Below are 57,671 nucleotides of genomic sequence, written 5' to 3'. Positions count from 1 at the left end.
CAGGCCGAGCGTCTCCCCCTTTTCGATGTAGAAGGAGACGTCGTCGACCGCCTTGACCACGCGGTTTTCAAAGAGCTTGCCGCCCGCGACGGGGAAATACTGCTTCAAATGCTCCACCTGGATCAGCTTGCTCATTGTTTCTCCCCTCCCGCCGCTTTTTCAAACTCCCGCTTCTGGATCAGCCAGCAGGCGCTGTAATGGGTGTCGCTCAGGTCGGTGTAGGGGGGCATCTCCCGCAGGCAGATCTTCATGCAGGCGCCGCAGCGGGGCGCGAAGGGGCAGCCCTTCGGCGGGTTGAGCATGTCCACCGGCGTGCCCTCGATGGGCACCAGCTTTTCATGCGTCTCGCTGGTCAGCTTGGGGATGCTGCGCAGAAGCCCCTTGGTATATTCATGGCTCGTCTCGTAGAAGATCTCGTCCACCGTGCCGTACTCGACGATCTTCCCGGCGTACATGACGGCGATCTTCTCGCACATGCTCGAGACGATGCCCAAATCGTGCGTAATCATGATGATGCTCATGCCGAGCTTCTCCCGCAGCTCGATCATGAGCTCGAGGATCTGCGCCTGGATGGTCACGTCGAGCGCGGTGGTCGGCTCGTCGGCGATGAGCAGCTTGGGCTCGCAGGCGAGCGCGATCGCGATCATGACGCGCTGGCGCATGCCGCCCGAAAGCTCGTGCGGGTACTGCTTGAGGCGCTTTTCCGGCTCGTTGATGCCCACCAGCGTCAGCAGCTCCGTGGCGCGCGCACGCGCCTCGGCCTTGCTCTTTTTGGTGTGCAGGCGGATGACCTCGCAGATCTGGTTGCCGATCGTATAGACCGGGTTGAGGCTCGTCATCGGATCCTGGAAGATGATCGACACCTCGTTGCCGCGGATCCTGCGCATCTCCTTTTCCGACATCTGGTCGATGCGGTGGCCGTTGAACTCGATCGATCCGCCGATGAGGCGTCCCGGATGCGCGGTCAGCCCCATCACCGAATAAGAGGTGACCGACTTGCCCGAGCCCGATTCGCCCACGATGCCCAGCACGTCCCCCTCCTTCATCGAGAAGGAGACGCCGCCCAGGGCCTTGACCTCGCCCGCGGGGGTGAAGAAGGAGAGGCGTTCATCTTTGATATCCAACAGGTTTCCCATAAAAATCCTCTCCTTTCTATTCTTTCATCTTGGGATCGAAGGCGTCCCGCAGGCCGTCCCCGAGGAGGTTGAAGCTGAGGATGATGATGCTGATGAGCAGCGCCGGCGCGAGCAGCCGGTAGGGGTAGGACTGCAGGCCGTTGAGCGCGTCGTTGGCGAGCGAGCCGAGCGAAGGCATCGGCACCGCGACGCCGATGCCGAGGAAGCTCAGAAAGCTCTCGGTAAAGATCGCCGACGGGATCTGAAGGGTGGTGGTGACGATGAGGGTGCCGATGCAGTTGGTGAGCAGATGCTTGCGGATGATGCGGCCGCTGCTCGCGCCGAGCGCGCGGGCGGCGGTGACGTATTCCTGCTCCTTGAGCTGCAAAATCTGGCTGCGCACGATGCGCGCCATGCCGACCCAGTAGAGCAGCGCGAAGACGATGAAGATGCTCGTCAGGTTGACGCCCACCGCCGCGATCCAGCCGAAGCCCGGCTGCTCGGCGAGGTTTTGCAGCGGATATTTCAGCGTGACCGCCAGCAGGATGATGATCAGGATGTCCGGCACCGTGTAAATGATGTCGACGATGCGCATCATGATGATGTCCACCCATCCGCCGAAGAAGCCGGCGACCGACCCGTAGATCGAGCCGATCAGCAGGATGAGGCCGGAGGCGATGAGGCCGACCAGCAGGGAGATGCGGCTGCCCATCATCACGCGCACGGCGAAGTCGCGCCCGAGGTGGTCGGTGCCGAGGATGTGCGGGAAGACGCTCTCCCCGGCGGCGATCTGCTCGAGCTCGCCGTCCGAATACTGCATGGGCGCGAGGTTTTCCGCGCCGCGGATCTGGTGCTCATAGCTGTAGGGATAGAAGCTCGGGACGATAAAGGAGAAGATCATGACGATCAGGATGACCACGAAGCTGACGATCGCCACCCGGTTTTTGAGCAGGCGCTGGAAGCCGTCCTTCCAGAACCCGACGCTCGCCCGCATCGTGACTAGGCTCTCCTTCTCCGCCTCGTCGGCCGGGAGGAAGTCGTCCACGTTCAGCTGGAAGGTGGGGAATTTCTTATTCTGTTCCGACATCAATCTTCCCCCCTCACTTCAGCTTGATCCGCGGATCGATCAGTTTATAGGCGATGTCGACGATCACGTTCATCGAGACGATGAGCACGGCCAGGAAGATGGTCGTCCCCATGATCAGCGGGTAGTCGCGCCCCGTGATCGAGCCGACGAACTCGCTGCCCAGCCCGGGGATGGTGAAGATCTTCTCCACCACGAAGCTGCCCGTCAGCGTATAGGCGAGCAGCGGGCCGAGGTAGGTGACCACCGGGAGGACCGCGTTGCGCAGCGCGTGCTTGAAGATGCACTTGAACTGCCCGAGGCCCTTGGCGCGCGCGGTGCGCATATAGTCCTGCCCGAGCACGTCGAGCATCGACGAGCGCATGAGCCGCGCGATATACGCCGTCGGGTAGAAGGCGAGCGCCGTCACCGGCATGATATAGTGGAGCACGCTGTTGAGCCCCACCGTCGGCAGCCATCCGAGCTTGAGCCCGAACAGCATGAGCAGCAGGGTGCAGATGACGAAGCTGGGCACCGCGATGCCGCAGGTGGCGATGAAAATGACCACGTTGTCCGCCCACTTGCCGCGGTTGAACGCCGCGATGCTTCCCAGCGGGATGCCCACGCAGACGGCCGCCAGGATCGAAAGCCCGCCCAGGCGCGCCGACACGGGGAATTTGGTGGCGATGATCTGCGCCACCGTGCGCCCGCGCTGCTTGACGCTGAGTCCGAGGTCGCCCTTGACCAGGCCGAGCATATAGTTCTTATACTGGACCGAGAGGGGCTTGTCCAGCCCGTACTTCTCTTCCATCGCGGCCTGCGCCTGCGGGCTGACCGCCTTTTCCGCCAGGAACGGCCCGCCGGGCACCAGATTCATCAGGAAAAAGGTAATGGTCGATACCAGATAGATGGTCAGCACCGCCATCGCCACCCTCTTCAGGATGTATTTTCCCACAGTATCACTTCCTTCATTTGTTTGCGTCGAAATCCGGGCCGTTTCGACGGCCCAGCCCCGCCGCCGCGGGGCCGCAAGAGTGCGGCTCCGCCTGTTTCTGGAGCAAAAACAGGCGTTTCCAGCCAAAAAACACCGGCCTGTCGCACTTCGTCGCCATAAATATTAATTTTACCGATTTTCGCGGATTTTGTCAACGGCGCACAGCCGGATATTCCCTTTTTCTGCCGAGAAATGTTTGCCTGTATCCGAAATGAGACCCGCTCGGAGGCCCGCGCCGGCCAATCCCGGAATCGGCGGCGCGAAAGAGCCCCGGTTTCCTTTCCGGAAACCGGGGCTCTTTTCGTTCAGCCCTGCCTTCGCAGATGCGCGCCCGTCATCAGGCCCTTTTCATACCGGTCGATCTTCTCGTCGAGCCGGTCAAGCGACCGCTGCATTTCGGCCATCCGGGCCGCGAGCTGGCCGCGCTGCTCCTTGAGCAGCTCCTTGCGGGCGTCGATCGTCCCGTCCCCCTGCTGGAAGAGGTTCACATACTCGATCAGCGCCTCGATCTGGACTCCCGCCGCCCGCATGCACTTCATCAGCTCGACCCAGCCGCAGGACGCCTCGTCGTAATCCCGGATGCCGCTTTTGCTGCGGGGCACCGGCGGGACCAGCCCGATGCGCTCGTAGTAGCGCAGGGTGTCGGCGCTGATCTCATATTTCCTGCTGACCTCCGCAATCGTCATGGCTGTTCTCCTTCCATCATTTCCCGAACATGTCGGCCGCCTGCTTCATATTTTCGACGGCGGGGACCCCGAACGGGCAGCGCTTTTCACACGCCCCGCACGCGACGCACTCCCCCGCCTTATGGGAGAGCGCGGCGTAATGCTCCCGCACCGTCTCGGGCACGCCGCCCTGCGCCTTCGCGAGGTTGAGGAATTTGGTCACCGTCGCCACGTCGATCCCCTTCGGACAGGGCGCGCAGTGTCCGCAGTACATGCAGTGGCCCTCCCAGCGGATCCGCGGGAAGGAGGCGAACGCCGCGGCGTAATCCCGCTCCCCGTCGGAGGCGGTCTCGTAGGCGAGGGAGGCGCGCAGGTCGTCCAGGCTGCGCGCGCCGACCATGACCGAGGCCACCGCCGGGCGCGTGGCGGCGTAGTGCAGGCACTGGACGGGGGTGAGCGCCTTGCCCGCCGGGGAGAGCTCCCCGCTGAGCAGGTCGCCGCCGCCGAACGCCTTCATGACGGTGATCCCCACCCCCATGCGCTGGCAGGTCTCGTAGAGCCGCTCCCGCGTGGGGTCCATGTTGGTGAGGCCGCCGCTGTAATTGTCCGGAGCCCACAGCTGTTCCACGTCCTCGTTCGGCGGCTGAAGGTCGTAACAGGGGTTGACGCTGAACATCAGCACCTCGACCAGCCCGCTCTCCACCGCCGCGAGCGCGGCCTCGGGGTTGTGGCTGCTGACGCCGATGTGCCGGATTCTGCCCGCACGACGGAGCTCCCGCGCGTAGGCCATCACCGGCCCCTCCGCGATCTCCCGCCACAGCGCGGGGGAATCGACATAGTGGATCATGCCGACATCCACGTAATCCGTGCCGAGGTTGGCGAGCATCGTTTCAAACGCGGCGCGGACCTCATCGATCCTGCGGGTCGCGCGGTACTGCCCGTCCTCCCAGACGGCGCACAGGTGCGCCTGGAGGACGAACGCCCCCCGGCGGTCCCGGATCGCCCTGCCCGTCCGGCGCTGGACGTCGGGGTTGGGGGTGTAGAGGTCCATGCAGTTGACCCCGTTTTCAAAGGCCAGCTGGAAGAGCTCTTCGGCAAAGGCGTCGTCCCGGAGGACGAAGCCCTCGCAGCCCAGTCCGATCTCGCTGACCCGCAGGCCGGTTTTTCCAAGTTCACGGTAGTTCATCGCTGTTCCCCATTTCTCCTGTCGTTTGTGAGCCCATTGTAACACTTGGAGCGCGCTCCAAGTCAACCCCCAATTTTGCGTATTTCCGCCAAATCGATCCGTTCACAATTTGTTTACTTGACCTGGAGCGCACTCCATGGTGTAGGGTTTAAACGAACCGGATCCCCTGTGCAAAAAACGGGGCCCGGAGCGGGCGCCGCGCGGCGCTCCATGCCTTCCGGGCATTTTACACCATCAAAAATAAGCATTTGCTATTCTTTGCGCGGGAAATGATACTTTTCCCAGAAGACCGGACCCAAAAGGAGGTATCCCGATGAACCTGAAAAAACGACTGACGGCGGCAGCCGGCGTCTTCCTCTCCCTCTGCGTGGCCGCGGGGTGCGGCGCCGGGGCGGCCGGCGCGCCCGGCGCGGCCGCTTCCGGGTCCCCGCCCTCCAGCGCCGCGGCGGAACCCGCCGCCCCCGAACCGGCGCCCGCCCCCGAACCGGAGCCTGACAACAGCTGGACGCGCGACGCGCCGGAAAACCACGGGATGGACCCCGCCGTGCTTACGCGGCTGCACGAGGCGCTGGAGGGCTCGTCGGTCCACGCCATGGTCACGGCGAAGGACGGGGTCCTCATCGACGAGTATTACGGCGAGGGGTACGACGAAACGAGCGTGTTCCCGCTGCACTCCTGCTCCAAATCCTTCACCGGCGCGCTCGTCGGCATCGCCATCGACGAGGGGCTGTTCGGCGGGGTGGACGATCCGCTGTCCGACTACCTCCCGCAGGCGGCGGAGCCGGAGGACGCCCGCAAGCGTCAGATCACCCTGCGCCACCTGCTGACCCACACCTCCGGGCTGGAGTGGTACGAGTGGGGCGGCGGCCAGAGCAACTGGGCGGAGTTCCAGTCGGCCCCCGACTGGGTGGCCTATATCCTCGGGCGGCGGCTCACGGCCGAGCCGGGCGCGGCCTTCAACTACAGCACCGGAAACACCCACCTGCTCTCCGCGGCCCTTCAGCAGGCCGCCGGCAAAAGTCTGCTGGAATACGGGCGGGAGAAGCTCTTTGAACCGCTCGGGATGGACAGCGTCGTCTGGCGGGCCGACCCGCAGGGCGTCACCGACGGCGGCAACGGCATCTCCATGACCGCCCGGGATGCGGCCCGGTTCGGACAGCTCTACCTCGAGGGCGGCGTCTGGAACGGCCGCCGCCTCATCCCCGCGGACTGGCTCGCCCAGTCCACGGCCGCGCAGAACAACGGCGCGGGGGACGGCACCGGCGGCTACGGCTACCAATGGTGGGTGCGTTCCTTTGGCGAAGGGGGCTACGACACCTACTACGCCTTCGGCGCATGGGGGCAGTACGTCTTCGTGGTGCCCGAGCTCGACCTGGTGACGGTCATCGCCAGCCACTACCCGCAGAACAGCTACGCGCCGCGCCCCTTCTTTACCGACTACGTCCTCGCGGCGTACGACGGGCGGCGGCCTGAATAAAAAACAACGAAACCGGCAATGAGGAAGGAAAGAGGGAACCAGACATGATCTACAAAGACTTTCAGGATTTGAAGCTCTCCGCGCTCGGGCTGGGCGCCATGCGCCTGCCCGTCGTCGACGGGGACGACGCGCGGATCGACGAGGCCGCGGCGGAAAAAATGGTCGATTACGCGATCAAGCGGGGAATCAACTATTTCGACACCGCGTGGGGCTATCACAGCGGGCGGTCCGAGCTCGTCATGGGGAAGCTGCTTTCCCGCTACCCGCGGGACCGCTTTTTCCTCGCGGACAAATTCCCCGGCTACGACCTCTCCAATATGGGCAGGGTGGAGGAGATCTTCGAGGAGCAGCTGAAAAAATGCCGGGTGGATCACTTCGATTTCTACCTCTTCCACAACGTCTGCGAGATGAATATCGACGCCTATCTGGATGAGCGGCACGGCATCTTCGACTATCTGGTCAGGCAGAAGGAGGCCGGGCGCATCCGGCACCTGGGCTTCTCCGCCCATGGGAGTTACGGGGTGATCGAGCGGTTCCTCAAGGCCTACGGCGACCGGATGGAGTTCTGCCAAATCCAGCTCAACTACCTCGACTGGACCTTCCAGGACGCGAAGGCGAAGATCGCCCTGCTCGACGGATACGGCATCCCCGTCTGGGTGATGGAGCCCCTGCGCGGCGGGCGGCTCGCCTCCCTCTCCCCGGAAGACGCCGCGAAGCTGAAGACGCTCCGCCCGGGGGAGGGCGTCCCGGCCTGGGCGTTCCGGTTTTTACAGTCGCTCCCGAGCGTCACGGTCGTGCTCTCCGGCATGTCCAGCTTCGCGCAGCTCGAGGAAAACCTCGGCACCTTCGAGGCGGAAAAGCCCCTCGACGCCCGCGAGATGGAGGCCCTGCTCGCGGTCGCGGACGGCATGGTCCGGAAGATCGCGCTGCCCTGCACCGCCTGCCGCTACTGTACCTCCCACTGCCCACAGGGGCTGGATATCCCCTCGCTGCTGGCGCTCTACAACGAGCACTGCTTCACGGAGGGCGGGTTCCTCGCGCCGATGGCCCTGTCCGCGCTGCCCGAGGACAAACGCCCGCCCGCCTGCCTCGGCTGCCGCAGCTGTGAGGCGGTCTGCCCCCAGCAGATCAGGATTTCAGAGGCCATGGCGGATTTCACGGCGAAGCTGAACGCGTGACCGTCCGCGCCCCCGCGTCCCGGCGGGACGATTCTCCGGCGCTGGCGGCCCTCCGGGGTTGGCCGCGGATCGGATCTTCTGACGGAAAACAGGGGGCGCCTCGTTGAGGCGCCCCCTGTTTTCCGTTGTCATTCCGGGCGGCGGCCGGCCTGCACGCCCGCGGAAAAATCCTCCAGGATCCGGTCCAGCGGGTCCCCCCGGACCATCTGCGCCGCCGCGCCGTTCAGGAGCTTCAGCAGGTTGAAGGGAATCCGTGAATCGGTGTCGCTGTATATCCGGTCCTCCCCGATCAGCGCGAGCTGCTCGGCAAACAGGGGGTCGCCGCTCTGCGCGCCCTGAAGCGGGCTCAGGCTGTTCTGTTCCGCCGCGTAGCTCTCGATGTGCTCCGGCTGCATCAGGAAATCCAGAAACCGCAGTGCCTCCTCCCGGTGCGGGCCCTCGTTGTTGACCCCCACGAGGACCGACGCGCGCACGCAGGTCAGCGGGCCCTCGTCCCCGACCGGAAGGCCGGCGTACCGGTATTGAAAGCCGGGCTCCCCGGCCAGAAAGGCGGACAGGCTCCAGCTCGGCGCCACGGCGAAGGCCACCCCGCCGCCCGCGAACTGTTCCCCGAGCACCTTGCGGTAGGACCGCGCGTCCGTCTCGCCGGACATCTGCTCCCGGTCGATCAGGCCGTTTTCCACCAGGGCGTACACGTCGCGGATTCCCCCGGCGTAGACCTCCTCCGCGGTCAGCCCTTCCGACACGGTCCGCGCGCCCTCGATAAAGGGCGCGGCCGAGCGCCCCGACATCAAAAAGGAGATGCTCGCGGCGTTGCCCTGATAGTTGACCATCGGCGTGTAGCCATGGTCGCGGACGATCTCCATGTCCCGCACCCACTCGTCAAAGGTGCGGGGCATCTCCCCGATCCCGCAGGCGCGCAGCACGTCCATATTGCCGAGCATCCCCACGACGCTCAGGCACATGGGCACCGCCGAAATTTTTCCGTCCACCGTGATAAGCTGTTGGATGATCGGGCTGTAGCGCTGTACAAAGTCCTCCCCCGAAAGGTCGGCGATCAGCGTGCCGTACCAGCCCCTGGTTTCGTAAGTGGTCAGCGCCTGGTCGCTGATCATGAACAGGTCGTCGGCGTACCCGTTCTCGAGGCGGTTGGTCAGGATGTCGACAAAATCGTCCCCCAGCCCCTCGTAGACGATCACCACATCTTCATTTTGCTCCATGTAGCGGTTGAGGATGCCGTCGATCTCCTCCACCTTGTCCGCGCCCACCTTGAAGCCCAGAAAGCGCAGGTTGACCGTTTCCCCGGCCCCGTCCACCACCTGGACCCCCTTCTCCCGGCACCCTGCCGGGAGAAGGGCGAGCAGGACGGCCATGAGGGCGCAGACGGCCCTACGGCGCAGCTTCATCGCGTTTCTCCCCCCTTCACTGCCCGCCCGATGGTCTGGAGCAGGTTCTGGATATCGATCGGCTTGGCGATATGGCCGTCCATACCGGTCTCCAGCGCGCGGGAAACGTCCTCGGAAAAGGCGTCCGCGGTCATGGCGAGGATCGGCAGGGAGGAATCGGCCCGCCCGAGCGACCGGATCGCGCGCGCCGCGTCATAGCCGTTCATGCGCGGCATCTGGATGTCCATGAGCACCAGATCGTACCGGCCCTCCCCGCCCGAAACGAACCGGTCCACGGCTTCCTCCCCGTCCGCCGCCCGGTCCACCTCGGCGCCGAAGTGGCTCAAAAGCTCCACCGCGATCTCCGCGTTCAGTTCGTTGTCCTCCGCCAGCAGGATGCGAAGGCCGTCGAGCGGGCGGTCCTCCGTACGGTCCGCGGCGGGATTGGTCCCGCCGCCCAGCGCCGCCGCGACCTTCGACGCAAGCAGGGGCTTGCCGAGGCAGCCCGTTCCCTCCGTCGTCCCGGCGGACGGCAGGCTGAACCCGCTCAGGCAGAGGACGGCGCCGCACCGGCGCGCGGCTTTTTCCGGCCTGCTTTCGAGCCGGTCGTCCACGATCACCAGATCCGGTCCCGAGCCGTCCGGCATTTCCAGCGTCTCCGGTACGGACCCGGCGCAGGATACCCGGTATCCCGCCGCCGAAAGCGTGTGCCGCGCGGCCTCCAGCGTCTCGGGGTCGGCGTCAGCCACCAGGACGGCCTTGCCCGCCGGTTGCCCGCCGTCCCCGTCCGGCAGCGCCGCGGGCAGGGAAAGCCGCACGCGGAAGGCGCTGCCCCGCCCGAGGGCGCTCTCCACTGTGATCTCCCCGCCCATCAGGCGGACCAGCTGCGCGCTGATCGCCATGCCGAGCCCCGTGCCCCGGCTGAGGGAATTTTTCTCCTGCGTGAACGGCTCGAACACCATCGCCTGGTACTCGGGGCTCATGCCGACGCCGTTGTCCTCCACCTCGATCCGCACCAGCATGTTGTCTGCGCGCTGCGGATCCCGCCCGCCAAAGAGCCGCAGGCGGATGCGGCCCCCCTCGGGCGTGTATTTCACCGCGTTGGACAGGATGTTGACGAGGATCTGGCTCAGACGCATCCCGTCCCCGACCAGGCATTCCGGGCCGTCCCAGAAGGCGCAGGCGTCGAACGCGTGCCTGCGACCGCGCATCAGCGGCAGGACGAGATCGACCGCCTCCTCGACCACCGCGCCGATCGGGAAGGGGGCGTGTTCGAGCGTCATCTTGCTGCTCTCGATCTTCGACATGTCCAGCACGTCGTTGATGATCCCGAGCAGGTATTTGGACGAGACGCCGATCTTGTCGAGGCAGGCGGCGATCCGGTCCCGGTCGCCGGTGTTCAGCTTCATGATCTCGGTCATGCCGACGATGGCATTCATCGGCGTGCGGATTTCATGGGACATGTTGGAGAGGAAGCTGCTCTTGGCCTCGCTGGCGAGCTTTGCCGCCTCCACCTCCGAGCGCAGCTTCCACCGGCGGCGGCTCATCCAGAGCAGGAGCGCCGCGCCCAGCAGCACCGTGACGCCCAGCAGGACGATGGCCGCGATGGCGATCATGCCGTTTTCCTGCAGCGCGTCCGACGGGATGATCGAAACGATGAACCAGTCGGCCCGCTCTTCGAGCGGGACAAAGCAGAAATAACAGTTCTCGTCGCGGAAATCCAGCTGCACCGTACAGGCCTCGCCCCGGGCCAAGACGGCGCGGATCTCTGCGATTACCGCCGGGTCGTTGCTGCGGTAGGCCTCGAGCATGGTGAACAGCCCGGAGTAGAGCCCCTGCCCGAATTTGTTGTGGGGCAGCATGATGAAGGTCCCCTCGCCGCCGGAGATCATATAGCAGTAGCCCTGCTGGCTGTGGAACTCCATGAAGTCGTCCATGTACAGGTCGTCGAGCACGCACTCGGCGTAAAACCGGCAGGGGACGCCCGCCACCGTGCCGGAGACGGCGACTGCGGTCTGCCAGCGGCCGCTCTTCCCGAGGTACCCGGCGGAAAACGCGCCGTCCTCCGGGCAGAGCTCCTCCAGCCGCGCGGCGTCCCCGGCGGTCAGGCCGTAGTCCTCCGTCAGCGGCGCGCCCTCCTCCGTCACGACGTGGAGGCGGAAGATCGGGTGGCCGTCCAGCTGGCGGGAGGCCATCTCCCCCACCTCGCCGGGGCCCGCGCCGCTCGAGGCGACGCTCCGTGAAAAGGCGGCCAGCGACGAACGGATATCCTCCAGCCGCAGCTCCATCACCTCGGCGGATTTCAGCGTCATCTCCCACGCGAGGGTCTTGCTCTCGTTCACGATGCGCGTATAGAGGTGGAAGGTGAACGCGCCGACCCCCAGCAGGATGAGGAGCAAAATCAGGGCCGCCCCGGCAATCGACCGCCCGCCGCCGGGTTCCCGGCCGGATCCTTTCTTCATCTCGCGTCCCTCCTGACCGTGGGGCCCGGACGGGCCCCGTGTGTAATGCTTTTCCCCGCGGCGCGGGATCACTGCCGCGCCGCGAAGGCGCGGAACCGTTCCGCCTCGTTTTCCAGAAAGCCCTGCCAGCCGGCGGCGATGCGCTCGAAATCCCGCGCGCGCAAATCCGCCTCCGCCCGTGCGATCGTCCCGGAAAACGCATTGTCAAGCCGGTTTTCCCCGAGCCGCCTCAGCGTGGCCGGATAGCCGCAGGCCAGCAGCTCATTGAGCTTGCGGTAGCACTGGCGCACCGCCGCGGACGGGCAGGCGTCGGTGATGAAGGCGAGGTATGCCTCAAAGACAAGGTAGCTCTTTTTTTCCTCCCGGATCCGCGCGAACCGTTCCGCCAGCCGGTCCAGCGTCTCCCCGGACGCCGCCTCCAGTGTAAAGAGGGACACCTTCCGGACGGTCAGCGCCAGAAACTCCAGGCTCTCCGCGTAGAGCCCCAGCGCCTCGCGGACCTCCGGTTTGGAAAAGTCGATCCGCCGGGGGTCCATGAGGACCCGCGTCCCCTTCCCCTGGAAGGACGCGGCGACGCCGAGCCCGTCCAGCAGGTCCAGCGTGCGCCGGACCGTGGAGACCGCGACGCCGAACCGCTCCGCCATCCGCGGGAGGGAGGGGAGAAAGCTCCCGACCGGGTAGCGTTCCTCCAGGATCTCCCGGATGATGCGGGAGGCGATCGAATAGCGCAGCTGGGGACGCTGCCGGTAGATGTTCCACTCGAACGGGACCGGGCGGACGTCCTCCAGCGCGTACTCCGCGCGCGCCGTTTCGAGGAAGGCGAACAGCTCGTCGATGTCCTGCTTCCAGCCGGCCAGACAGGCGCGCTTCGCACGGTCGGCGTCCCCGCCGGCCCTCAGCTCCCGCAGGCAGTCCTCCGCCGCGCCGTGGGCGTCCAGCAGGGGAAAGCACAGGTACCGGATCATCTCCCAGCAGAGGTTCATGACCAGATGGTTGCCCAGCGAGGAGAGGACGGTCAGGGAAAACCCCGCCGCGGCCGGCGGCGCCCCCGTCCTCTCCCGGTTCCAGGTCCGGAGCCCCGCCTCCCAGAGCGGGTCGTACAGGAGCCCGCCGGTCCGGACGATATCGAGGATCCCCTCCCGGCGCGGCACGAAATACCGCGCGGCGTTTTCCCGGAACCGGGCGGGTCCCGCCCGGTAGACCACCCGGGCGGCCTTTTTCGCCTCCACCCGGATGAGGCCGTCCGCCTCCAGCCGGGCCAGCGCGCTGCGGACGGTCGGGACCGCCACATGGAACTCCGAAGCGATCCGCGGGATCGCGGGCAGGGAATCCCCGAAGGCGCAGCGGCCGAAGCAGATTCTGGCTGCATAGGAATCATATATCAGCTTATACCGTTCGTATGTCCCCTCCACGGGCGCGCCTTCCTCCCTTTCTCACGCCCGCGGCGGACCGCCGCCCGCATCCTCCAGCGCGCGGCGCAGCGTGCTCTGCAGGATGGCGGTGTCGATCGGTTTCGCCACATGGGCGGTCATTCCGGCCGCGAGGGCCGCCTGCACATCCTCCGAAAAGGCGTTCGCCGTCATGGCGATGATGGGGACCGTCCGGGCGTCGGGGCGGTCCAGCCCCCGGATCGCCCGGGCGGCCTCGTAGCCGTTCATCTCGGGCATCTGGATGTCCATCAGGACGGCGTCGTAGGTGCCCGGCGCCCGCTCCCGGAACTCCCGCACCGCCTTGGCGCCGTTGGTCCGGACCACCGTTTCCGCCCCGTAGATCTCCAGCAGGCCGCAGAGAATCTCGGCGTTGATCTCGTTGTCCTCCGCCACCAGGATGCGGCGGCCGGCGAAAGGCGCCTCCTCCGAGGGGGCCGCGGACTGCGGCCCGGCCGCCTTCCCGGCGGGGAGCCCCGAGGCCCCGCCGGCCTCGCACTCGAGCTCCACCGTGAAGGCGGAACCCTCGCCGGGCCGGCTCTCCACCGAGATCGTGCCACCCATCAGGTCGACCAGCCCCTTGGCGATGCTCAACCCCAGGCCGGTCCCCTCGACGCGCGTCGCCTCCCTGCTGCGGGAAAAGGGGTCGAACATCGAGGCGAGGAATTCCTCCGACATCCCGATCCCCGTGTCGCGCACGACGAAGCGGTAGCGGACGCGGCCCGCGCTTTCCGCAGGCAGTTCCTCCGCGAAAAACTCCACCCTTCCCCCCTCGGGGGTGAACTTGACCGCGTTGCTCAGCAGGTTGAGCAAAATCTGGCTGACGCGCAGGGCGTCCCCGATGAACCGCTCCTGACGGACCCGGCCGGCTCGCGCGCAGAAGGAGAGCCCCGCCGCGCGGGCCTGCGGCTCGATGATGGTCGAGAGCTGCTCCAGCAGGCCGGGGACGGACATCTCCATCCGGTTGAGCGTGATCTTGCCGCGCTCGATCTTGCTCATGTCCAGAATGTCGTTGATCAGGCTGAGCAGGTGCCGGGAGGAGACGGAGATCTTCCGCAGGCAGTCGGCGACCCGCGCGGGGTCGTCGATGTAGGCGCTGGCGAGCGCGGTCATCCCCATGATCGCGTTCATCGGCGTGCGGATGTCGTGGCTCATGGAGGAGAGGAAGTCGCTCTTGGCGCGGCTGGCCTCCTCCGCCAGCTCCAGCGCCTGCTCCAGGGCCTTTTTGGACCGGCGTTCCTCCGCCAGCATATCGGTCACGTCGGCGCGCACCATGCACACCGTCTTGTGCTCTCCATCCCCCCACAGGACGGTGATCTGCTTATAGCGCAGACCCTCCTCCGAACGGTGCGGGAAGACGAAGTCATAGCCCGCGGGCTGCTCCTCGAGATGCCGGAGCATCGTCTCCAGCCGGAGCTGGCGCTCCAGCTCCTCCGTCCCTCCCTCTGGGTTATAGCGCCTGGCGATCAGTTTGATGGAGGCGTTGTAGTCCTCCACGACGAAGGGGGGCAGGTTTTCCAGCACCGTCTGGCGGGTGTGCATCGTCATGCGCCTGGTGACCACCTGGATGAGGCCCAGCAGCTCGAAGGTGTAGGCCACGACGTTCAGCAGCCCCTGCTGCTCCCGCACCGAATCGGTGATGTCCGCCCGCGCAAGGCAGACCCGCCCCAGCCGCAGGTCGATGGCCGAAACGGTGAGCTTTTTGGTGAGGACCTCCCCCCGCTCCCCGAGGATGGCGTAGTGGAAGGAATAGGAGTCCTCCCTTTGCAGGCGCTCCATGATGTAGTCCGGGTCCAGCAGGGTCTTCACCTGCTCGCGGTCCCTGGGCACCACCTGTTTTTGGAGCATGTAGGCGATCCGGTCGGAATGCCGGCCCTCCTGCGCCGGGATGTCGCCCGCGTCCATCTCCCCGTTGAGGACGCGGTAGCGGTCCTCGGGGACGTCCACGTCGACCACGAGGTCGCTGCCTGCCACCGACAGGCGGCGCAGGATGCGTTCGGAGATGGTCTGCTCGGTGATGTCGGTGACGGTCAGGATGCCGGTGACGTCCCCCGTGTCGGGGGTCTCCACCAGATTTACCTTGAAGCGCACGTAGCGCCCGCGCTTCTCCTTCGGGAGCCGGACGAAGAAGTCCCGGATGATTTCCGTGTCGCCCCGGTCGAAAGCCGCCTGGGAGGGCCCGTTCAGGTAGGCCTCCCTGAAAATCCGCCGGCCCTCCTCGTCGACGACCAGGTTCGAAAGCCCCATGAAAAAGGTCTCCCGCTCGGTGCCGAAGGTGCTCAGCAGGCCGGAGTCGGTGTGGTCGATGATCTCGAGGATCTGATCCCGCGTGACGTTGCAGTGGCCCACGACCAGCGCGTTGGGTCCGGGCGTGCGGTAGTGCTGGAGGATCCGGTCGTTGAACTGCTTCCGGAGCTCCTCCCGTTCCTCCCGCTCCCGGGTCATGTCGTGGTAGCCCGCGTAGATCCGGAGCTCCCCGTCCTCGCTCTGGAGCATCGAAAGGCTGTTTTTCACCCAGATGTAGCCGCCGTCGCCCTTCTTCAGCCGGTAGATCAGCTCACAGCTGCTCTCACCGCCGCCGATGAACTCCGCCATCCGCGCGGCGACCGCCTCCCGGTCGTCCGGGTGCACCCCGGCCATGGCGTCCCGCCTGTAGAGCTCCCACGCCGCCTCCTGCGTCATCCCCGTCATGGCGGCGAACCCGTCCGACAAAAACTCGGGGATCATGCTGCCGTCCGGCTTGTAGCGGACCACGGCGACACCCCCCGGAAGGTGCTTGACCACCGTCTGGAAATACTGCTCCAGGCGCGCCTTTTCCTTCTGGGTCCGGACCTCCTCGGTCACGTCGTGGACGTACTTCACATAGGCCGGGATGCCGTTCCAGTCGCTCTCCATGAAGCGGGTGGTGTAAAACCGCCCGCTCCCGTCCACCGCCATCTCGTGCGCCTTTCCGTCGGGCGCGTGGCTGTGAAGCGTGCAGAACACGCAGGGCGCGTCCCTCCCGTGCAGCGCGGCGTAGCATTTCTGCCCGACGCGGCCGCCGCTCTTCGCGAACAGCTCCCGCGATTCGTTGATGTAGAGCAGGTCGTAATTCTTCCGGTCGATGACGTAAATGCCGTCCGCCGTCTCGTTCGCGATGCTCTGGAAGAGCTGCGCCTCCGCCGACATGCCGGTGAAGACCCCGTAAAACCGGGTGGATTCCGACAGCGGTCCCATCCGGCGGCCGTTGAGGTGCAGCCAGACGAGGGTCCCGTTCTTATGGCGCATCCGGCAGGAGATGTCGAGTACCTTCCCGCTTTCCAGCGCGGCCCGCGCCGCGGCGAGGACCCGGGGCCTGTCCGCCTCATATACGGCGTCGAAGGCGTCCCGCCGGACGATCTCCCCGTATTCCTCCCGCGTGTAGCCCGTGAGGGCGGGCACGCCCGCGGAGAAATAGGTGGGGACGAACCGCCCCTCCTCCACCCGGTAGCCGGCGATCCCGCCCGGGATCGAGTTGACCAGGTGGTCGAGCTCCAGCTGGGTCTCCTTGAGCGCGGTGATGTTGTGGAACACGCACTGGAGCAGGGGGCGGCCGCGCTCCTCCCCCACCTGCTTCGCCTGGGCGTGCACCCAAACGATGTGCCCGTCCCGGTGCAGCTTGCGGAATTCAAAGTCCGCCACCGTCCGGTCGCGCAGGGCCTCCCTGGCCTTCGCGGCCACCATCGCGGCGTCCTCCGGATAGGTCATCTCGATCGCGTCCCGTTTGATCAGTTCCCGGTACTCCTCCACGGTGTACCCGGTCAATTCCGGCACGCCGTCGGAGAAATAGACCGTCTCAAAGATGTCCGACACCCGGTAGATGGCAACCCCGCCCGGGATGGCGTTGACGATGTCCTGCATCTTCTCGTTGGCAGCCTTCAGCTCTTCCTCCAAATGCACGCGCTCGCTGACGTCGGTGTAGATGCCGTAGAAGATTTTGGCGCCGTCCTCATGGGTTTTGATCGTGCCGTCGAGGTTGATCCAGCGGTATTCCCCCCGCCGGTCGTTCCACAGCCGGTAGGAGTGCCGCACGCTGCCGCCGCCATGGTACGCGGCGGCGATCTTTTCCCGCAAAAGCCCGACGTCCTCCGGATGCACGCCCAGGTAGTCGGTCTTCTCCCGGACCGACCGGATGTGCTCGTCGGAATAGCCCACGACCTCATAGAAGGCGGGGTTGTGGAAGAGCGGCACGATTTCGGGCCACTCGATCCGGTAGACGCACAGCCCGCAGGGGACGCTGGTAAAGGTCTCCTTCAGCCCCTCCTGCAGCCGGTCGGCGCGCTCCGACTCCGCCCGCTGCTCGGTGACGTCCCTGACGTACTCGATATGCGCGGGCCGGTCCCCCCAGTCGACGAGCTTCCCGCTGAGCTGGTAGACGCGCCCGTTGAGGGGGTGGCGGTACTCGCGGACGAGGACGTCGTCCCGGCTCATTCTACCCGCGTGGCAGAAGGGGCAGGCGGACTGGTAGCCCGCGATGTGGTAGCAGCAGGCCTCGCCGCCGTCCGGCGGTAGGAGCGTCTCCCGCGCCCGCCGGTTGGCGTAGAGCACCCGCCGGCTCTCGACGTCGCTGACAAAGATGGCGACCGGGTCGTTGTCCAGGATGGCCTGGAGCTGCCGGACCTCCGGCGCAGAGAGAGGGCTTTCCCACGTCATGTCGGTTCTCCTTTCAGGGCTTCCAAAAACAGCCCCGCCCGCTCGAATTCCTTTCGCACAGCCCGGTACAATTCGGGGTAGTCGTTTCGCTCCTCCCGCAGGCGCAGCGGCTCCACGACGGCGCACGCCGCCTTGTAAAGCGGGTCGAGCCCCAGGTTCCCGGCGACCCCCTTGAGCGAATGGGCGGCTTCGAACGCGCCGCCCAGGTCGCCGGATTCCAGCGCGTCGCCCAGCCGATTCACGCTGCCGTCCCGGGGCAGCATGCCGAGCACGCGCAGGTACATGGCCTCGTTCCCCAAAAAGCGCCGCATCGTGCCGTCGTAATCCGCGCCGTAGGCCTCGAAGGCCGCACGAAAATTCCCCATCTCCTAACCCTCCTGTTTCCGGAAAATAAAGTCGTAGAGCGTCTGGTAGAGCCGGTCCGGGTCGATCGGCTTGGCCAGGTGGGCGTCCATCCCGGCGGCCTTGCTCTTTTCGATGTCGTCGTCGAAGGCGTTCGCCGTCATGGCGATGATCGGAATGGCCGCCGCGTCGGCGTTGCTCAGGTGGCGGATGGTCCCGGCGGCCGTCAGGCCGTCCATCAGCGGCATCCGGATGTCCATCAGGATCGCGTCGTAATACCCTTTTGGGGATTTGCTGAACAGCTCCATCGCCCGCAGCCCGTTTTCCGCCGTCTCCACCGCGAAGCCCTTGCTCTCCAGCAGCATGACCGCCACCTCGGTGTTGAGGGCGTTGTCCTCCGCCAGCAGCACCCGCCTGCCGGTGAAGTCGTAATCGGCGCCGTCCGGCTGCTGCGCCCGCTCCTCCTTCTCCCCGAGCGCCCTGGAGAAGGCGGAGACCAGGGAGGATTTGAACATCGGCTTGCTCATCAGCAGGTTGACGCCCGCCAGCTTCGCCTCATGCTCGATCGATATCCAGTCGTAGGCGGTCATGATGATGATCGTGACCTCCGTCCCCACGATGGCGCGGATCTGCCGGGCCGTCTCGATCCCGTCCATCTCGGGCATCTTCCAGTCGATCAGGATCATGTCGTAATACTTCCCGCCGCCCCACAGCTCCCGAACCCGGTCGACCGCCTTGCGGCCGCTGTCGACCCATTCGGCCATGACGCCCATCTCGTGGAGGGTGACGACGGCGCTCTCGCAGACCGCCACGTCGTCGTCCACCACCAGCGTCTTGAGGTGGGAGAAGTTGTGGTGCTTCTTCAGGTTATGGCGGAGCTTCTCCTCCTCGGTGATGCCCAGCTTCACGTCGACGGTGAACTCGGTGCCAATCCCCTTGATCGAACGCGCCGTGATCTTCCCGCCCATCAGATCCACGATGTTCTTGGAGATCGCAAGGCCCAGCCCGGTGCCGCCGAAGAGGGCGGTGGTTCCGGTGGACTCCTGCGAAAAGGGCTCGTAGATGTGGGGGAGGAACTCCTCGCTCATGCCCACGCCCGTGTCGTTGACGATGAAGCGGAGCTCGGCGTCGTTTTGGGTCCGCCGGCGCTGGGCGGCGGAGAAGGTGACTTTCCCGCCCTCGCCGGTGAACTTGATCGCGTTGGAAAGGATGTTGAGGAGCACCTGCTGGAGCTTCATCGCGTCCCCGATGTAGTAGTCGTCGAGCACGGGGTCCACGATGCACTCGTAGTCCACCCCCTTGGAGGCCGCCTGCGCGTGGCAGATGGTGCTGATGCCGCCCAAAAAGTCCTCGGTGGGAATTTTTTCGCTCTTCATCAGCATCTTGCCGCTCTCGATCCGGCTCATGTCCAGGATGTCGTTGATGAGGGAAAGCAGGAACCGGGAGGAGATCCCGATTTTGGAGATGCAGTCGGCCACCTGGTCGTCGTCCCCGATCGAATTGGCCGCGATGGTGCTCATGCCGATGATCGCGTTCATGGGGGTGCGGATCTCGTGGCTCATGCGCGAGAGGAAGTCGCTCTTGGCGGCGTTGGCCTGCTCCGCGGCCACGAGCGCCGCGGCCAGCTCCTCCTTCTGCTTCTGCTCCCGCCGCACCACGTCGGTCACGTCCGCCCGCGTCATGCACACCCGGCCGAGCTCCCGGCTGATGTAGAAGACCTGGAACCGCTTGACCCGCCGTTCCCCGGCCTCCCGGAGCTCCAGCACGAAGGTGTAGGCGTCCTGTCCGGCAAGCCGCCGCCGGATGTAGCCGAAGTCGAGCTTCTGTAAAAACTCCGCCCGTTCCGCCTCGTCCATGCAGCGCTCGGCGGATTTTTGGACCTCCTCCCGGAAATCCCCCTGTGCCGGGATGGAGAGCGGACGCTTGCCGCCGCAGGCGGCCACGCGGTACCCGCCGCCGTTCAGGTCGATGTCGGCGATGACGTCGTAGTCCAGTTCGGCGATCCGGTTGAGCAGCTGCTCCTGCAGCCGCTGCTCGGTGACGTCCGCCGTATAGAAGAACATGATGACGTCGCCGGTGGCGGGGTTCAGGCAGGTCCGCAGGTTCGTGCTGCCCCAGAAAAGGCTCCCGTCGTTGCGCCTGCGCAGGAAGCTCAGGCGGTAGTCCACCTTCCCCGCCGCGTAGTCCTCCAATACCTTGCCGCGCGCGAGCATCCGGCGGATCTCCACCCCGTAGGCGGCGTCCACGGCGGACCCGGAGAGGTTCTGGATCGTCTTCACGTAGGTGTCCCCCACATGCGCGACGGCCACGTCCAGGGTGGCCTGGTAGCTCTCCAGACGGTCCCGGGAGACGTTGATGGTCCCCTGGATGCTGCCCTCCCGCGAGGCGAGCTCGGAGAAATAGGCAAGCTCCTCCTCGTAGAGCTCCCGGACCCGGTCGCGGAGGCGCCGCTCGTCGGTGACGTCCACGAAGACGCAGTAGAAATACTGCTCCTCGCCCCGCTCCCGGAAGAGCTGCGCCTTGATGGAGACCCACTTGACGGCGCCGCCCCTGCAGATGATCCGGTGCTCCAGCTGGATCGTATCCCCCCGCAGAAGCTGCTCCTCCAGCAGGGCGGCCGACGGGGCGAAATCGTCCGGATGGATGACCGCGGACATCCGGTTCCCCATGGCCGCGAATTCCTCGCGGGTGTAGCCGATGAACTCAAACAGGCCGTCGTTGGCCTCGATCACCGTGAAATCCGCGTCGGACCGGCAGCGGAAGACCGCGCCCGGGATGTTGTTGTAAAGGCGCAGGACCTCCTCCTGCGCCTCCCTCTGCGCGGTGATGTCGACGCAGACCGACGCGATCGCGGGGCGTCCGTCCTCCGCGACCGTCCTGCGCCCCGCGTCGTGGACCCATATGTAGGAGCCGTCCTTCTTTTTCATCCGGTACTCGACGACGTATTCTCCCTTTTCCGCGAGCTGGGCCTCCACCTGCTCGTCCACCATCCCGCGGTCGTCCGGGTGCATGCAGTTGGCGACCAGCCCGCCGATATCGGCCACGAAGTCCGCCTCGCTCTCATAGCCGAGGTAACGGAGCATCTGGCGGTTGATGAAGTAGAAGGGGAAGCCCTCCTCGATGTACCCGCCCATCATGCCGCCCAGCAGCGAATCGTTGAGCAGCTCCTGCCGCTGCCTGGCGATCTGCTCCACCACCAGGGTCTGGGGGTAGTGCTCCTTCCCCCGCTGGCTGCCGCCCGGCTCCGCGAAATGCAGGCTGCGCACCAGCCAGGTCTCGCCGTCCTCCCGCACGAGGGTGCAGAAGATGCGAAGCCGCCAGGTGTACTGCGTATTCTTCAGGGTCATCTCCGCGGACAGGCAGCAGACATGCTCCGCCGCCATCTGCTCGTGGAGCGCCTCCAGCGCGCAGGCGAAGGGCTCCCGGAGCTCCCCCACGTCCGCCCGCAGGTAGGCGGACATCTCCTCTTTCCCACGGGCCAGCTCGTCTTCGCCCGTGCCCACAAAATCCACCGCGTCGGACAAAAAACCGATCGCCGCCTCCGCGTCCCGCCGTTCGAACCAGTCGCGGCAGAACGCCTCCACGGCCCCCATGGCCGTCCCCCGATAACCCATATCCCTTACCCTTTCCATAGACAGCATTTCCCCTTGCCCTCCGCCTTCGCGCGGTAGAGCGCCCGGTCCGCCCGGGCGATCAGCTCCGTCACCGGCTCCTCCGAGACGCTGAAAACGATCCCCCCGGTGCAGGCGGCCGCGGCCCCCTTTGGGGCGCAGATCTCCCGGGCGGCCCGGCAGATCTCCCCGCCCTTCTTCAGCGCCGCCTCCTCGGAGCGCACCTGTCTCATGACTACCACGAATTCGTCCCCGCCGTAGCGGGAGAGAATGTCGTTTTCGCGGGTGTGCGCGCGCAGGAGCGCGCTGAATTCCTCAATGAGCCGGTCGCCCTCCACATGCCCGAAGGTGTCGTTGGTCTTCTTCAGGTCGTCCAGGTCGAAGAGGCAGACCGCCAGCGGCAGGTCCTCCGCCCGCAGCGCACCCGCGGCAGCGGTGAAGCCCCGCCGGTTCAGAAGGCCCGTCTGGTAGTCCCGGCAGGCCTCCTCCTGCAGGGAGTCCTTCCACTCCTGGAAGGCGGTGGTCCCCATCGCCCGCAGCACCTGCCTGCGCAGGCTCTTGGCGGTGTGGGGCTTGTCCACGTACTCCTCCGCGCCCAGCTCCAGCGCCTTTTCCTCCAGCAGCGCGTCCGGCGGGCCGGTGACGATGACGGGCGTGCTCCACACGGCCCGACTGCGCTTCACGGCCTCCAGCGCCGAGAAGTCGTCCGACCCCGGCAGCGTGGCGCTGAGGAGCACGGCGGCGAGCTTGTCCCGGTTCGCCGCGATGCAGTCGAGCGCGGCGCGCCCGGTCCCGGCCTCCATGACCTGGAAGAGATCCTCAAAGGTCTCCCGCACCAGATCCCGGTAGGCCGCGTCCTCATCGGCGGCCAGGAAGACCGGCCGCCGGCGTTTGGCGCCCGGCTCCTGCTCCGCGACGGCCCCCTCTTCCCGAAGCAGCTTTTCAAACTCTTCGCTGGGCACCGGGCGCACAAAGTAGTAGCCCTGCACATAGTCGCAGTCGATCTCCCGCAGGCGTTCGAGCTGCTCCCGCGTCTCCACGCCCTCGGCAACCACATGCAGTTCCATCCAGCGCGCCAGATCCATGATGAAGCGCAGGATCCCCTGATCGACGGGCTTTGCCGTCTCGCTCTGGATAAAGCGCATGTCCAGCTTCAGCACGTCGATCGGCAGACGGTTGAGCATGTTGAGGGAGGAGTACCCGCTCCCGAAGTCGTCCATTTCGATCACAAAGCCCAGCTCCCGCAGGCGGGCCGCCGTTTCAATGATCTGGTTGGGGTCCTCGGTGTAGGCGCTCTCCGTGATCTCCAAATGGAGCCGCGCGGGCGCCAGCCCGTATTTCCGCACCGTTCCCAGCAGGATCTCCGCGATATCCGCCTGATAGATGTCCGCTCGGGACACGTTGACGGAGACCGGGATGGACGGCAGGCCGGCGTCGTCCCACTTGCGCAGGAAGGAACAACTCCTGTCCCAGACGAAGCGGTCCAGCTTGGTGATGAACCCGTTGCGCTCGAAGAGGGGGATGAACTCCGCGGGGGACTGGAGGCCCCACTCGGGGTGCGCCCAGCGCACCAGCGCCTCCGCGCCCGCCAGGCGGCTGTCCCTGATCCGGTATTTGGGCTGGAGATAGACCTGGAACTGCCCCTGCGCCAGGGCGGACTCCATATTGTCGATGATGGCCTGCTCCCGCAGCAGCTTGCCCCGCAGCTGGTCGTCGTAGGCGGCGAAGTACTTGCCGTACTGGCCCTTGATGCTGCGTGCGGCCAGCAGCGCCCGGTCGCACATCTGCTCGACCGGGACGCCGCAGTCCTCGACCGTGTAGATCCCCCACTTCATCACAATGCTCCGGGCGTTCGCGAGGGCGTTTACCTCCCCGCTCACCCGGACGAACATCTCATCGCTGTAGTCCGTCCGGCGCTCCAGCAGGCAGGCGAACTGGTCCGCGTTGAGCCTCCCGCAGATCCCCGCGTCGCCGATGACCGTGCGGTAGAGCGCCGCGATGTCGTGCAGCAGGCGGTCCCCCGCCGGGATGCCGAAAATGTCGTTGATGAGCTTGAAGTTGTCGATGTCGGAGCAGACGATGTCATACTCCTTCTCCGGGTTCTGCCGGAGGGTCTCCCGGACCCGCTGGTAAAAATATTCCTTGCTGCACAGGCCGGTCAGCCGGTCGTACTGGAACTGGTTGATCATGGCGGCGGTCTCCCGCAGGCTGATGATGCTGGCGGCGCGGTGCAGGATAATCTGCGCCTTATAGGGCTTGGCCACAAAATCCGTGGCGCCATGGGACAGCGCCGCCACCTCGTCGGCCTCGCTGTCGCTCTGCGTGGTGACGATGACCGGGATGGACGCGTAATCGGGGTGGGCCTTGACGATCGAGAGGAAGGTGTAGCCGTCCATGACGGGCATGACGATATCCAGCAGGATCAGGGCGATCCTCTCCCCGTACAGCTCCAGAAGGCCGAGCGCCTCCCGCCCGTCCCCCGCCTCGAGGACCCGGTACTCCGAAGACAGGATCCCGCTGAGCGTCGCCCGGTTGATCTCGCTGTCTTCCACTACCAAAACCGTTTTTTGTGCAGCCATATCTTTGCCCCTTGCTCCAACACGGACCCGGCCGTGGGCATACGCCCGCGGCTTCTCCGTTTACTCTGTTCACATGATGTTTACATTCTATCACGGCGGAGGCGGCTTGTACAACCTTTTTCGGCGTAATATGACCGAACAGGCGAATATTCCGTCAAACGAGCCCTTCTTGTCCCAGCTCTGTAAAAGACTGGATCGTGATTGGAGGAAAAGAAAGCCCCGCCCCTCTCCTTTGGAGAGGGGCGGGGCTTTGAGCGCGGCCGCGTCCGGATATGCAAGCGGACGTCCGTGCCGGTTCGGAGCTATGGACACGCATGGGCTTCCCGCGAAGCTTCCATCCGCACCTCCACCGAGAAGCACCCCTCCTCCCGGCCCGCCGTGGCCGCGCCCCCATACCGTTTCGCGATCTCCCGGATGATCGGCAGGCCGAAGCCGTGGGCGCGTTTATCCGCTTTGCTGGTGCCCTTGTCCGCCGCGTCCTCACAGGCGCTGTTGCGGCAGAGCACCTCCATTTCGCCGTCCGCCCAGGAGATGCCCAGGGAGATCCAGCGTTCGGCCGCGGCCGAACGCTGACAACCCTCCATGGCGTTGTCCAGCAGGTTCATCAGCAGCGAGGTGAGATCGCCGTCGTCAAACGGAAGCTTTTCCGGCAGCCGGGCGAGGTCGAGCTCGACGAAAATATCCATCTGCGCCGCCCGGGCGAGCTGGACCGCGAGGACGGCGTCGATGAGGCTGTGGCCGGTGTAGTCCTGCGGCGCCGTGCCGCCCAGCTTCGGGGCGATCTCGTCGAGGTAGTCGGACAGCTCCCCAAGCGCGCCGACGTCCAGATAATAACGGATGAGCGTCAGCCGGCTGCGGCTCTCATGGAGCTGTTCCCGGGTGCGGCGCACATACTCTTCCGACAGACGGGCCTGTTCGGCGCGCGCCGCGAGCTGGACCTCCGCCACCCTTTCCCGCATGTGCAGGGCGTCGCGCTCCCGGTAGACGCGCACCGTGTCAAAGCAGAGCACGCCGCAGATCACCAGAATCAGGACGCCGCCCGCCTGCTCGATGAACCACCCCAGCAGGATGGGCTCGTACAGGGGCAGGAGCCGGTCCATGATCAGCGCGCAGGCGAAGACGCAGCTCCCCGCGAGCAGCGCCCTCGAATAGCGCAGGCTCCGGCGCAGGGCCCACCAGCAGGAGGCAAGCATACAGAGGGCTGTCGCCCACTTGTAGGCCGACAGCACGCCCGACCAGGCCATCAGCGTCCCGGCGCTTTCGGCCGGGAAGACGCGCACCAGCAGGATCCCGGCGCAGACCGCCGCGCCGGCCGCGCAGACGGGATAATATGCGCGGCGGGGCAGCGCCATGATGCGGGCCTGCAGCCAGGCCAGCGTCGGGAAGAGGCCGTAGGTCCCGAGCCGCTCAAGCACCGGCCACACGCCCTCCTGCCAGCCGAGCGCCTGGGCGATGGGCCATGCGGTGCTCAGGCAGAAGCACAGGCAGAGCAGCGCCAGCGCGCCGTATGGGATGGAGAAGTGATAGCCGGACCGGACCAGCAGGCAGAGCAGGCCGATGAGCGCCGCGACAGCGCACGCGGCGCAGTGGATGATTACCCGCAAAAAGCTCGCCCGGCTTACTTCCGACGGACTGCCGAAGGCGGGCGGATAGACCATGCCGCTGTACACGCCGTCCCGGTCCTCCACCTCGACGACGATTTCGATCCGCTCCCCGGCGGTGAAGGTGACCATGGGGCTTCCGGGCGCGGGCGCGTCCGCGTCCCCCATGCCCACGCTCTGCATGAGCCGTCCGTTGATCCACAGCCGCCAGCGGGAAAAAATCTCGGTCAGTTCCAGCGCGTAGTCGCGCTCGGTCCCGTCGGTGAGCAGTACGGTGCGGTAGGTGGCCCGCCCGTGGGCGGGCGCCGCCGGATCGCCGAGATCGAAGCCCCCATACTGCCCGATGTAGAGATAGGCGTCCGGTTCGGCCCCGGCGATCTCCTCCGGCGAAAGCAGGCGACCGCCATAGAAGGCCCATCCGTCCGCCAGATAGAAGAAGGGGGAGTCCTCATACCAGTCCCCGTCCAGCCGGACGACGCCCATCTTGGCGGCGGGGCGGGGATAGGTGTATTTGTTGTCAAACCGCCAGCAGAGCCAAAAATAAAGGACGCTCGACAGGAGCACGGCCGCCAGCAGGAGCGCAAACCGGGCGTTTTTCCGTTTACCCTCCACGTCGGTCGCCCCCCTTCCTCCGGCGCAGATACAGGAAGGCCCCGCCCGCGAGCGCGGCGCACAGCGCCGCGGCCAAACCGACCGGCGCCGCGCCGGCCTTGGAGGGCACGGCGGCTTCGACCGCGGGCGATGCGCCGTCCGCGGAGGGGACGCCCGCGGGGACGTCGGGCGAATCAGAGGCCGCGCGGCCCTCCGCCTGTCCGGGACGCTCCGATATCAGGTACGCCCCGGCCGTCTCCAGCTCAAAACGCAGCCTGCCGTCTTCCCAGCCGTCGGCGGGCCTCTCCCGGCCGTCCGGACCGGTGCAGAAAAACGCCGCGTTTTCATCTGCCGGGGCATAGTCCACCGTGACCCGGAAGGCAAGACCCCCGAATCCGGCAAGCGCCTCCTCCCCCGACCAGAACCGGACGAGGAACCGGTCCTCCCCCGGCTTCTCCAACTGAGCGTAAAACACGGCGTCCGCCGGAAGGGCGTCCAACAGCGCGGCGGGCAGCGTCACCCTCAGGCCCTGCCCGATCAGGGTGATCCCCTCCGGGTTGGCCGTCCTCTGCGCCGCCAGCTCGGAAGGCGTCAGGGAAACGTCCGCCCCTGCGGGCCGCCGCGGCGCCGCTTCGGCGCCCGGTTCGGGCGGAGACGACTGCACCAGCGTCGTTGAACGGGAACCGGCCGGCTCCGAAGACGGCCGCTCCCGCGCGCCGTCCGGGCCGCCGCTCCCGCCGCCGGACGGCGGCGGGACGACGCCGATCGGCGGCAGGCCGCCCTGCTCGCCCCGGCCGTCGTCGTCCCGGTCGCCGCCGCCGAGCTGGGTGGGGTCCCCGGAGGCGTAGGGGAACTCCAGCGCGTTCGAGATTCCCTCGAACGCGCCGCCCTCCACCACCAGGCGGAAATAGTAGCGGTGGTCAATCTCCAGCCCGCCCAGGTCCGCCGAAGCCATCGTTCCCGCTTCGTCGCCGGGCAAAAGCTCAAAATGGGGGAGCGCAGCGGCGTCCCGCCAGGTTTCGTCCCCGTCGGCCAAATATTGGACAGCGATCCGCTCCGCGCCCGCGATCGGGGTCAAAAAGGCGAGGTGCAGGTCCCCGGCGGACGTCAGGTAGGCGTTCTCAATCCAGGGGGCGTCGGGCGGAACCACATGGAGGGGAACGGTGTAGGGGGGAATCTCCACGGGGAACCAATCCGGGACGCCGACCGGCCGGCAGGCGAGCTCATGGACGCCCGCCGTGGAGCAGTCCACCGGAATCCCCTCCGTAAGCACCGAAACGCGGACCCCGAGGGTGGACGCCCGGCCTTCCGAATCATAGAGAAAATACTCGCTGGTGCGGGGAACGCCCGGCTCCAGGCTTAGGTCAAGCGAAACCTGTCCCCAGGGCGTCCCCTCCACGACGCTGTAGCCGATCTGCTCGATCCGTTCGGCCGGGACGGCGTGGCGGCCGACGGTCTCGGCCCCCTCCGGGAACGGCTCCGTCCGGCAGGCGTCCAGCAGGAGCCCGCCGCCGCACACGACCGATTCGCCGTCGGAGACGGCCGAGCAGCAGAGCAGTTTCAGCGGCCCGTCCGCGCGGATGGCGACGGCCCCCTCGCCTCGCGCCGCAGCCGAAAAATAATTGAGTTCTCGGAGCTCTGCGTCCTTGAGCCAAACCGCCACCGCGTCCGGGCCCTCGGCAGAGAGCTCCATCCAGTCCGCGATCCAGCTCGCGCCCGATTCGACGCAGAGCGCCGCCGCGCCCTCCCCCGAGGCCGCGATCTCCACCTCCTCGCCCGAAAAGCTTCCGGACACCGTGATGAGAGGCCGGCCGCCGCTGCCCTCGAAGCGCACCGGGCCGCTCACCTCCATCGAGCTCCCGCCGGGGATCTCGATGACATGCCCGCCCATCTCCACGAGGGTGGGCTTCCGGGGCTTCAGGATGCTGAAGGAATCTCCGCCGCGCTCCCACACGATGTCCGCCGTGAGGACGATGTGCGCGGCCCCCCGCTCATTGACCAGCTCCCGCAGCTCCGCCGCGCTCCCGCAGCCGAACGCGCCGTCCGGAAGGGGAACGGAAAATTCCGGCTCCCGCTCCGCCGGGGGAACGGGGGCCTCGCCGGAAAGCCCGTCGTCCGCGGGCGGTTCCGCCGGCGCTTCCCCGGACGGTTCCACAGGTTCCTCCGCGGGCGGCTCCGTGTCTTCCGTGAGGTCCACGGGCGGTTCCTTTTCTCCCGCGGGTCCCTCACCGGGCGGCTCCGTGGACGCTTCCCCGGACGGCTCCCCGGCGGGATCCTCCTCCGCGCCGCCGGGCGGAAGAGGCGCGGAGGATTCTGCCTCCACAACGGCCGGAACGGCAGAAAAAGGCGCTTTTTCCCCATCCGCGGCGGACGCCGCAAACGGGGAAAAAGCGCCCCAGCAAAACAGCAGGAGCAGCCAGAGGGCCACCTTTCTTGCCGAACCGTTCATTCACGGCCTCCTTGCTTTTCATCCGGAAAAACCAGCCGGTACCCCCCGTTTGACCGCTCAATGACGATGGAGGGGCATTCTCCCGCGTTTTTCCGCAGCTTGATCCGCAGCGAGGAGATATTGACGAAGACGGTGCGCAGCGCGTCGTTGGGAGCCTGCCCCCAGATTTCGGAATAGAGTTCCTCGGCGGACATCGTCCTGCCGCGGTTGCGCAGCAGCGTGGACAAAAGCAGAAATTCCTTGGGCTTGAGCAGCAGGTCGTGCCCGCCGAGAAAAGCCCGCTGCATCCGGGCGTTCAGCACCAGGCGGCCGGCGTGGGTCTCGACCTCCGCCTGTAAAAGCCAGTGGACGCGGCGGAGCTGGGCCTCGATGCGGGCGATCAGCTCCTCGATCTTATAGGGCTTGATGATGTAGTCGTCGCCGCCCGCCTGCAGCCCCCGCACGATCTGGTCGCTGTCCCCGAGGCTGGTCAGCAGGAGAATCGGCGCGTCGCTGTGGCGGAGCTGACGGCAGAGGTCAAGCCCCGACCCGTCCGGCAGCAGGATGTCGACCACGGCCAGGTCCGGAGGGGCGTCCTCGATCCGCTTGCGCGCCTCGGAGAGCGTCCGGACGGCCGTGACCCGGTATCCGCGCTTCTCCAGCGCCATCCGGTTGTAGTTCAGGATCTTGGTCATGTCCTCGACCAGCAGGATGTGCGGCGGCTCCACGGCATCACTTCCTTCTCTCCGAATCGCACCCGTTTTCTTTATTATAGTGAGTGGATCGACAGATTGCAAGCGAGCAAAAAGGCGGAACCGGCCGTTTCTTCGGACGGATGCAATCCGCCGGGAGTTATGCTATACTGAAAAAAAGACGGGCCGGACGGGCCCCGAGAGGGCTGGAGGGAGCGCCATGGAAAACCGTTTGCGGGAGCACGCTCTGTCAATACTTCCCATTCTGCGCGGCAACGGCCTCGACGCGGGGCCGTTGCGGGCCGCGCTGGACGACTGCGCCGAATTTCGGCTGGCGGTCCCGTTCATCGGCGCGATGAACAGCGGGAAAAGCTCCCTGCTCAACGCCCTGGCGGGCCTTCCGCTGCTGCCGGTGGGGATCACCGCCACGACGGCGGTCCCCACCGGGCTCGTTTTCGGAGAGAACGGGGCCTTCGCGCAGCGCGGCGGCGCGCTGCTGCCGATCGGCCTTGGGGACCTGCGCGCGGGAATCGACCTTGCCGGCGTGACCATGCTGCGCGCCTCCTGCGCGCTGCCGTTTTTCGCGGAGCTCCCGAGCCTCTGCCTGATCGACACGCCCGGCCTCGGCGCGGGCACCCTGGAATCGGAGCGCGCCCTGCGCGAGTCCCTGCCCGACCCCTGCGCCTGCCTGCTGGTCTTCGCCGCCGACGACCCGGTCGTCCGGGAGAGCGAGGCGGCCTTCCTGCGGGAGCTTTCCCTGCGCGGCGCGCCCTTCCACCCGGTCCTGACCAAGTGCGACAAGCTGCTGCCCGCCGAACGGGAGCAGGCGGCCGCGTACCTGCGCGAGAGCCTCGCCGACCTGACGGGCACGGCCCCGGAAGCGGTCGCCTGCGTGAGCGCGCGGGGCGACGTGGAGCCGGTGCGCGAGCTGCTGCGCGGTTTGCAGTCCCGGGCGGCGCGGCTGGCGGAAAACAGGCTGAGACAAGCGCTCCTGCTGGCCGCGAACCAGCTGCGCGAATATCTCCGCATGCGCCGGGACGCGGCGGGGCTCACGGTCCCGGAGTCCGCCCGCCAGATCGAGCTGCTGGAGGAGCGCAGCCGGCTTTTGGCCGGCCCCCTGGAGGAGCAGGCGCGGAAGCTGGAGCAGCAGGCAGGCGACTGGGAGCGGTCGCTGGCCGCGCGTCTCGCCGGGACGGTGGAACGCGCGGCGCCTTCGATGGAGGCGATGCTGCTCTGCGAACAGAATCCCGCGTCCTATGTGGACGACACCCTGCGCGCGGCCGCGCTCGACAGCCTGCGCCGGGAACTGGAGCCCGCGCTCAGGGGCTACCAGAAAAGCGTGAACGCCCTGCTCCGCCTGCAGGGGGTCGCCTCCGGACCGGACGCGGCCGCGCGGTGCGCCGTGTCCCCGTCCTGGGGGGGCCTCGCCGGGTTCCCCGACTCGGACGGCCTGTTCGCGGAAATCCTCGCGCTGCTGCGCGGGGTTCCCCGGGGGCGGCGGCGGGAGTCGCTGCGGGTGATGCTGCCGGTGCGGGTGCTGCCGAAGCTCTCCGAACGGGCGCTGGCGTTTACCGCGCGGGAGGGCGGGACGGCGCTTGAAGCGGTGCGGCAGGCCGCCGGAAAGGCCGTCCGCGAGCAGTCGCTCCTGCGGCGCGCCGCGCTGGAGGAGCTCGAGCGCCGGGGAGAGCCGAACGCGGCGGAGCAGACCCGGCTGCTGCGGGAGATCCGCGCGCAGGCGCAGGCGGCGGACGCCGCCCTGTCCGCCTGCTGCCGGAAGGATGAGGAGGACGCGTATGGAACCGATCTTTGAGAAGACCGAGGAGCAGCGCAGGCGGGCCGAGGCCTTCGCCGCGCGCGTCGCGTCCCTCTGCGCCGCTCTGGAGCCCTACTCCGCGGAGGTCGACGCAGGCGGGCTGGAACTGCTGCTGCGCAGCTTTCGGCGCCGGACGGAGGACTTCTTCCGCGAGAACCGGCGGTTCACGCTGGCGGTGGCCGGCCGGGTGAAGGCTGGGAAATCCACCTTCCTGAACACGCTGCTCTTCGGCGGGCGCGAGGTCCTGTCCAGGGGCCTCACCCCGAAGACCGCGGTGCTCACCCGGATGGAGTACGCCGAGGATGCCTCCCTGACCGCGCGGTTTCTCACCCGGGCGGAGTGGGAGGAGCTCTGCCGTCTGGCGGGCTCGGGGATGGACACCCCCCAGGCCCAGGCGGCGCAGGAGACGGCCGCCCGCGCCGGCCGCTTCGGTACCCCGCTGGAGGAATGTTTCGCGGAGGGGACCCGCCGGATCCCGCTCGGGGGGACCGACGGGCTGGAACCGCTTCTGAACGACTATGTCGGCGAGGGCGGGCGTTTCGCCCCCGCCGTGAACAGCCTGACGCTCGGGCTGCCGCTCGACAGCCTGCGCGACCTGGCCGTGGTGGACACCCCCGGACTCAACGATCCCGTCCTCTCCCGCACGGAACAGACCCGGCGGTGTCTGGAGACCTGCGACGCGATCTTTTTTCTCTCCCGGTGCGGGAGCTTTTTGGACCGCAGCGACCTGGACCTGCTGACCGCCCAGCTCCCTCAGAAGGGGGCGGCGGAGCTCGTCCTTGCGGCCACGCAGTTCGACAGCGCGCTCATCGACATGCTCCCCGGATATCCCGACTTGGAGAGCGCGGCGCGCGACCTGCGCGGCGCCCTGCAGGAGCACGCGGCCCGCAGCGTGGGCGCGGCGGTGCGGGAGCTGCGGCGCGCCGGCTGTCCCGAGCCGGTGACGGCGGCCCTCGAGCGCTGCCGGCGCCCGGTCTTCCTCTCCTCGCTGGCGGAGGATCTCGCGCACAGGCCCGCGCGGGAGCTCGGCGAGCGGGAGCGCCTGCTGCTCCGGCTGCTGGGGGAGCCCGGGCGGGAGGAGCTGGAACGGATCGGCAATTTTGAAGAGGCGCGCGCGGCGTTTTTCCGGGTGGCCGCCGAAAAGGACGACCTGCTCCGCCGCAGGGCGGGGCAGCTCACCGCCGCGGCCCGCGGCGAGCTTGGGATGCTGCTCGAACGTCTGCGGGCGGGCGTGCTCGAAAAGCGGGAACGCCTGCTGGAGGAGGAGGCCGCCATCGGGGAGCGCCAGCGGGAGCTGAGCGCGCACCTCGTCCGGGTGCGGGCCGATGTGGACGAGGCCTTCGCGGAATACCTGGCCCCTCTGGAGCAGGCCCGCCTCGACGTGTCCCGCGAGCTTGACCGCCTGGGCGGGGACTGGGCGCAACTGGACTCACGCGAGGGTGTGGAGAGCATCCCGCGGGTGCGCACCGAATCGGCCGCGCAGCCGCTTCGCCCCTGGACCTGGGGGCGCCGCCGCACCATCTACACCAGCGAGCAGAGGACCTACGCCTTCCTGGACCCCGCCGACGCCCGGCGCAACCTGGAGCAGCTTTGGCTGCTCTCCGCCCAGCTTCAGGCGGCCGCGTTCCTGCTGTTCGCGGACACCTCCCGCCTGCAAAACCGGCTGATGGAGGCCGCGGCCAAAAACTTTCCGCTCCAGAGCCCGGCCCGCCAGCCCGAACGGCTGCGGTCGGCGCTGCGGTCCGCCCTCTCCCGGCTGCCCGCCAAGGAGCGTCCTCAGCCGGACCGGCTGCTCCCGGCGTTTTCCCTTCCCGGGGAGGCCGCCGTGCGGGACGCCCCGGGCCAGGCCGCGCTGCGGGAGGCGGCGCGAAGCGCGGCGCAAAAGATCGTCGAAGAACGCCGGCAGGCGGCCGTCCAGGCGGCCCGCCGCCTGCGGGAGCAGGCCGCCGAGGCGGCGGGCGCTTTTTCCGCCGCCCTGTGCGAGACGCTCCTGCGGGAACGGGACGCGCTGGGCGCGCGAAGCGCCGCGCTGGAACGGGAGTGCGGGCGGCTCCAAACCCTGGCGGAGCTGCTGGGGCACTACCAGTGAGCGCCCCGCCAGTCAATTTTTGTTGAATTCCGTCTTTTTTTCGCATGGCATGCTATAATGGGGACAATATCATTCGCACCGGCTGCCCGGATTATCGGGCGCCGGTGCTTTCCTTTTTTCCGGGGACTAATCCCCCGGAAAATCCGTGACTTTACAGAAAGGGAGGGATCGTATGGATGCGTGCAGCAATGCAAAATCCGCTTTCCGCCTGACGCGGGTGCTCGACCAGTGGTTCCAGCGGGCGGCCGAGGTGGGCGCCTATCTCGAGTACGAGATCGAGGGCGTGGTGAAGGACAACAACGGCGGCGAGGAACGGATTGCCGAGCTTCTGGATGTGATCCTGCCCCCGGTCGCGGAAAACTGCCTGCGCCTGGCGCCCGCGGACCGCTGGATCAGCCTGCATGTCAGCATCCAGCCGCAGGTCCTGCTGCTGGAATGCTCCTCGGCGGGAAAGTATTACCTGGAATCCGGGAAGACGCCGGAAGGCGTCTCCTCGGTGGAACTGACCCAATGCGAGGACAGCTTCCAGCTGCGGATGAAGCTGGAGTGCTAGGCCCCCGCCCGGCGGGGCGGGCGCTTGGGAGAACACAGATTGATTGGAGGGGGAGATCCTTATGATCGACTACGAAAAGGCGGAAGCATTGATCGGGACCGAAAAATATCCGGAGGCCATCGCCCTGCTGGCGGCGGAACCGGTCTCCATATTGGACGACGGGAACTTCGAGCGGATGGAACGCTGCCTGTCCTCGCTGCCGGAGCAGGTGCTCCAGCAGTCGCCCGAGGGGTGCTTTCTCGCCCTCTCGGCGGACCTTCGCCTGGGGCGGGCGAATTCGGCGCGCCAGTGGTTCAACCAGCTCGCCGTCCTGCGCGACCAGTGCCCGGAGGGGTCCCCGGCGCGCGCGGCGGTGGTGCGGTACGTCTGCCTTGCGGGCATCATGCTGCCGCAGACGGACAACGCCCAGATCCTGCTGCTGCTTTCCATCCTGCACAACGAGACGATCAGCCACCGGCTGCCGCCCGTCCACCTGAGCGCCACCGGGCGCAGGCCCAGCGTGCTGCGCGGGGCGAAGGACCTCTCCGATTGGGGCAGGAACTACCGCGCGGTGGCCAACATCGTGACCCCCCTGGAGGATTCGGTGCTGCCGGACGGCGGGGCGGGCGCGGTCTCCGCGGCGGTGGCGGAACTGCTCTATGAGCGGGGCAGCCTGGACGCCGCGAGCATCGAGGTCGCCGGCGCGCTCTCCAGCCCCAACGTGGAGATCGCCTTCGCCGGTTACGCGCAGCTCGCGCGGATCGCCCGGCTGGACGGCGTTTCAAACGGGCGGCCGGAGGAGGTCCTGCAAAAACTGGGGGTTCTTCTGGAGGAGCGGGGGGCCGCCCACCTGCTCCCCAACTATCGCGCGCTGTGCATCCGCTTCGATATCCACCGCGGCCAATTGGACGCGGTGGAGGAATGGGCGGCCGCGAGCCAGGTCGACGCGCTGAAGGACTGCTGCCTCAGCAACGCCTATGAGCTGATGTCCCGCGCCAAGGCGCTCATCGCCCTCGGGCGCTGCCGGGAGGCGGTGACGCTGCTGGAGAGCCTGATGCTCGTGTTCCGGTCGGACATCCGGCCGCTCGACACCATCGAATGCCTCGTGGACAGCGCCATCGCCTGCGAACTGCTGGGGAGCCGCAACCTGGCGCTGGATAAGCTGGAGGAGGCGCTCCTGCTGGCCGCGCCCTTCCGGTACGTCCGGGTCATCGCGGACGGCGGACAGGTCGCGGCCCGGCTTCTGGGGCAGCTGGTGAAGGAGAACCGCCGGACGGGCAGCCTGTCCGCCTCCTATCTGCAAAGCGTGCTGGAGACCGCGAAAAACTACGCGCTGCTCTTCCCCCTGCTCTATGACCAGGACCGCGCGGCCCCGAAGGCTTCGGCCGGCTACATGCCCGACGTCACCCCCACCGAGCTGCAGGTGCTGCAGATGCTCGCCGCCGGCAAATCCAACAACCAGATCCGCGAGCAGCTCGGCGTCAAGCTCCAGACGGTGAAGTTCCACGTCTCCAACCTCCTTGAAAAGCTCGGCGCGAAAAACCGCATCGAGGCGGTCAATATCGCCAAGGAGCTCAAAATCCTGTAAATTTTTCTTCCGAAACAATACTTTAGTCCAGTTTACGAAAAGAAAAAGTGTGTTACTTTAAACTCATGAAAGCGAGCTGCGGGCGGGAAGGGGGCAAACGGGATGCGGGGCATATCCGAATTGCGGCAGAAGCAGCGGCGGGAGGCCGCCGCGCGCCTGACCTCCCCCGCACACATCCTCCAGAACCGCTTTGAGGAGCATCAGAGCATCGAGGGTTATTTCGAGGACCGGACGGTGCCGGACTTTCTGGGCTGCGACCGGTTGTGGAAATGGGACACCCTCTACGGCACCGTCCAGATGGGCTACGACCCCAAGCGGGGCCAGAGCTTCCTCTTCGCGAACATCAAAACCTCGATCTTCGACACGGCCGCGAGCCAGGAGCAACGCAAGATGAACGACCGCCAGCGGATGAGCCAGCTCAAGACCGGCAACCAGAACCGGGCGTTTTCCGCCCGGCGGCGGGCCAACAGCTCGGTGCTCCTCTACAAGGCGGAGAACAAGCCCTGGAGCGAGCAGTCGATCCGCCCCTACTTACAGCGGCAGAGCCTGGAGGCCCTCCAGAAGACGATGCCCTTTTTGAACGCCGCGCAGGAGCGGACGGAGCGCAGAGGCCTGCTGGCAAGGGACCGGGCGCTCTCCGCGGCGGAGCGGGATGTCCGGGGGCCGGAACGCGCGGGGGTGCGGGCCGAGCGGCGGGAGCTCTCCCGGGAGCTCGACTTCCTCGGTTCGATCGTCCGGCGCAAGCAGGCGCAGTCGCGCGGGTTCTTCCGCAAGCTCAACATCGCCTTCGACCTGCAAAAGCAGAAGATGTTTGAATACTACCGCGGCCGGATCGCCGCACGCCGCCTCGAGGCGGAAAACCTGACGCCCGAGACCCCGGAGAAGGATGAGAAGAAATGACCTTTGAGACAGCCGACCGCGAACCGCTGCAGGCCGTCCTCGCGCTGGGAAAACGCTGCGACGGGGGCGAAATTCTCCGCGCCCCGCAGGGCTTTGCGGAGGACGGGGCGTTCGGCCGTGTGTGCGCCGCCTTCGGACTGGACGCGCGCGAGACCGCCGCGTTCGCCTGGTGCCTCTACCGCGCCGCCTGCCTGCGGCCCTTCCCGGAGCCCCGGGAGCTGGCCGCGCTGTGCGCTGCAGAGGGCGGCGCGCCCGCGCCGCTGCCGCTGCTCTTCTCCCCGGAGGCGGGCGGCCTTCTGCGGACAGCCTGCGAATGCGCGTTCGGCCAGGAGCCGCGGCTTCCCGCCTGGGTGCGGCCGATCGCGCCGCCCGTCGGCGAAAGCTACCACGGCGGCGCGCTCCCGGCGGCGCTGGACGCCTTTCTGGATCGCTGCTCCGCCGGGGAGGACCTCGTCCCGGCGATGGCCTGCCTGACGGGCGGGCCCGGAACGGGGAAAAAATATCTTCTGAACGAATGCTGTTTCCGCCGGGGCTGCGGGATGCTCGCGGCCGACTGCGCGGCGATTGGTACGGAGGACCTCCCGGAACTGGCGGGGCTGGCGCTGCTCTTCAACGCGCTCGTCTGCCTCGACCGGTACGAGGACGCCCACGCGCCGCTGGCCGAGGGGCTGTTCCGGTGGTTTTCGCTGGTCCTGTGCAGCGCACGGACGCCGGTTTCGGCGCCGGAGGGCTGCCGGGCGTTTTTTGAGCGGGAGGTCCCGCCGCCCGCCGCCCCCGAACGCCTGCGGGCGATGCGGGAGCTTTTCCCCGGCCAGCCGGATGCGGAGCTCTCCCGCGCCGCGTCCCTCTGCCGCGCCCCGGTGGGCGCGCTCGTGAAGGCCGCGGCCCGGCTGCGGGCCGAGACGGCCGCGGGCGGGCCCGGGGACCTGCGGGAGGCCCTGCGCCGTGAAAACGGGCAGGCGCTCAACCAGAGCGCCCAGCGGATTCAAAACGGCAAGCGGATGGAGGACCTCGTGCTCCCGCCGGAACAGAAGCGCCAGCTCGAAAGCCTCTGCGCGTTCGCCCGGGGACGGGAGACCGTCTGGAAGCGCTGGGGGTTCGCGCGCACGATCCCCGGCGGTCAGGGGCTGACCGCCCTCTTCTACGGCGCGAGCGGCACCGGCAAGACGCTGGCCGCCTCGGTGGTCGCGAACGAACTGGGACTACCGCTCTACCGGGTGGACCTCTCCCAGCTCATCAGCAAGTACATCGGGGAAACCCAGAAAAATATCGGCAGAATCTTCGACGCGGCGGAAAGCGCCGACTGCATCCTCTTTTTCGACGAGGCGGACGCCCTCTTCTCCCGGCGGACCGAGGCGACCGACGCCCAGGACCGCTACGCCAACGCGGAAATCGCCTATCTTTTGCAGCGCACCGAGCAGTATGACGGCATCATCCTGCTAGCAACCAACCTGCTGCAGAACTTCGACGAGGCGTTCCGGCGGCGGATCGGCTTCATGATCCGCTTCCCCACGCCCGACGAGGCGATGCGGGAGGCGCTCTGGCGGGGGATCTTCCCGGAGGAGGCCCCGCTCTCCGATATCGACTATCCGCTCCTGGCCAGGGAGCTGGAGCTGACCGGCGCGGGAATCCGCGCCTGCGCCCTCAACGCCGCTCGCATGGCGGCGGCAGAAAACGGAGAAATCAACCTGGAGCGGCTCTGCCGGGCCGCCCGCGAGGAATACCAAAAGCTTGGAAAAACCTTCCCGGCACGGTTCGGGCAGAGGTTCCCCACAGGAAAGGAGCTGGACGGATGAACTTTTGGAAACGGACTTTCGCGACGCTGGCGGCCTTTGCCATCCTGCTGGGGGCCGTCCCGGAGCTGCCCGCGCCGCTGGCGGCGCCCGTCTTTGCGGCGGACGAGGATACGGAGGCCGTGGGCCCAAATGACAAAACCGCCTTTCTGGTGACCCTCGCGGACGGAAAGACCGAAGAAACCTGGTCCTTCAACGATGTCCGCCGCGGCTGGCGCCAAGAGAACGGTTCGGCGGCAACTTACACCAAGGCGGTACAACAGAAAAATATCGAGGCAAGCGGAAGCGAACTGAAGGGGCTCGAAATTGAGGGTAAGACGGCGCGCTCCCTTTCCGCGGAAATCGACGGAGCCGGCAAGACCATCACGCTGGCGGACGGCACCGAGTTGTCGCCCGAGACGGGTCGGTATTCGGCCGGTCTCTTCCCTTACGTCGAAGGCGGCAGCCTCAAAAACATCACGGTCCTGCTAGAGGGCGGGGTTTTCTATATCCAGCCCGCTTCCCCCAGCATCGGCCAGGCGGTCTACCACGCGGGCATCCTCGTGGGGGAGATATACGGCGGCAACATCAAAAACTGCGCCGTCGTCAGCAGGGTGAAGACCGGAAGCCTGGAAATCCGTAACGTTTTGATGGGCCTGGGCTCCTACAGCGTCGGCGGTCTCGCCGGGTGGGCCCACGGCGGCACGTCCATCGACGGATGCTATTCCGACGCAGACGTCTACGCCGGCCTGGGAAGCGGCAACATCTCCGGCACCTACAAGTATGTGGGCGGCCTGGTGGGCCTGATGGGCGACAGCAGCACCGCCGTGAGCAACTGCGCCTACTACGGACAAAAAGTCTATGTCTACGACTTCGACCCAGAGAGGTGCCCCAGCATCTCGAGGCGTTCCGCCTCGGCAGGCGCCCTGGCCGGCGGCACGGAGGGCGGCGCGGGGCTCCAGAACAGCTACGCCCACAAGGGCGCCGTGCGGATCTACGACATCCAGGAGGGGAACGGCGGCACCGATATTCGGAATACGATAAATGACCTGGGGAACCGTACAAATCCCCTCTCGGGATTTCCCGCCGTCATCGGCGGCGGCGCGGCAGGCACCGTGGCGGGCAACACCGCCACCGGCTTCAGCAGCGTTTACAGCCAATTCACCTGCCATGTCAACTCAAACGGCCTCAGTTATGACGGCAAGACCGGCACGACGGCCACCGCCTCGAGGCTCGGCGCCTCGTGGATCGACGTGAACACCAGCATCCCCAACCTGAAATGGCTGGTCGGAAGCGGCGCGCCCGAGGTCAAGGTGACGGGCAGCCCCTGGCCGCCCACCGTAGCCATCACCCCCTACCCCGTGGCGGGCAACGACTGGCGGTTCGACGCGTCGGTCCCGGTCATGGGCACAATGCCCACCGCCAACCCGCCCGCAGGCATCACCATCGATTCCTCGGCGGGCATGGCCGGGGTCGTGGTCGTGCCGCACGGCGTGGCGGGCAAGGACGACTTTTACGCCGGGCTGACCTACGACTTTGTCGCCCGGCTGTCGGGCGTCACGTCCACGGACGGGTTCCGCGTGAACTGGAGCGCCGGGCCGGAGCCCGCCGCAACGGCCGACGGCGCGCTCGCGATCCCGGCGGAATCCGCCGGGAAAGCGGTCACCGTCACCGCCGCCGCGGTCAGCACCGCGAGCGGTTCCACGGTCGGTACCGGCAGCTATTCCTTTACGCCGAAGGCCGGCGACCTGAAGGTCACCAGCACCGTCGAAGAGGTGGAGCCCGGCGGGAGCGTCGGGGTCGGCGCGGAAGTCACCTCCGGGCTGCCGGAGGGATGGGACGTCGTCTTTTCGGTCGAGGGAAAGTCCGGCACCGAAGTGACAAAGGAGGGCGGCGGATACCTGCTGAACGCCGCGCCGGACGAAACGGGGACGGGCGGAAAGCTCACCGTCACCGCCACGGCTGAAAATGCCGGCTTCCCCGGCGCGCGGCTGACCGCCTCCAAAGAGATCACGCTGAAAGAAAAGGCCCCCGGCCCGGAATATGCCGACGAACTGCAGCTGGCTCCCGCCGAAGGCGGCTCCGGCGGCGGCAGAGAGCTCCTCCCCGGGCAAAAGGTGAAGCTTTCGGTGACGGCCCCCACGGTACCGGAGGGCGCGGTCCCCGGCGCGCTTTCCACCACGGCCTGGTCGGGCGGCGGACTTGACGGCGCCACGGGCGCGAGCGTGGAATATACCGCGCCCGCGGACGGCGTCAGCGGCACGGTTACGATCACGGCCACTCTGAAGGTCGGCGCCGGCACGGAGGACGCACCCGGAGAGGTCGACTATACCGCGGTCTTTTCCATCACCGCGAAGACGCCGGACACGCCGGGCACGCCCACCGCCGGCAGGGTAACCGTGACGGTCCCATCGCCGGACCGGCTCGACGGAAGCGGCAAGCACGTCGAGGCGGGGGATCCCGGCGGATCGGTCCGCAACCACTATACGCTGACCTTCAACGCGCACACGGTGTCCGACAGGGACAACAAAACCGTCATGGACGTGCTTGCGTTCTATAAGTACCAGTTCGTCAAGGCGAATGCGAACGTGAATGAGAGCGGCTTTGCCGAGAGCGAAAAGGACGACAACGTCACCGACCTTTCGGGCAGCGCGGAGACCGGGATCGGCTTCTCCCTGAAGGACCCCGCGGCGGATAACGCCGTCTATCTTAAGCTCTATATCGATGGGGACAACGCCAGCCGCACAAGGGGCGGGGCGGTCGTCTACAAGGTCCCGCTCGCGTCCTGGAGCACCGCGCTCCCGCCGGAGCCCGGCTGGACCGCCGACGAGGGCAAGCCGGTCGGCAGCTATACGGCCTCGGTGAACCCGTACAAACCGGACCACACGCCGGAAGGGGCGGAAAGTCCGACCGCGATGGACCTTTCCAGGCTGGAGTATCTGGATTCGAGGGATTCTACCAGCCATACCGGCTTCACGGAAAAGGACCTCGTCTCCGGGAAAGACATCGAGATCACCAACGTGCGGCTCTCCAGGGTCCCCTTCGACGCCCTCTATGAGGAGTATTTCCTCCCGTCCGGTTCGGGCAGCGGCAACTCGGGCGGCAGAACCAACCCGCCGGTCTTTTCGACCGGCAAGGACGGGATCATCGACGAATCGATCGGCATCGTCATCACGGTGCCGGGGGAGCCGGACGCCGTCATCCGCTACACCACCTCCGTCGTGGACGAGGGCGAGAACTTCATGGACCCGACCAGGGACACCGGCACCGTCTACGCCGGGCCGATCCCCTTCCCCACGGACAAGACGACCTTCGGCATCAAGGCGATCGCGACCGCGGGGGATAAGCTGCCCAGCACGGTGTCGTATATCCGCTACAACTCCACGACCAACATCGGCAGGCCCGACCCGCCGGAGCTCAGGCTGAACGGGCTGGCCTTCGACCCGGCCATGACCTATCCCTCCGGAAGCAAGATCCATTTCACCCACCCCTTCCTGGGGAAGGGCGCCGTCCGCTTCACCATCGACGGAAGCACCCCCACCGAGGCGAACGCCAAGGAGTACAACGAGCAGGAGCCGCTCGACCTGCCCGGCGACTACGCGGTGGTGACCATCCGGGCGTATTTCAAGCGAACGGACGTGCCCGATAAGGTGAGCGACACCGTCAGCTTCCCCGTGCGCGTGCGCCAGGCACTGGGCGGTCCGGCCGCGAGCGTCAATCCCAACACGTCGGTGACCAACGGGCAAAGCCTGTTGCTCACCCTTTCGGACAAGACGCTCGAACAGCTCGACAGCAACTATGGGACCTCCGGCGCCTTTTTGCAGCGGGTGACCTATCACGCCGCCGACGGGCTTCATGACAGCGGCGGCCGGCTGCTGACCGATCTTGTCATGCAGGATTCCGGTTCCGAAAACGACGCCTCCATCTCGCTGGACCGCGCCAGCGACGCCCCGCAGGACGGGGCCGAGTACATCAACTGCATCCTGACTCTCGACAATTTCGCCATGCCCACCCTGCAGTATGTCATGGGGGACGAGGATCCGATCGCGGCGGGCACCGCCTATTCCTACGGGCTGCGGACGGTCACCGGCTCCACCGACGACGCGGGCGTCACGGCCTACACGGTCAGCTACCGCAATCCCCAGACGATCACACTCGAGGGGGAACCCAAGAAATCCGTCACCGTGAAGGCGGCGGTGCTCACCAAGAGCGAAACCTATGACAACAGCGCGGTTTCCACCTTCCTCTACCGGCTGCTGGACCGGACGGCGGCGCCCGAGGCGTCGCCGAAGCCTCCGGACGACGAGGCGCTCGAGCTGCGGCCGGACGAGACGATCAAACTGTCCAGCAAGACCGCCGGCGCGAGCATCTACTACACCGACGACGACACCCCGCCCGCCCTGAAGGTGGACGGCGCCCCGGACGGCACCACCAGGCTCTACGACCCGAAGACCGGCATCCCCATGAACAAGGACGCCCTCACCTTCTACATCATCCGGGCGTTCGCGGTCACCCCGGGCTACGACCAGAGCGAGGTCGCGGTCTTCCGCTACCAGCTTCCCGCGCGGGTGCAGGCGGTGCTGGCCAGCCCGGACGACGGCGATGAGATCGTGAAGGGCACCAAGGTCACCCTCACCTGCACCACCAGGGACGCGACCATCTATTACACCACCAACGACAGCACGCCCGAGCCCTACAAGAGCCCCGTCTACTCCTCCCCCATCCAGATCGACGAGGACACGGTCATCCGGGCCATCGCCGAGAAGGACGGGATGCAGAGCGCCGAGGCGGTCTACGACTACGAGGTGGCGGGCACCCTGAAGAAGCCCTCCTCCTCGCTCGACAGCGGCTCGGTGGTCTACAAGGGCACCCGCATCAGGCTTTCCGGCAAGGAGACGATCGCCTACACGGTGGACGGCAGCGATCCCAAGGCCATCCTGAAGGAGGACGACAAGAAGGACTCCTCCGGCGGCGGCACCACCATCACAGTGACCACGGGCGAAAAGGAGAAGGACGACCAGGTGCTCTACGGCGAGAACGTGGTGATCGACGCCGACTTCGGGGAATCGGTGACCGTGACCGCCTTCTGCTACGGCGGCGGCAAGACCCCCAGCGAGACGTCGACCTTTACCTACACCATCTGTGAAAAGGAGGACTACCTGACGGCGGTTCCCCCGGCGGGCAGCGTCCTGCGGCCGGACGACTCGGTGACCCTCACCACCTCGCTCACCGACGGCATGATCTTCTACACGGTCGGCGGCGACGCGCCCGACGTGCGTTCCTCCGGCAGCGGCTACCGCCATTCGGCGCGGGGCGACGCCGTCGAGGGCAGCACCGTGCCGGTGGAGGGAGAGCCCGGCAGCACCTTCACCATCCGGGCCACGGCGGTGCAGGACGGCGGCGACGGCGGCACCACGGTCGTCTTCTCCTACCAGATCGCCGAGCGCACCCCCGCGCCCACCGCGTCGATCCCCTCCGGGGCGGTCACGCTCGACGGCGCGGCGGTGGTCCTCACCGTCAAGGAGGGCGACATCTTCTACACGACCGACGGCGCCGACCCGACCACCTCCAGCACCCTCTACACAGGCCCCATCTCCGTCACCGGCTCGATGGTGCTCAAGGCCGTCGCCGTCGCGGAGGGCAAGGAGCCCAGCGAGATCGTCCAGTACGTCTACACCCACGCCGGCCAGACGGCCGCGCCGGTGATGAGCGTGCCGGGCGGCGAGATCGAGCAGGGCACCAAGGTGGAGCTGAAAACCGAGACGCTCGGCGCGGTCATCTACTACACGACCGACGGCACCGAGCCCACCGAGCAGAGCATGACCTACACCGCCCCGGTGACCATCATGCGGCCGGTGACCCTCAAGGCGAAGGCGGCGCTGCCCGGACTCCACGACAGCGTGGTGAACGCCGCCACCTACACCGTCTTCGAACCGGAAAAGCCGGAAACCGAAAACGAAGCCGATAAGCTATTGCGTCTGGAGACCGATCGGCTGGCAAGCCGCCGGACCTATTCGGACGAGACCGCCGGGCCGAGCTTCTCCGACGTCGTGCTCGTGGATACCCAGTTCAACGCCGTGCTCTCCGCACCGGACGGGAGCGTCCCCGGGGACGCCCGGCTGGTGATCCGCAGGGTGGAGCCCTCGAGGAAGGAGCGGCAGGCGGTGCAGACCCAGTTCGGCTACGCCATCGTCTCCGCCTTTGAGGTGACGCTCGAACGCGGCGGCGAGGAGATCGGGCTCTCCGGCGAGGCCGAGCTCGGGCTTCCGGTCCCCGCGGACTACCAGAACGGCGTGGTCATGATCTGCCGGCTGGCCGAGGACGGGTCGGTGGAGGCCTGCGACACCCGGCGTTCCGGCGGGATCGCCTACGCCATGCGCGACCATCTTTCCAAATACGCGATCATCGTCCCGGAAGCGGCCGCCGCCATGAGCGGGGGCGCGCGCTCCGGTCTCCCATGGGCACTCGGCGGCCTGGCCGCATCCGCGGCCGCGGCCGGGATCGTCCTGGCGGCGCTCCGCCGGAGAAGGAAAAAACAGCGGAGCGAGGATTTACCGGAGGCCTGACGGCCGCGGGGTCCGCTTCCAAATCTATAGAGAAAGCAGGTCGATCGGATGCAAAACCGCAGGTATTTTCCGTTTGAACGGAACTCCTTTTATCCCGGCAAGCTGCTCACCGCCCGCGACTTCGAGGCGGAGCAGCGGTACATGAACGACAAGCGGCGCCTCATGAACCGGCTCTTCGGCGGCAGCGGCATCGTGGCCGGCCTGGGGGTCATCATGGCGGACGACGCCTCGGTGATCCTGCAGGCGGGCTGCGCGCTCGACGCCAGCGGCCGCGAGATCGTGGTGCCGGAGACCCGGGTCATCAAGCTCCCCACTGTGGAGGGCTACGACCGGCTCACCTCCAACTGCGCCTACCTCGGCATCTCCTACGGGGAGACGCCGGAGGAGGAGGTCTACTCGGTGATGAGCGACGAGAACGGCGCGCCGCGCTTCAACAAGCTGGCGGAGGGCTACAAGCTCACGCTGACGGACGAGTCGATGGCCGCCAGGGTGCCGCGGGAGCTGGACGAATTTGTCAACCGCGTGGTTATTTACGCCGCCGAGGACGTGGAGGCCGCGCTGCTGGTTCCCGCCTGCCTGCCCAGGGAGAGCGCGCTGCGGGTGCGCTTCACCATCACCCGCCAGACGCCCGGCACCGGGGAATACGCCTTCTCCTGCCGGCTCGGGGCCCCGGGCTTCCAGACCGGGAGCGGGGCGGCGCTGGACATTTCGGCGGACAAGGTGAAGCTCTCCCACGGAGAACAGCGGTCCTTCGACTATCTGCTGCGCCCGGAGCCCTACCTGTGGGGAGGCGGCGCGGTGACGCTGGCCGTGGAGAACTTCGCGATCCGCCGCGGCGACGAGGAGTTCACCCTCAACCGCCGGATGGAAGCGGTGGTCAAGCCGGTGGACCAGACGCTCGACGCCTTTTACCTCTCGGCCTGCTACGGCAGGCCGATGGATAAGCAGCTCACCGAAACGTTCGACGAGCGGCTCTGGATCGCGAAGCTGCTGCTCCTGCGGCGCGGAAGCTCGATCATCGTCGACCGGGTGCTGCCGCCGCCCTTTGGCCAGTACAGCTACAACGCCCAGCAGCTCATGCTGCTGCGGGAGCTGGAGGAATACTACCCCGCGCCGCGCGGGGAGGCGGAAGCCCCGCCCGCCGGCCGGACGGCGGAAGCCCCGGCCGTATCGGCCCCCGAGCCCGGCGGGCTGCGCAGCACCGCCTGCGGCGTCTTCAACCTCTCGCTGGGGCTGGGCGCGGACCAGAAGGGTCCCGCCTTTTCGGAGGAGATCATGCACGGGCTCGGCAAGGGCCCGGTCTACGTGGACGTCGGGGTCGAGTACATCGACGCGGCCTCCGAGCCGGGCGGCAGCGGCGAGATCCTGCTGGGGAACGTCTCCCTCTTCAAATCGGACGCGCCCGCGGGCGGCGAGGAGCGGATCTACAACCTCTCCACCGCCGTCAAGGTTCTTCCGGAGCGCGGCACCTTCGTCGTGGCGGTCAGCCTCGAGAAGCCGACCGGGCTCATCAGCCTGCGGATCCGCTGGTTCGCCTTCCGGCTCGGGGAGCTCTCCAAGCAGCTCAAGCCGCAGGACAGGGGCGAACGGATGCTGATGCTCAATCCCGATACGATCGTGCTGGCGCCGAAGGCCGCCGCCCACCTCTCCCCCGTCTTCGTGAACATGCCCAGCGAGGCCTGCACCTTCCGGGTGATGGATCCCGAGGGCGGCACGGTGGACCAGAACGGCCTCTACACCGCTCCCGCCAGGGAGGGCGCCTATGAGGTCCGGGTGGAGGCGGTCAGCGATCCGACCATCTATACCCACGCGTTCATGATCGTCACACAGAAGAAAAAGGAAGAATAGCGGCTTTGCCGCCGTGTTGAAAGGGGGCCAGGCGGACCGTGTCGGAATTACTCAGCATGCGGCTGGAGCCGGTGCGCACCGTCCTCAAAAACGAGGTGAACGAGATCGCCGTCTGCGTCGATTTGGGACGGCGGACGGGCGTGTTCTACACCATGATCTCGATCACCGAGCCGCGCGTCCGGCTGGGGGTGGCCGCGCTGCTGGCGCAGGGCCTCTTCTCCCAGACGAGCGACTACCTCGGCTCCTATTCCCAGGGGGACCGGCTGAACCTCGTGTTCCTCTACCGGGACGAGAACCTGCTCGAGCGGCAGGGGCCGTTCTACGCCACGAGCTTCGCCCACCGCAAACGGATCGCGCAAAACCTCGTGGTCGCGCTGGCGGAGTCGCAGGTGACCGGGTCCGTCGGGCTGCTGCTGCTCTCGCAGCGCAACCTCAACATCGCCCCCGATCTGACGGTTTACCTCAACTACTTCCTCGACTTCCAGAAGTGGGACCCGGACACGGAGGACAGCCAGTTCTACCGGTATGCCGCGCAGGCGGTCTTCCAGATCCTCTCCCAGGAATATGAGCTGCGGTCGGAGGGACAGTTCGACAGCTACCCCAGCGAGCTGCAGGCCTTCTACAAGAAGGCCGAGACCAAGGGCTTCCTCTCCCACAGCGCGATTCTCGCGGCGCTCAAGGCCATGCCCGACCGGCCCATCGAGCTTCGGGTGGGCGTGCGCAGGCTGGCGGGGCGCGCGGGGGACCTGCTGGAATGGGTCAAAAGTCGCAGCATGGCCATTTTCGTGGCGGCCCTGGTCCTCGCGACCGTCATCTATGCGGGCTACCAGATCACCCTGCGGCTCTCCTACCGGAGCGCAGCGGAAAAAAACACCGCCTACGCGGGGCTTTCCAACATTGGGGACATCGCGCTCGGCGATGAGACGATTTAAACGAGGGGAGGCTGGCCAATGACCAGGATCTTGCGGGCGATTGTGGTTCTGGCGGCGGCTGCGGCGGCCGTCCTGACGGCCGTGGCCACCGCCGCGGACTACGCCGTCCCGATCGACCGGGTCGCCGGGCTCGCGGCCGCGCCCGAGGGGCGCACCTGCCTCGCCCTGTACGAGGGGGATGCCATCAAAATCCGGCTGGTGGACGCGGAAGGCGTCATGCGCGCGAGCGCGTCGCTGCCCCGCGTGCGGGACGGGCACCTCTATGCGGTGGCCGATATGGACGTCGACGCGGAGGGCGTCCTCTACCTGCTCTGCGACCTCTCCGACCCGGAGAGCGGCGAATACCAGGGGCAGGAGCTCTCCCTCTACGACCCGTCCGCCCTCTTCCGCAAGCGGCTGGCCCGCCACCAGTTCGATCCGCAGCTCCCCATCCGCTACCGCTGGCTGAACGTCCAGAGCTCGCTGGTCCTGATGGCGGTCGACCAGTCGGGAAACGCGCTCATCCGGGAGGCCTACGACCCGGCCTCCCTCTACGGCCGGCAGCCGCCCGCCCCGATGGGAACCCGGAACTATCCGCTCGACGCGGAGGAGGGCATCTGGGAGGCGGTGATCGCCGGGAGCGACGTGGCCTACGCCACCAAGTCGGGCAAGGTCTTCCTGACCGCCGAGGGCGGCGGAGACCCGGTCGAGGTCTACCCGAACCGGGTGCTCACCGAGCTGATGTATCCGCTCTTTCTGGCGCCCCAGGGCGCGGATGAAATCTACATCGGGGAGCAGGAGAGCGGCGACCTTCTCTCGCTCGGCCTGCGCGACGGCGGAACGGCCCTCCTCAAGAGCGGCACCGAACCCTTTTCGGGGGTCAGCGGCTATACGCCGGGAAGCCTGCGCGCGGTGTCGATGACCGACCCGCAGAACTTTTCCGCGCTCGCCCCCAATGCCGACGGCTTCGCGCTGATCACCTCCCAAGACGGGGAGGTCACGGCGGCCGAGAGCCTGCGTCCCTCCCTGGGAGGCCTGGCGCTGAAGGTTCTCTGGACCTTCCTGCGGTATCTGGCGCTCCTGCTGGCCGCGATGCTGCTGGTCTACGGCTTCATCCACCTGCTGGGCCGGGGACGCACGATCCTCGCCAAGCTGATCCTCTCCTCCATCCCGCTGCTGGCGGTGGCACTGGTGGTATTCGGCGTCTTTTCCTACCGCGCCTATTCGGCCGCCATCACGCAGAGCTTTCAGAAGCAGGTAGAGGACGAGGGCAACCTGCTGACCGCCCTCTTCGGCACCGAGAGCTTCGACGAGATCGAATATCCCTACGACTACACGGGCGAGGCCTACGGATACCTGCGCCAGCAGATGTCCACCCGGCCGGTCCATACCGCCACCGCCTACTATGAGCACCAGCAGCTCTATATCGGCGTGGACTTTGAAAACCCCTGCTTCTATCCCTTCGACGTCCGGCTGGACGCCGGCGCGCGGGAGCTCTACCTGCAGGCGGCCTATACCGGCCGGGCGCAGTCCGGCGTCCTGGACGACGAAAACGGGCGGCGTCTCGTCAGTGTCACGCCGGTGGGCGGCACCTCCGGGACCGCGGTCTACCTGCTCGAGGCGGGCATCCTGACGTCGAACCTGGACGCATACACCGCGAGCTATCTGCGCACCTACGTGGTGGTTTCGCTCCTCTTCCTGGCGGCGATCGGCGCGCTGCTCACCTTCCTGTTCCGGCGTGTGCTCACCCCCATCCGGCAGATCCGCGCGGGGCTCGAGGCGTTCGCCCAGGGGGACCGGACGGTCCGGCTGGAAACAGCCGTCACCGACGAGTTCTCCGGCATCGTGCGGGTGTTCAACAAGATGGCGGGCGACATCGACGCCCAGCTCTACAGCCTGCGGCGGCAGAGCGAGACCTACTTCCGGTTCATCCCCCAGCGGATGCTCCAGCTGCTCGGCAAGGACAATCTCGGCGAGGTGGAGCTTGGAAGCGGCAGCGGCCGGGAGTGCCCCGTGCTCTGCGCCGACCTGGAGTTTTCCGCCGACGGCCTTTCGCCCGAGCGGGAGCAGGAGCTCACCAACCGCTTCTTCAACCTCCTCAACCGGGCCGCCGACCGCTGCGGCGCGACGCTCATGACCGACAGCGTCAACCTGCACCGGCTGCGGGTGATTTGCCCGGGTGGGGCCGCCGACGCGGTGGAGATCGCGCTGGCGGTGCTCACCGAGGTGGAAAACCTCAACGCCGGGCTGCCGATCAAAAACCGGCTGCGCCCGCTGCTCTTCATCCACAGCACCCGCGTCTACTATGGAATCTGCGGCGACGAGAACCGGCTGGTGCCCGCGCTGCTCTCCGGCGATCTGGACGACCTATCCGGCGGGGCGGCAAAGCTGCGGCAGTTCGGCTGCCGGCTGCTGGTGACCCGCGCGGCCTTTGAGGAGCTTCCAGCGGACCACCGTTACGTCAGCCGGTTCATCGGCTACCCGGAGGGGAAGCGGCGGCAGAACTACGGGCTCTACGACTTTTACGACGCGGCGGCCCCGGAGGTCACCCGCCTGCTCACCGAGACCCGCCCCACCTTCGACAAGGCGATGGCCCTCTACCTCGAAGGGCGCTTCCCGGAGGCGAAAAACCTTTTCGCGCTGGTGCTGCGGGAAAACCAATACGACGACGCGGCGCGCTACTATGTGTTCCGCTGTGAACAGGAGCTCTAGCTCCCTACGGGAGGAAAGCCATGACCGGATTTTTGGATTCCATGCTCGGCCGGTTCCCGTCCGCTGTGACGGGGCCGTCCCGGAACGCCCTTTCACGCGCCCGGGCGGGGCGGATCCTCGCGGGGCCACCCATCGCCTCATCCGCCCCCTGAACGAAAGCATCCGCCGCGGGCTGCGGGACAGCCTCAAAAAGCGGCGCTGATGGCCCGAAAAGCCGATAAAAGGAGGAGTCGTTGATGCTGAAGCTGCTGCTGAGCGCGTTCCGCCGGATCGTGACGGCGGTCACCAATCCGTTCCGGATGCTGATCGTCCGCATCCAGCGGATGTTCAACATCAACGTCATCACCGCCAAGCTCGTCCGCCCGCTGACCAAGAAGGTCAAGGCGCTCATCACCCTGCGTCCCCAGACGCGTGAGGACTACTTCGTCATCGGGCGCTGGTGGATCTACAAAAAACTCTTCCTGACCCTTCTGCTGGCGCTCTGCGCGGGGGTATTCATCTATTTCACCATGTTCGCGCCCAAGCTCCCCGCCGCGATGGCGACCGCCGCCTCGGTGGAAACGGACGTCTATTTCAATTACGACGACATGAAGCTGCGGGAGTTCACGGGCGTTGCGAACATCCGGGCGGCCGACGGCTCCGTCGTCTATACGGGCGACGTCGACAAGGGCGTCTGCACCGGGAACGGCACCCTCCGGGACCGCAAGGGCCGTCTGGAGTACCGGGGCGGGTTCGAGCAGAACCAGTTCTCCGGCCAGGGGATCTACTACTACCCGGACGGCAAAAAGAAATATGAGGGCCAGTGGGCCAAGAACCTCTATCAGGGCGAGGGCGTCCTCTACGACGAGGACGGCGTCACCCAGCTCTACGCGGGCCAGTTCGCAAACGGCCTGTACGAGGGCGAGGGCAAGGCCTGGTCCGCCTCCGGGGTGCTGCTCTACGAGGGCGGCTTCTCGGGAGGGCGGTACCACGGGCAGGGGGTCAGTTATTACCCGGACGGCACCGCCAAATACAAGGGCGAATTTTTAAAGGGGCTCCCGCAGGGCAAGGGCGAGCTCTACAGCGAGACCGGCAAGCGGCTCTACACCGGTGACGTCTACCAGGGAAAGATCAATTGCCGCGCGCTCACCGATTACAATTTCGCGGAGATCAAGGCGGCCTTTGCCGAAACGCCGCGCGTCTTTTACACCGACACCGACAGCGCCTTCCTCTTCGAGCAGGCGGGCGTGGTCGTTACCACCGACTGCCGGGTGCGGGTGGACACCTGGGTGCGCCCCGCCGAACAGCGGGACGGCGGCGCCTACTACTACATGCCCGGCCAGTATGGGGAGGCCTCCTCCGGCGAGCTTTACGAATCCGACGGGGCCTCCCCGCCGGACGACTCCTCCGGATGGTGGGCCGCCCCGGACGCGTCCTCCCAGGCGGAGGAGGAGCCTCCCGCCCTCGAAAGCCTGCTTCCCCCGGAGGGGGGCGAGCAGCTCGCCGCTTTGCCCGCGGCGCCGGAGGCGGCGCGGCTGACGGCCCTTCAGGTGTTCCCCGCCGGCCCGCCGGCGGCGCAGGTCCTCCCCTCCCCCGTCGGCTCCCCGCTCGCGCGGCAGATGAGCTGGTATGTGGCGGAGGATAACGAGGGGACCTACGCGCCCCCATCCACGGACGGTTCCTCCGCCTCCTCCGACGGCGCCTCCTCCGGCGGCGCGTCTTCCGAAAGCGCGCCGGGGAGCGGTTCCTCCGGGCCGGAACTCCATGAGGACGCGGGTACCGCCGCCTCCTCCGCTCCGGAGCCCCAGGCCAGTCCCTATCCCGATTTCGTGGAGAAGGCCCAGACGCTCTACTTCGAGATCGACACCGACGTGTGGCAGGCCGAGGACACGCTGGACGCCGAAAAGGTGCGGGTGCGCAAAGTCACCGTCTATACCGGCGACATCCCCGCGCCGCCGGAGGGCGCGGTCGAATATGAGGACGACTCCCCGGTGGGACTGGAGGACTGCGTGGCCATCGACCTGCTGCGGCAGAAGCTGCCCACCTCCTTCCCGCAGATCCGCTTCGAGGCGGACCGGCAGAACCGACTGTTCGTGCGGCTGTGGAACCTCGATTTCGCAAGCAGGATCGACCGCAGGGCCTATCTCAGCGGCGATCTGACCTACCGCTACGCCTACCAGGACCCCGACGACGAAACGCCGCTCTACTTCTCGGTGGAGCGCTGAAAGGAGGGATGAAACGTGGCAGGATTCTCTATTATCTCCGACGTGAGCGCCGGGCTGCTGAAGGCCCTGCGCAAAGGCCTCTGCCCCGAGCCGGTGCAGTCGCCCGAATCGATCCAGCTGGCGAGCCCGGCGGACAAAAACGCGGATTTCCAGCTCGGGCTTTTCCTCTACGACCTCAGGGAGATGGGCGAATACCGCTCCAGCGCCCAGATGGTCCGGCCGGGCAACCGGCGGGAGTTCCCCCCCAGACCGCTGACCCTCTGCTACCTGCTCTTCCTCAACGGAAAGGCGCAGATCGCGGCGGGCGCGGAGGCCGAGCAGCGCATCCTGGGGCGCGCGCTCCAGGCGCTGGCGGACGATCCGGCCGTGGGGCTCGCAAGGCTTCATTCCTTCGAGAGCGAGGCGGACGAGGACGCGGCGATCACCTTTTTGAACCTCAGCTTCGACGACAAGAGCAAGATCTGGTCGTCGCTCTCGGTCCCCTACCAGCTCGGGGTCTACTTCTCGGTGTCCCCGGTGCTGCTCTCCTCCACCCACAGCGAAAGCTTTGTCCGCGTGCGGGAGTCGGAGGTCACGCTCTCGCAGCGTGAAGCTTCGGCCGGAAGGGGGGGAACCCCATGATCCGCCTGACCGTATCATTCGTTCTCCGGTTGCTCGACGACTTCACCGGCTCCGCCTCCGACGGCGGCCACCTGTTTTGGGTGGACGGCCGCGCGGCGCGACCGCAGCGCAAGCCCGGAGGATACTACGTCTTCCTCGAGCCCCGCGCCCCCTGCGAGGTCGTGATCGAAAGCGCCCGCTACAGCCCCCGGACGCTGCGGGTGGACCCCGAGTCGCTGGACGCGGAAGACCCGGTGCTCCCGGTGCGCCTGCTGCGCCGGGGGGACCTCCGGTTCCCCGACTGCGGCCGGTTCGAGGGGACCGCGCCGCCCGGCGTCACGGTGTACGCCTTCGCCCCGGAGGACCCCGCCCTCACCTTCCAAAGCGAAAAGGACGGGGTGCTCACGCTCGGCAGCTACACCGCGAAACCCCTGTGGGGCCTGCGTTTCTCGGTGGGGCAGGGAAACGCGCGCGAGGTGTTCGTCATGGAGGAGAAGCTCCCGGACGGCGGCTACCGCATCCGGCCGGAACTCCGCCGCCGACATCGGCCGGGCGAACCGGTGGAGCGCGCAAGCGCCTGCCTGAGCGCGGCGGACGGCAGGTTCGCGGTCTGCACCGAGCGCGGCCAAACGGTCCGGGAAGCCCAATATTACGACGAGGAGGCGAAGAAATGGGTGTGCTTGTCTGTGCCGGCGCCCAGATGACCTGCTCCTTCGGGACGGCGCCCTCCGCGCTGGTGGTGCCGCCCGTCAACAAGGTGCTCGCAGGCGCGCCGGCCGCCAACATCATGGATTTCAAACCCAATGCAAACGTCCCGCCCTTCGCCATGTGCAACAGCGTGGCGAATCCGGCCACCAAGCGTCCGCCGCCGGTGCTCTTCACCCCGGCGCCCTGCGTGCCGGTCCCGGCGGGCCCTTGGAAACCCGGCTGTCCCAAGGTGCTCATCGGCGGAATGCCCGCCGTGGACAACACCTGTATGCTCAACTGCGCCTGGGGCGGCGTCATCACAGTGGTAAATCCCGGTCAGACGACCGTCATGGATTAGCGCTACAACATTTTACAGAAAAGGAGGATTGGCCTGAACGCGCTTCGGGCCAGAAAGAACAATGGCTGAGTATTTATCTCCCGGCGTCTACGTGGAAGAATTCGAATCCGGCATGCGGGCGATGGAGGGCGTGAGCACCAGCACGGCGGGCTTCCTCGGACTGGCTGAGCGCGGCCTGGTGAAGGGAACGCCCGAGTACCTCACGAGCTTCGCCGAGTACGTCCGCAAGTTCGGCGGCTATCTGCCTGAGAACGCCTATGGGAAAAACCGCTTCCTGCCCTACGCGGTGGAACAGTTTTTTGCAAACGGCGGCTCCCGCTGCTATGTGATGCGGGTGGCCCCGGAGGACGCCAAGGCGGCCGCCGCCGCCATGAGCTCGGTGGTCATGACCGCGAAGAGCCCCGGCAAGTGGGGCAACGGCATCCGGGTGACCGTGTCGGCCGCCTCCAAGGCGAAGACCCAGGTGCTCGAGATCACCGAGGACGTGGTCACCGCCAGCAAGGCCTACCGGGTCAAGAACGCGGCCGGCTTCGTCCCCGGCGACGTGGTGGCCTTCCAGGACAGGGGGGAAACCGCCGGTTACAACCGCGTGACCAAGATCGACGGAAATTCCCTCTACTTCGAGAACGACTTCGAACAGGAGGTCGTCGACAAGAACCTGATCCCGCAGAAGCTGCTGGCCACCTGCGAGGCGGACATCGAGGTCCTCTGCGGGGACGCGGTGGAGCTGTTTGAAAACGTCTCCCTCAATCCCCAGAGTCCAGACTCGATCGAAAACAAGCTTTCCAAGAGTGCGCTGGTGGACGTGAAGATCAATCCGATCGAGGAGATCTGCCCGCCCATGCTGGCGCTCGCCGGCAACGCCTCCGCGCAGAAGGCGGTCTTCGCCCTCGCGGGCGGCAGCGACGGGGATATCCTCAACGTACCGGACGCGGCCTTCATCGGCGGCGGCGACGCGCCGGGCACCCGCACGGGGCTCGCGGCCTTCGAGGAGATCTCCAACGTGAGCATCATGGCGATTCCCGGCATCACCTCGGCGGCGGTGCAGCTCGCGCTCGTCGCCCACTGCCAGAACCTCGCCAGCCGGTTCGCGGTGCTCGACATGCCCTGTGACATGGTGAAGCCCCAGGAGCTCCTCAAGCACCGGGCGATCATCGACAGCGACTACGCCGCCATGTACCATCCCTGGCTCCAGGTCTACGACATGGCCGCCAAAAAGGCCGCCTACATCCCGCCCTCCGGCGCGGTCTGCGGCATCTACGCCCGCAGCGACAACACCCGCGGCGTCCACAAGGCTCCGGCCAACGAGGTCGTCAACAACGCCATGGGTCTGAGCTGCCTCTACAACAAGGGCGAGCAGGACCTCTTAAATCCGGCGGGCGTCAACCTCATCCGCGCGCTGCCCGGCCAGGGCATTCGCGTCTGGGGCGGCCGCACCTGCTCCTCCAACAGTCTGTGGAAATACGTCAACGTCCGGCGGCTCTTCATCTTCCTCGAGGAGACGATCAAGGCCCAGACCAACTGGGCGGTCTTCGAGCCCAACGACGAAGTGCTCTGGCTGCGTGTGCAGCGGACGATCGCCTCCTTCCTGCGCGACATGTACCGTTCGGGCGCGCTGGTGGGCGCCACCGAGGACGAGGCCTTCTTCGTCAACATCGGCCACGACACCATGACCCAGTCGGACATCCTCAACGGCCGCCTCATCTGCGTCATCGGCGTCGCGCCCAGCCGCCCGGCTGAGTTCGTCATCTTCCGCATCACCCAGAACATGCGTGAATGACCCTTCTCCGGCAGGTCCCACATTTGAAACGAAAGGATGGATAGACAGTGGCGATCAATATGTACCCCTTCAAAAAATATAACTACCGGCTGGAGATCGACAGCATCGACGTGGCGGCTTTTTCGGAGGTCAGCGGCTTCGACGCCAGCGTGGACGTCATCGAGTACCGGGAGGGCACCGAGCCCATCAACTCCCCGCGCAAGATGCCGGGCCTCACCAAGTACGGCAACGTTACCCTCAAATGGGGCATGAGCGAGAGCATGAGCTTCTACGAGTGGGTGAGCGGAATCTCCAACGGCACCAAGTCCGCGGCCGAGGACCGGGTGCAGGACGTGACCATCTATCTGCAGGACGACCAGCATAACGACATCGCCAGCTGGACGCTGGTGAACGCGTGGCCCTGCAAGTACACCGCCCCCGATTTCAACGCCTCCTCCAGCGAGATCGCGTTTGAGAGCGTCGAGCTCGCGTTCGAGGAGATGCGCAGGAACCAGTAATCCGCGTGTGTAACGGCCGGGCGGCGCCCTGCGCGCCGCCCGGCGAGGAAAGGAGACCGCTATGGACCAGGAATTCCAGACCGAGTTCGAATTCGACCTGCCCAAGGGCTACCTGGACGCGCAGGGGGCGCTCCACCGGCACGGGACCATGCGCCTGGCCACCGCGGCGGACGAGATCCTGCCGCTCCGGGACCCGCGCGTCGTGCAGAACCCCGGCTACCTCACCATCATCCTGCTTTCGCGGGTGGTCACCTCGCTCGGGACCGTCCCCAAGGTGGACCCCCGGGTCATCGAGAAGCTCTATTCGCCCGACCTCGCGTTTTTGCAGAACATGTACCAGCAGGTGAACGCCATCGAGCCGATGATGAACAGCTGCGTCTGCCCCGAGTGCGGGCACAAATTCGAGCAGCCGGTAAATTTTACGGAGGCGGAATAGCGGTCTACCCGGAAACGGAGCTCTACAAGGAGGCCTCCTTTCTGGCCTACTACTACCACTGGGACTACCGGACCGTTATGACGCTGGATCACCGGACCCGCCGGCGCTTCTGCGCCGAGATTTCCGCCATCCACAAGGAGCTGAACAACGCTCCCAAGAACATTTTCGAGGTGTGAGCCATGCCAGCAGCCGATCTCATGATCAACCTGCACCCGGAGCCGATTCCGGTCTACAAATTCAAGGTCTACCTCCAGCTGACCTGCCTGGGGTTCTCCAAGATCACCAACATCGAGGAGTCGGTGGAGACCGAGCCGCTGCAGGAGGGCGGGGTGAACGACCGCGTCTACAGCCTCACCCGGCCGGTCAGCACCGAAAAGACGCTTGTGATGGAGCGCGGCGTGGCCAACCGGGGGTTCCTGACGGCGGCGCTCTCCAGCCAGCTGGAGGTGGGCAACCGCATTCACACCGACATCCTGATCATCGCCTACGACCGCGACGGGACGATCGCAAAGATGTTCGAGGTCCACGGCGCGGTGGTCAAAAAGCTGGCCTTCTCCCCGCTCGACTCGATGAGCAACGAGGTGATGATCGAGACTTTCGAGCTGGCCTACGAGACGCTCAAGTGCCTTGACAAGACGGAGGACGTGCTCGGGAACCTCCAGGGCCTCGCGGGAGTGAATACCTTCGTCTGAGCCAGGCGCGTGAGAAAGGCGGTGAAACGGGATGCTCCTGACGGTCGATACCAGCCTCGGCGACGCGATCCTCGCCCGTTACGGCGGATTTGTCTACAGCATCTCCGACGGGGCGCAGATGCTGCTCCTGCAGCATCAGCGCCAGTCTCGTATAAACAAAACCCCGCCCACCAGACAAAAAAACGCAACGCGGATGGCGGCGTGGGGGTGGAAAAGGGG

The 57,671-nt window shown here is 66.8% G+C and carries 38 protein-coding genes (1 of these 38 running past the window's edge); 22 read left to right on the top strand and 16 right to left on the bottom strand.

The genetic code is table 11. The annotated features are described in order from the left end of the window. The 6 genes from RCI06_RS01360 to RCI06_RS01335 all read right to left on the bottom strand — a co-directional run. On the bottom strand, window positions 1-135 hold the 5' portion of the coding sequence (locus RCI06_RS01360; protein WP_101552281.1) for an ABC transporter ATP-binding protein. 921 nt of this gene lie to the left of the window's left edge; 135 of the gene's 1,056 nt are visible here — the first part of the coding sequence; it begins with the start codon at window positions 133-135; its stop codon lies off the left edge, out of view. Beyond that, the gene (locus tag RCI06_RS01355) at window positions 132-1,136 is read right to left on the bottom strand and encodes an ABC transporter ATP-binding protein (protein WP_101552283.1); all 1,005 of its coding nucleotides are present in this window, start codon (window positions 1,134-1,136) and stop codon (window positions 132-134) included. Before RCI06_RS01355 ends, RCI06_RS01360 begins: the two co-directional genes overlap by 4 nt. A 16-nt stretch (window positions 1,137-1,152) precedes the next feature. Further along, complete coding sequence (locus RCI06_RS01350; protein WP_101552285.1) at window positions 1,153-2,202, bottom strand: ABC transporter permease; 1,050 nt, start codon at window positions 2,200-2,202, stop codon at window positions 1,153-1,155. Window positions 2,203-2,215: 13 nt separating this feature from the next. Continuing rightward, complete coding sequence (locus tag RCI06_RS01345) at window positions 2,216-3,133, bottom strand: ABC transporter permease (protein ID WP_306573752.1); 918 nt, start codon at window positions 3,131-3,133, stop codon at window positions 2,216-2,218. Between the two features lie 344 nt (window positions 3,134-3,477). Beyond that, the gene (locus RCI06_RS01340) at window positions 3,478-3,858 is read right to left on the bottom strand and encodes a MerR family transcriptional regulator (protein ID WP_121586097.1); all 381 of its coding nucleotides are present in this window, start codon (window positions 3,856-3,858) and stop codon (window positions 3,478-3,480) included. Window positions 3,859-3,874: 16 nt separating this feature from the next. Then, the gene (locus RCI06_RS01335) at window positions 3,875-5,023 is read right to left on the bottom strand and encodes an aldo/keto reductase (protein WP_121586098.1); all 1,149 of its coding nucleotides are present in this window, start codon (window positions 5,021-5,023) and stop codon (window positions 3,875-3,877) included. Window positions 5,024-5,336: 313 nt separating this feature from the next. On the opposite strand from RCI06_RS01335, the gene RCI06_RS01330 reads away from it, so the two are divergent. Together RCI06_RS01330 and RCI06_RS01325 are read left to right on the top strand one after the other, a co-directional pair. Beyond that, window positions 5,337-6,500 (top strand): serine hydrolase, encoded by a 1,164-nt coding sequence (locus RCI06_RS01330; RefSeq protein WP_306573748.1) that lies wholly within the window; start codon window positions 5,337-5,339, stop codon window positions 6,498-6,500. Between the two features lie 44 nt (window positions 6,501-6,544). Beyond that, complete coding sequence (locus RCI06_RS01325; RefSeq protein ID WP_306573746.1) at window positions 6,545-7,678, top strand: aldo/keto reductase; 1,134 nt, start codon at window positions 6,545-6,547, stop codon at window positions 7,676-7,678. Between the two features lie 128 nt (window positions 7,679-7,806). On the opposite strand, the gene RCI06_RS01320 is transcribed toward RCI06_RS01325, so the two are convergent. From RCI06_RS01320 to RCI06_RS01275, 10 genes are all read right to left on the bottom strand, one after another. Next, the gene (locus RCI06_RS01320) at window positions 7,807-9,084 is read right to left on the bottom strand and encodes an ABC transporter substrate-binding protein (protein ID WP_276872443.1); all 1,278 of its coding nucleotides are present in this window, start codon (window positions 9,082-9,084) and stop codon (window positions 7,807-7,809) included. Continuing rightward, on the bottom strand, window positions 9,081-11,525 hold the full coding sequence (locus tag RCI06_RS01315; RefSeq protein ID WP_306573744.1) for a response regulator: 2,445 nt from the start codon (window positions 11,523-11,525) through the stop codon (window positions 9,081-9,083). The genes RCI06_RS01320 and RCI06_RS01315 overlap by 4 nt, the downstream gene beginning before the upstream one ends. A 68-nt stretch (window positions 11,526-11,593) precedes the next feature. Then, complete coding sequence (locus RCI06_RS01310; RefSeq protein WP_306573742.1) at window positions 11,594-12,937, bottom strand: GntR family transcriptional regulator; 1,344 nt, start codon at window positions 12,935-12,937, stop codon at window positions 11,594-11,596. A gap of 21 nt (window positions 12,938-12,958) precedes the next feature. Further along, window positions 12,959-17,623 (bottom strand): PAS domain-containing protein, encoded by a 4,665-nt coding sequence (locus tag RCI06_RS01305; RefSeq protein ID WP_306573740.1) that lies wholly within the window; start codon window positions 17,621-17,623, stop codon window positions 12,959-12,961. After that, window positions 17,620-17,988: an Hpt domain-containing protein gene (locus tag RCI06_RS01300; RefSeq protein ID WP_101552305.1), complete on the bottom strand. Its 369-nt coding sequence runs from the start codon at window positions 17,986-17,988 to the stop codon at window positions 17,620-17,622. The genes RCI06_RS01305 and RCI06_RS01300 overlap by 4 nt, the downstream gene beginning before the upstream one ends. 3 nt (window positions 17,989-17,991) lie before the next feature. Continuing rightward, window positions 17,992-21,597 (bottom strand): response regulator, encoded by a 3,606-nt coding sequence (locus RCI06_RS01295; protein WP_306573738.1) that lies wholly within the window; start codon window positions 21,595-21,597, stop codon window positions 17,992-17,994. Next, window positions 21,585-24,155 (bottom strand): EAL domain-containing protein, encoded by a 2,571-nt coding sequence (locus tag RCI06_RS01290; RefSeq protein WP_101552309.1) that lies wholly within the window; start codon window positions 24,153-24,155, stop codon window positions 21,585-21,587. The genes RCI06_RS01295 and RCI06_RS01290 overlap by 13 nt, the downstream gene beginning before the upstream one ends. Window positions 24,156-24,457: 302 nt before the next feature. After that, complete coding sequence (locus tag RCI06_RS01285; protein ID WP_306573736.1) at window positions 24,458-26,368, bottom strand: sensor histidine kinase; 1,911 nt, start codon at window positions 26,366-26,368, stop codon at window positions 24,458-24,460. After that, window positions 26,358-28,544 carry a hypothetical protein gene (locus RCI06_RS01280; RefSeq protein ID WP_306573734.1) on the bottom strand — a complete coding sequence of 729 codons (2,187 nt, stop codon included), beginning with the start codon at window positions 28,542-28,544 and terminating at the stop codon, window positions 26,358-26,360. The genes RCI06_RS01285 and RCI06_RS01280 overlap by 11 nt, the downstream gene beginning before the upstream one ends. A 248-nt stretch (window positions 28,545-28,792) precedes the next feature. Next, window positions 28,793-29,503 (bottom strand): response regulator transcription factor, encoded by a 711-nt coding sequence (locus tag RCI06_RS01275; protein ID WP_101552313.1) that lies wholly within the window; start codon window positions 29,501-29,503, stop codon window positions 28,793-28,795. Between the two features lie 184 nt (window positions 29,504-29,687). Between RCI06_RS01275 and RCI06_RS01270 the strand changes: the two genes are divergently transcribed. From RCI06_RS01270 to RCI06_RS01175, 20 genes are all read left to right on the top strand, one after another. Continuing rightward, window positions 29,688-31,277, top strand: coding sequence for a dynamin family protein (locus RCI06_RS01270; protein ID WP_306573732.1), 1,590 nt, complete (start codon window positions 29,688-29,690; stop codon window positions 31,275-31,277). Further along, window positions 31,261-33,369, top strand: a complete 2,109-nt coding sequence (locus tag RCI06_RS01265; RefSeq protein ID WP_306573730.1) for a dynamin family protein — start codon at window positions 31,261-31,263, stop codon at window positions 33,367-33,369. Before RCI06_RS01270 ends, RCI06_RS01265 begins: the two co-directional genes overlap by 17 nt. 172 nt (window positions 33,370-33,541) lie before the next feature. Next, window positions 33,542-33,922 (top strand): hypothetical protein, encoded by a 381-nt coding sequence (locus RCI06_RS01260; RefSeq protein ID WP_276872778.1) that lies wholly within the window; start codon window positions 33,542-33,544, stop codon window positions 33,920-33,922. Between the two features lie 61 nt (window positions 33,923-33,983). Then, window positions 33,984-35,489: a LuxR C-terminal-related transcriptional regulator gene (locus RCI06_RS01255; RefSeq protein WP_306573728.1), complete on the top strand. Its 1,506-nt coding sequence runs from the start codon at window positions 33,984-33,986 to the stop codon at window positions 35,487-35,489. A 102-nt stretch (window positions 35,490-35,591) separates the two neighbouring features. Next, complete coding sequence (locus RCI06_RS01250; protein ID WP_101552324.1) at window positions 35,592-36,389, top strand: hypothetical protein; 798 nt, start codon at window positions 35,592-35,594, stop codon at window positions 36,387-36,389. Further along, the gene (locus tag RCI06_RS01245; RefSeq protein ID WP_306573726.1) at window positions 36,386-38,185 is read left to right on the top strand and encodes an ATP-binding protein; all 1,800 of its coding nucleotides are present in this window, start codon (window positions 36,386-36,388) and stop codon (window positions 38,183-38,185) included. The genes RCI06_RS01250 and RCI06_RS01245 overlap by 4 nt, the downstream gene beginning before the upstream one ends. After that, window positions 38,182-44,727, top strand: a complete 6,546-nt coding sequence (locus tag RCI06_RS01240; protein ID WP_306573724.1) for an FN3 associated domain-containing protein — start codon at window positions 38,182-38,184, stop codon at window positions 44,725-44,727. Before RCI06_RS01245 ends, RCI06_RS01240 begins: the two co-directional genes overlap by 4 nt. 48 nt (window positions 44,728-44,775) lie before the next feature. After that, the gene (locus RCI06_RS01235) at window positions 44,776-46,575 is read left to right on the top strand and encodes a hypothetical protein (protein ID WP_306573722.1); all 1,800 of its coding nucleotides are present in this window, start codon (window positions 44,776-44,778) and stop codon (window positions 46,573-46,575) included. A 38-nt stretch (window positions 46,576-46,613) separates the two neighbouring features. Next, complete coding sequence (locus RCI06_RS01230; RefSeq protein ID WP_306573720.1) at window positions 46,614-47,507, top strand: hypothetical protein; 894 nt, start codon at window positions 46,614-46,616, stop codon at window positions 47,505-47,507. 18 nt (window positions 47,508-47,525) lie between these two features. Further along, window positions 47,526-50,198 (top strand): HAMP domain-containing protein, encoded by a 2,673-nt coding sequence (locus RCI06_RS01225; protein ID WP_306573718.1) that lies wholly within the window; start codon window positions 47,526-47,528, stop codon window positions 50,196-50,198. A gap of 236 nt (window positions 50,199-50,434) precedes the next feature. Beyond that, window positions 50,435-52,402: an MORN repeat-containing protein gene (locus RCI06_RS01220; RefSeq protein WP_306573716.1), complete on the top strand. Its 1,968-nt coding sequence runs from the start codon at window positions 50,435-50,437 to the stop codon at window positions 52,400-52,402. Between the two features lie 15 nt (window positions 52,403-52,417). Then, window positions 52,418-53,023: a DUF4255 domain-containing protein gene (locus RCI06_RS01215; protein WP_306573714.1), complete on the top strand. Its 606-nt coding sequence runs from the start codon at window positions 52,418-52,420 to the stop codon at window positions 53,021-53,023. Next, window positions 53,020-53,706: a hypothetical protein gene (locus RCI06_RS01210; RefSeq protein ID WP_306573712.1), complete on the top strand. Its 687-nt coding sequence runs from the start codon at window positions 53,020-53,022 to the stop codon at window positions 53,704-53,706. Before RCI06_RS01215 ends, RCI06_RS01210 begins: the two co-directional genes overlap by 4 nt. Beyond that, window positions 53,673-54,047, top strand: a complete 375-nt coding sequence (locus tag RCI06_RS01205; RefSeq protein ID WP_101552344.1) for a DUF4280 domain-containing protein — start codon at window positions 53,673-53,675, stop codon at window positions 54,045-54,047. Before RCI06_RS01210 ends, RCI06_RS01205 begins: the two co-directional genes overlap by 34 nt. A 61-nt stretch (window positions 54,048-54,108) precedes the next feature. Continuing rightward, window positions 54,109-55,827, top strand: coding sequence for a phage tail sheath family protein (locus tag RCI06_RS01200; protein WP_306573710.1), 1,719 nt, complete (start codon window positions 54,109-54,111; stop codon window positions 55,825-55,827). Window positions 55,828-55,874: 47 nt separating this feature from the next. Next, window positions 55,875-56,324: a phage tail protein gene (locus RCI06_RS01195; RefSeq protein WP_242970871.1), complete on the top strand. Its 450-nt coding sequence runs from the start codon at window positions 55,875-55,877 to the stop codon at window positions 56,322-56,324. A 61-nt stretch (window positions 56,325-56,385) separates the two neighbouring features. After that, the gene (locus RCI06_RS01190) at window positions 56,386-56,760 is read left to right on the top strand and encodes a hypothetical protein (RefSeq protein WP_101552348.1); all 375 of its coding nucleotides are present in this window, start codon (window positions 56,386-56,388) and stop codon (window positions 56,758-56,760) included. Next, window positions 56,712-56,936: a DUF6760 family protein gene (locus RCI06_RS01185; protein WP_288234397.1), complete on the top strand. Its 225-nt coding sequence runs from the start codon at window positions 56,712-56,714 to the stop codon at window positions 56,934-56,936. Before RCI06_RS01190 ends, RCI06_RS01185 begins: the two co-directional genes overlap by 49 nt. Window positions 56,937-56,939: 3 nt before the next feature. Continuing rightward, window positions 56,940-57,452: a phage tail protein gene (locus RCI06_RS01180; RefSeq protein WP_101552350.1), complete on the top strand. Its 513-nt coding sequence runs from the start codon at window positions 56,940-56,942 to the stop codon at window positions 57,450-57,452. A gap of 31 nt (window positions 57,453-57,483) precedes the next feature. Further along, a partial coding sequence (locus RCI06_RS01175; protein ID WP_306573706.1) for a hypothetical protein occupies window positions 57,484-57,671 on the top strand: 188 nt, incomplete at its 3' end.

The sequence above is a fragment of the Anaerotruncus massiliensis (ex Togo et al. 2026) genome, assembly GCF_030825285.1.
Taxonomy (GTDB): Bacteria; Bacillota; Clostridia; order Oscillospirales; family Ruminococcaceae; genus Anaerotruncus; species Anaerotruncus massiliensis.
The sequence above is the reverse complement of the archived record's forward strand: the minus strand, read 5'-3'. Positions and strand labels throughout refer to the sequence as shown.

What these genes read in the sequence shown, in the direction of transcription:
- RCI06_RS01355 (WP_101552283.1), bottom strand. Translation starts at nt 1,136, where the DNA reads ATGGGAAACCTGTTGGATATCAAAGATGAACGCCTCTCCTTCTTCACC.
- RCI06_RS01350 (WP_101552285.1), bottom strand. Translation starts at nt 2,202, where the DNA reads ATGTCGGAACAGAATAAGAAATTCCCCACCTTCCAGCTGAACGTGGAC.
- RCI06_RS01340 (WP_121586097.1), bottom strand. Translation starts at nt 3,858, where the DNA reads ATGACGATTGCGGAGGTCAGCAGGAAATATGAGATCAGCGCCGACACC.
- RCI06_RS01335 (WP_121586098.1), bottom strand. Translation starts at nt 5,023, where the DNA reads ATGAACTACCGTGAACTTGGAAAAACCGGCCTGCGGGTCAGCGAGATC.
- RCI06_RS01330 (WP_306573748.1), top strand. Translation starts at nt 5,337, where the DNA reads ATGAACCTGAAAAAACGACTGACGGCGGCAGCCGGCGTCTTCCTCTCC.
- RCI06_RS01325 (WP_306573746.1), top strand. Translation starts at nt 6,545, where the DNA reads ATGATCTACAAAGACTTTCAGGATTTGAAGCTCTCCGCGCTCGGGCTG.
- RCI06_RS01320 (WP_276872443.1), bottom strand. Translation starts at nt 9,084, where the DNA reads ATGAAGCTGCGCCGTAGGGCCGTCTGCGCCCTCATGGCCGTCCTGCTC.
- RCI06_RS01315 (WP_306573744.1), bottom strand. Translation starts at nt 11,525, where the DNA reads ATGAAGAAAGGATCCGGCCGGGAACCCGGCGGCGGGCGGTCGATTGCC.
- RCI06_RS01305 (WP_306573740.1), bottom strand. Translation starts at nt 17,623, where the DNA reads ATGACGTGGGAAAGCCCTCTCTCTGCGCCGGAGGTCCGGCAGCTCCAG.
- RCI06_RS01300 (WP_101552305.1), bottom strand. Translation starts at nt 17,988, where the DNA reads ATGGGGAATTTTCGTGCGGCCTTCGAGGCCTACGGCGCGGATTACGAC.
- RCI06_RS01295 (WP_306573738.1), bottom strand. Translation starts at nt 21,597, where the DNA reads ATGGAAAGGGTAAGGGATATGGGTTATCGGGGGACGGCCATGGGGGCC.
- RCI06_RS01290 (WP_101552309.1), bottom strand. Translation starts at nt 24,155, where the DNA reads ATGGCTGCACAAAAAACGGTTTTGGTAGTGGAAGACAGCGAGATCAAC.
- RCI06_RS01270 (WP_306573732.1), top strand. Translation starts at nt 29,688, where the DNA reads ATGGAAAACCGTTTGCGGGAGCACGCTCTGTCAATACTTCCCATTCTG.
- RCI06_RS01265 (WP_306573730.1), top strand. Translation starts at nt 31,261, where the DNA reads ATGGAACCGATCTTTGAGAAGACCGAGGAGCAGCGCAGGCGGGCCGAG.
- RCI06_RS01260 (WP_276872778.1), top strand. Translation starts at nt 33,542, where the DNA reads ATGGATGCGTGCAGCAATGCAAAATCCGCTTTCCGCCTGACGCGGGTG.
- RCI06_RS01255 (WP_306573728.1), top strand. Translation starts at nt 33,984, where the DNA reads ATGATCGACTACGAAAAGGCGGAAGCATTGATCGGGACCGAAAAATAT.
- RCI06_RS01250 (WP_101552324.1), top strand. Translation starts at nt 35,592, where the DNA reads ATGCGGGGCATATCCGAATTGCGGCAGAAGCAGCGGCGGGAGGCCGCC.
- RCI06_RS01245 (WP_306573726.1), top strand. Translation starts at nt 36,386, where the DNA reads ATGACCTTTGAGACAGCCGACCGCGAACCGCTGCAGGCCGTCCTCGCG.
- RCI06_RS01240 (WP_306573724.1), top strand. Translation starts at nt 38,182, where the DNA reads ATGAACTTTTGGAAACGGACTTTCGCGACGCTGGCGGCCTTTGCCATC.
- RCI06_RS01235 (WP_306573722.1), top strand. Translation starts at nt 44,776, where the DNA reads ATGCAAAACCGCAGGTATTTTCCGTTTGAACGGAACTCCTTTTATCCC.
- RCI06_RS01225 (WP_306573718.1), top strand. Translation starts at nt 47,526, where the DNA reads ATGACCAGGATCTTGCGGGCGATTGTGGTTCTGGCGGCGGCTGCGGCG.
- RCI06_RS01220 (WP_306573716.1), top strand. Translation starts at nt 50,435, where the DNA reads ATGCTGAAGCTGCTGCTGAGCGCGTTCCGCCGGATCGTGACGGCGGTC.
- RCI06_RS01210 (WP_306573712.1), top strand. Translation starts at nt 53,020, where the DNA reads ATGATCCGCCTGACCGTATCATTCGTTCTCCGGTTGCTCGACGACTTC.
- RCI06_RS01205 (WP_101552344.1), top strand. Translation starts at nt 53,673, where the DNA reads ATGGGTGTGCTTGTCTGTGCCGGCGCCCAGATGACCTGCTCCTTCGGG.
- RCI06_RS01200 (WP_306573710.1), top strand. Translation starts at nt 54,109, where the DNA reads ATGGCTGAGTATTTATCTCCCGGCGTCTACGTGGAAGAATTCGAATCC.
- RCI06_RS01190 (WP_101552348.1), top strand. Translation starts at nt 56,386, where the DNA reads ATGGACCAGGAATTCCAGACCGAGTTCGAATTCGACCTGCCCAAGGGC.
- RCI06_RS01180 (WP_101552350.1), top strand. Translation starts at nt 56,940, where the DNA reads ATGCCAGCAGCCGATCTCATGATCAACCTGCACCCGGAGCCGATTCCG.